This is a genomic window from Pseudomonas sp. MIL19, from assembly GCF_028680365.1.
GTDB lineage: Bacteria > Pseudomonadota > Gammaproteobacteria > Pseudomonadales > Pseudomonadaceae > Aquipseudomonas > Aquipseudomonas spirodelae.
On the sequence record NZ_JAPPVG010000021.1, the window covers coordinates 1 to 54,895 of the forward strand.

The window sequence follows — 54,895 nt, forward strand, 5'->3', positions numbered from 1 at the left end:
CTCCCCATGTGAGAGTAGGTCATCGTCAAGCACCTACACCAAAACCCCCGATCAGGAAACTGGTCGGGGGTTTTACTTTGGGCACAGAAAATTTTTAAAGCCTAGCGTTGGCTCTGTTACGAAGTGCGCTCCTACAGAGCGCACCTAAACTCAGTTTATTGCGTCGCTTAGCGCTTTTGCCGGTACGTATTTGACGATTTTCTTGGCAGAAATTTGTAGCGCTACACCGGTTTTTGGGTTGCGGCCGGTACGCGCGGGGCGCTCGCTCACTTTAAGTTTACCAATGCCGGGTAGAGTGATCTCGTCACCATTTTCCAGTGCGTCGGATACGATCTCGCTCAACTGTTCAAGTGCTGCGCGTACTGTGCTTTTCGGTGTGTCGATGGCTTCCGCAATGTCGTTGATCAGCTGATCTTTAGTTATTGCCATGGTTACGTTCCTTTTGGGTTGATGCGGATTGAGTGCGGGTCAGGGTATCTGCCCTCAGTGAAAATTTGCGTGCGCAAAAGTCATTCGCAGTGAGTCTGGGGCGCGGTCTATGCTGATGTTACTTAGTCATTGTTTTGGAGAGCCAGCATGCTGCGTGTCTTTGCTGATTTAGGTTTTCGCTGGAAGATCGCACTTCCCATTTTGTTGCTGGCGGTTTTGCTTGTTTCTATGGGTGTTCTCGGGATGCGAGGGATTACCCAGGTCGCGGACTCAAGCACGAAGCTGACTAATCGTTTCTTGCCGGGCATTAGCTTGCTGTTGAATGCGGATCGCGATCTCTATCAGGCGTTTGTTGCAGAGCGCAGCTTACTTGATGAAGGGGTGGGGGCAAATGCTGATGCGCTGACAGCAGCCCATACGGAGAACTTGCAGCAGGCTTATGACCGCGTACATAAATTCGCAGGTATGCAGCCTGGCAGTGAAGCGATGCTATTAGTTACGCAGTTCGACGCAGGCTTCGAGCGCTGGAAGGCAACCTCGCAAAAGGTCTTACAGTTAGCTATCAGTGATCCTCAGGCGGCAAGTGTGTTGAGTTTCGGTAGTAGCGAAGAGCAGTTTGAGGCAATGCGCACCGCGATTGACAAGCTGGGCGAGATGGATGATCTGGCAGCTAATGCCGAAGGGCTTGCAGCCATAGCGCTGGGCGAAACTCTGAGCTGGCAGCAGGGGGTGATTATTGCCATCGGCTTAGTCGTTTGTCTCGTATTGGTCGTTGGTTTTCCAATCCTTGTCACGAGGCCATTACATAACTTGCTTAACCGTATTGAGCAGGTTGCTGACGGTGATGGCGATCTGCGGGTGCGCTTGGATGTGTTGTCTAATGATGAGTTGGGTAAGCTCAGTCATGCATTCAATCGCTTTCTCGATAAATTGCAGCCGTTGATAAAAGAGGTTGGTCGAGTTACGGGTGAGGTCGAAAGCTCTGCGCAAAATCTGGCAGGGATGGCAGCAGCCAATGATAGGTTGATCAGCAGTGAGCACGCAGCAGTAGATCAGGTGAGTACTGCGGCAACGCAGATGAGCTCTGCTGTGCATGAAGTAGCACGTAATGCGCAAAATGCAGCTGACGCGGCTCGTGGTGCAGAAGCTCAATCACGAGAGGGCGCGCGAGTTGTTGGAGCAACGATCAACTCTATTCGTCAGTTGGCGCAAGAAGTCGAAAGTGCTTCGGTAACTATCCAAACCCTTGAGCAGGAAGCCACCAATATTGGTGCGGTACTAGCTGTTATCAGGGGCATTGCTGAGCAAACCAACTTGTTAGCATTGAATGCGGCGATTGAGGCGGCACGCGCCGGAGAGCAGGGGCGCGGTTTCGCGGTTGTGGCGGATGAGGTGCGTGCACTGGCAGCACGTACGCAGGAATCGACTAAGGATATCCAGGTGATGATCGAGCGCCTGCAAGTTGGTGTGCAGAATGCCGTTAAGGCGACTCATTCAGGAAGTACCAGGGCGCGACAAAGTGTTGAGCAAGCGGCTGGCGTGGATCAGGCACTCACTGACACTAGCGATTCGGTACAGCGTATCAACGACATGACGGCGCAGATCGCAACAGCTTGTGAGGAGCAGAGCAGTGTGACCGAGGAGATTGCACGTAATATCAGTGATATTCGCGATCTGTCTGATGAAGCAGCAAAAACCTCTGAGCAGAGCGCTAAGGCCAGTCAGCGGCTATCTGAGTTGTCACATGGATTGACTAAGTTGGTTGGTAGGTTTCGCGTCTAGCGCGCGATTAATTAGGCTAAGTGTTTGAAACGGTTGTAACTTCAAGTCAAGCCGGTACAATACCTCGGCTCGCTTCTGGTGAGCTGCGTTATGGTGGTCCTGCCGGTCCCCTCGCAACGATTAACCGTGAACCCGGTCAGGCCTGGAAGGGAGCAGCCGCAGCGGTGACATTGTGTGCCGAGGTGTGGCTGGCAGGGCTGCCTCCAATATCCCTATGGTAACGGCTCATCTACTGAGTAAGTACCAGTCTCCATTCTCTCTATCATCAAATACCCTGTCTGTTAGTCATCGATCTCTGCTGAGCGTGAATTAGCGTCCTTGTCTTTTATTGCGCTTAGCTGGCAGTCAGTGCACTGGCCATCACTGCTCATGGCTGTCGATTAAAAAATGCTTTTCGCGATGATCGTAAGGGCAATTATATTGCGGGCCCGGCAGTGAGCTGGGCCTCGCGCCTCCTCAGTTTATCTGGTAGCTGAGGACGCTGTCCTGCTCCTTTAGTGCTTTGCGCATGTCGGCGGGGATGTTGCCAGAGCGCATTGCAAGCTCTAGGCGGATGTCTTCAAGGCTTTGTGCGAATGCCTGTGAGTCAGCACGTTGAGCGGCGCTGAGTACGCGGCTATAGGCAGTGGCGTCGCTAGCATCGAGTAATGATAGGACGATTCCGCCATCTGGGCGGGGCGTGCTGAATGTGGCGCGCAGTGGGGAAAACAGCTGTTCGACGAGTTGGCGATTAATGCTATCCATGACGATGCTCCATCCTGAGGGTGATAGATTCAGACCCCAAGATGGCTCGATGGTTCGCTACCTTCGGTAATCAGGCCGCCAGTGATTGTCGGGCACGCTCAATGACTTGCTGTAGGTGCGCGGCACCGTACTGGCCGGGATATAGGCGCTGACTGTGCTTGGCGATGCCAGCATCGTTGACGATGGTGAAGCTAAAGCTGCCTTTGCGGGCGGCAAGGATGCGGCAATCAAGCGGTGCAAATGCACTAGATAGGGTGCGAATGGCATCCTGAATTTGGTGTTGAGTATTCATTTTTTGGTATTTCCTAAAACAGCAGGCGCGTCATTGCGCTTAATAGAGCTCCAGGCGGTCGACTTAAATTGTCTATTGCATGTGCAAATTGGAGCTGGACTGCGCGCACAAGTTCCCATTTAGGTTGCTTTGTGCGGGTCGGTACTTCGGAGGCGGGCTTGAGTCAGCGCTTGCGCGGGACGGCCAGATCAGTCAGCAGGTTGGGTCGAGAGGCTAGAGCTGTGCGGCATTACCCTTGGGTTATGCGCTCTTGCTTGGGAACCATCGAGGTGGCCAAAAGGCCTAATTGACTTACAGCGTGGTACGAACAGGGCAGAGAATACTCGCTTGGTTAATTATTAGCCAGCTCATTTGTCAGTAATCTGCTGGGCGGTCATTCGTGGGCTGCGCATCAGATGCAATTTAGCCCCTGCTCCGTTAGGATTAGCGTCACTTTTGCTTTCCTCTCGTGACGGGTTTCGATGAGTTATCAGGTTCTTGCACGTAAGTGGCGTCCGCGCTCGTTCAGCGAAATGGTTGGCCAGACTCATGTGCTTCGGGCGCTTATCAATGCGCTCGATAGTCAACGTCTGCACCACGCCTATTTGTTCACGGGTACGCGTGGCGTAGGTAAGACAACGATTGCGCGGATTATTGCCAAGTGCCTGAATTGTGAAACTGGCATCAGCTCGACACCCTGCGGTGTTTGTTCGATCTGTAAAGAGATTGATGAAGGTCGCTTTATTGACCTGATTGAGGTCGATGCGGCCAGCCGGACCAAGGTGGAAGACACCCGCGAGTTGCTCGATAACGTGCAGTATTCGCCCAGCCGTGGACGTTTCAAGGTCTACCTGATCGACGAAGTGCACATGCTCTCCACCAGCTCCTTCAACGCCCTGTTAAAAACACTGGAAGAGCCGCCTCCTCACGTCAAATTCCTTTTGGCGACAACTGACCCACAGAAACTGCCGGTGACAGTGCTGTCGCGTTGTTTGCAGTTCTCGCTGAAGAACATGCCGCCAGAGCGAGTGGTTGATCACCTTAGTCATGTTTTGGCCGCCGAACAGATTCCATTTGAAAATGATGCGCTGTGGCTACTCGGCCGAGCAGCAGACGGCTCCATGCGTGACGCCATGAGCTTGACCGATCAGGCGATCGCTTTTGGTGAGGGCAAAGTTTTAGCGGCTGATGTGCGTGCCATGTTGGGGACTCTCGACCATGGTCAGGTTTATGGCGTGTTGCATGCTTTGCTTGAGGGAGATGCCCGCGGCCTTATTGAAGCGGTGCGGCACTTGGCAGAGCAGGGGCCGGACTGGAATGGTGTGTTATCCGAAATACTCAATGTGCTACACCGTGTGGCTATTGCACAGGCGCTGCCCGAGGCCGTGGATAATGGTCAGGGCGACCGTGAGCGGGTCCTTGAGCTGGCGAGCGTCCTGCCCAGTGAGGACGTGCAGTTCTATTATCAAATGGGGTTGATTGGACGACGCGATTTACCATTGTCGCCAGATCCGCGTAGCGGCTTCGAGATGGTGTTGTTGCGTATGCTGGCCTTCCGCCCAGCGGATACTCATGATGCGCCCAGGGTGGTGCTAAAGCCGCTAGGGATTAGCCAGGCCACTGCTGATCCCGCGAACAACCCAGTGGCCGGTACTGCTCACGCAGCTCCGGTTAGCACTTCTGTTGCAATTGTCGCTGAATCTCAGCCGGCGCCAGTTGTTGAGGCGCCACCCGCTGCTGTTGTTGAGCCGCACGTTGTGTTGGCGCCTGAAGTTGTCAAAGAGCCTGCCGTGCAGTCTGCGTCTGTCGACATTGCCCCTAAAAAGGTTGTTGACTTGCCCTGGGAAGAGCCGGTTCAGACGCCGGTTTCTAATGCGCATGAACCTGTCGTGCCTATTACTGGCGATGTAATTGTTGAAGTGCCACAGCCCGCAATACCCGATCCGCTCCCCGTGACATCGTTGGTTGATGACGACGATGAGCCGCCGCTGGGCGACTACGACTATGTCGAGATGGATGCCGAGTCGTTTGATTATGATTTTGACGCCGTAGAGCGCAGTGAGTCTGCCGAGTCAGAGGTGTTACCCGCTGCCCAGCCGGCAACAGGGCTTGCTGCTGAGTGGCTGGAGTTATTCCCTAAACTTGGGTTGTCTGGGATGACTGGCAGTATCGGAGCCAACTGCACGTTGATTTCTGTTGAGGGCGATAACTGGTTGTTGCACCTCGATCCTGCGCAGTCGGCGCTGTTCAACTCAACTCAGCAGCGGCGTCTTAATGATGCGCTTAATCAGTTTCACGGGCGCGAACTCAGTGTGTTGATTGAGTTGCATAAGCCTGAGCAGGAAACCCCTGCGCAGGCTGCGGCGCGCAAACGCGCTAATCGACAGCGTGATGCAGAGGCGTCGATCGAGAAGGATCCTTTGGTCCAGCAGATGATTCAGCAATTCGGTGCGGTGATTCGCGCAGACAGCATTGAACCCCTAGATACTCCTGTTAACCCCTAATTACCGAGGATTACCCCATGATGAAAGGTGGCATGGCCGGCCTGATGAAGCAGGCTCAGCAGATGCAGGAAAAAATGCAGAAGATGCAGGAAGAGCTGGCGAACGCCGAAGTCACCGGTCAATCCGGTGCTGGCTTGGTCAGCGTGGTCATGACTGGGCGTCACGATATCAAGCGTGTCAGCCTGGATGACAGTCTGATGCAAGAAGACAAGGAAATCCTTGAGGACCTGATTGCTGCTGCGGTGAACGATGCCGTGCGCAAAGTTGAGCAGAATAGTCAGGATAAGATGTCCGGTGTGACGGCGGGTATGCAGATGCCACCAGGCTTCAAAATGCCGTTCTAAAAAGTTATCCCGGCTAGCGCAGATGACTGCGCTGCAGCGGGTGTAGGCGCCCTCAGTCTGCCCCCGCTTATGGCTAGCTCTGCAAGGTATTAACAGCTTGCAGGGTGACTGATATAGCAAGTGCTTCAATCTTTGTTGTCGTTGAGTATTTCCCATGAGCTTTAGCCCGCTGATCCGTCACCTGATTGACTCTCTACGCATCCTTCCCGGCGTTGGGCAAAAGACCGCTCAACGTATGGCGTTACAAATGCTTGAGCGTGATCGGGCAGGAGCGCTGCGTCTGGCTCAAGCGCTGACTCAAGCGATGAGTGGGGTCGGATACTGCAAGCAATGCCGCAGCCTGAGCGAGGAGGATGAGTGCCAGATTTGTCTTAATCCGCGTCGAGATGACAGCCTGCTGTGCGTCGTTGAGGGGCCGATGGATGTTTATGCCGTCGAGCACACAGGGTTTCGCGGTCGCTACTTTGTGCTCAAGGGGCACTTGTCGCCACTCGATGGCTTGGGCCCAGAGGCAATAGGCATTCCAGAGCTGCTAGAGCGCATCGCAGCAGGCAGTTTTAGTGAGGTGATTCTGGCAACCAACCCAACGGTCGAGGGTGAGGCTACAGCGCATTACATCGCTCAGCTGTTAGCGGGCAAAGGTCTAGTTGCTTCGCGCATTGCCCACGGTATGCCTTTGGGTGGTGAGCTGGAATTGGTCGATGGCGGTACCTTGGCGCATTCGATTGCTGGGCGGCGGCCTATCTTGCTTTAGCCTGCGATTGTCTAACGACTCGATTTGCGTTAGCGCCTTTTTAAGCATCCTCTTGTAAACCAAGCAAGCGCTTGGTAATTTCGCTGAAACCTTAGCGGAGTTACCTCATGTCTGCCTTCCAAGAATATTTTGACGACTCACACCAGTTGGTGCGCGATTCAGTTCGGCGCTTTGTCGAGCGCGAAATTCTGCCGCATATCAATGAGTGGGAAGAAGCTGAGGAATTTCCTCGCGAGCTTTATCTGAAGGCGGGTGCGGCTGGGATTCTCGGCATCGGTTACCCAGAAGGGTTTGGAGGCAGTCATGAGGGTGATGTGTTTGCCAAGGTTGCTGCCAGCGAGGAGTTGATGCGCTCGGGCTCTGGTGGTCTCGTGGCCGGGCTTGGATCGCTGGATATCGGTTTGCCTCCCGTGGTGAAGTGGGCCAAGCCGGAGATACGCGAGCGCATCGTGCCGCAGGTGTTGGCAGGTGAGAAGATCATGGCACTGGCGGTGACCGAACCGTCCGGCGGCTCGGATGTGGCCAATCTGAAAACTCGTGCAGTGCGCGATGGCGACTACTACCGCGTGAGTGGCAGCAAAACCTTTATCACCAGTGGCGTACGCGCCGATTACTACACAGTTGCTGTGCGTACCGGTGGTGATGGCTTTGGTGGTGTCAGCCTGTTGCTGGTGGAGAAGGGCACACCTGGTTTCACTGTAGGGCGCAAGCTGAAGAAGATGGGTTGGTGGGCGTCGGATACGGCGGAGCTATTCTTCGATGACTGCAGGGTGCCTGTAGGCAATCTGATCGGGGCTGAGAATATGGGTTTTGCCTGCATCATGGCAAATTTCCAGAGTGAGCGTTTGTCGCTGTCGATCATGGCCAATATGACGGCGCAGTTGGCGCTTGAGGAAGCGCTGAAATGGGCCAAAGAGCGCGAAGCGTTTGGCAAGCCTATCGGCAAGTTCCAGGTGCTCAAGCATCGTCTGGCGGAGATGGCGACCCAGCTTGAAGTGTCGCGCGACTTTACCTATCGGCAAGCGGCGAAGATGGCAGCGGGTAAAAGTGTGATTAAGGAAATATCCATGGCCAAGAACTTCGCCACTGATATTGCCGATCGACTGACCTACGACGCCGTGCAGATCATGGGCGGCATGGGCTATATGCGTGAAAGCCTGGTGGAGCGGCTGTACCGCGATAACCGCATTCTGTCGATTGGTGGAGGCTCGCGTGAAATCATGAACGAGATCATCAGCAAGCAGATGGGCTTATAGGTTCGCTGGGGGTTTTACAAACAGCAGATAAAACAAACCCCGCGAGCGCGGGGTTTGTTTTAAAGCAGGACAGAGGCTTAAGCCACCTGTACCTCTTCAGCTTGCATACCTTTCTGACCGCGAGCGGCCACGTAGGTAACAGTCTGGCCTTCTTTCAAGCTTTTGAAGCCATCGCTCTGGATAGCTTTGAAGTGAACGAAGAGATCGTCGCCGCCGTTAGTTGGGGTGATGAAGCCGAAGCCTTTCTCATCGTTGAACCATTTAACGGTGCCAGTTTCGCGATTTGCCATGGTGTGTCTCTTAAATCGATACGAATTGCGGTGCCAGAGTGTTCATAGCACCTATGCGGTTTTGCTGATAACTACAAGAAGTCAGCTCAGCCATAATAGGCCGTTTTTACGGGAAGTGTTGGGTTTAACATCAATTATTCATTTTTTTATCAGCCTGAAACTCCTTATAGCCCTATTTTACTGGGCTGCAGGTGTTTGGGTATTTGATAAATGGTACGTCTCAGGGCCGTGGGCACAGCTTAAATCCACCGATTTTTCCCTAAAAACGCATTGAGTGGCGCAGTCCATCAAGGCTTTTGGGGTGGCTATTGGCTTCGGTGAATGGTCGGTTTCGTTGTGCTGAGCACTAGGAAAACTTCAGCACGCCATCTGCGGCATGCTATTTCTCACTCAAGCGTTCTGCCAGCTGCCGCTGAGCGAGTCTGGTGTGATCAGTGGTGTCTGTGACTTGCTTGCGGCGTACCGCATGTTAGAAAGCCGGTCCGTTGCACTTGCGGTGGCTGATGTTGATCAATATTGCTGAAGCGCTACGCCCGTATGCTATTAAGTTACTTCGCCCGACTCGCTGAGATGTTTGCTGGCTTGGCGCTTGTTTCTGCTGATAAGGATTACTGATGATTGAAGCTGCCTGGATTGCTTTTGCCTTTGGCATGGGCTTGGCTGCACGAATTGTGGGGCTGCCGCCATTGGTGGGCTACCTGGGGGCAGGCTTTGCTTTGGCAGCCGTAGGTGAGTACATCGGTGTTGGTCCACATGACAGTGAGGCGCTGCAGCACATTGCTCATTTGGGTGTGCTGTTGTTGTTGTTTACCGTGGGTCTAAAGCTGAAACCGAGCAATCTGCTGCGGCGCGAGGTGATTGGCGGTGGGTTGCTGCACTTCGCCATTTCCAGCGTGCTGTTTCTCCCCGCAATCAGGCTGCTACTCGATTTACCTTGGTTGCAGTGTTTATTACTGGCGAGTGCACTGTCATTTTCCAGTACGGTGTTGGCGGCCAAAGTACTCGAAAGTAAGCGCGAGCTTCGGGCGTTTCACGGTCGTGTCGCAATTGGTGTTCTGGTGCTTCAGGACATGATTGCTTTGCTGGTAATGAGCCTGGCGGCTGGGGATTTGCCGTCACCTTGGGCGTTGCTGGTTTTTGCCTTGCCGTTTCTGCGTCCTCTGTTATTCCGCTTGCTTGATGCCAGTGGTCACGAGGAGCTGCTGCTGTTGCTTGGCTTGCTTTTGGCGTTGGCGGTCGGTGGCTTCGGCTTTGAGCAATTAGGGCTGAGTTCGGAGCTAGGCGCTCTGGCATTTGGCGCGTTGTTAGCGAAGCATAAGCGCGCTACCGAGTTGTCCAACTCATTGTGGGGTATCAAAGAAGTCTTCTTGGTTGGCTTCTTTTTACAGATCGGGATTGGCGGTCTTCCGGATGCGGATGCGCTGAAGTTTGCGCTGGTGATGACGTTGCTATTGCCGCTCAAGGGCGTGCTGTTCTTTTTTCTGTTTCTGCTCTTTCGCTTGCGCGCGCGCAGTGCTTTCCTCGCGGGTGTCAGCCTTACCAACTACAGCGAATTCGGCCTGATTATGGCCAGTGTCGTGCTGCCGCAATGGCTGATTCCGTTGGCCATTACGGTGGCGTTGTCGTTTGTTGTCTCCGCTCCACTCAATCGTATCGTTCATCTGCTCTACGAGCGTTGGTCTTGGTGCTTAATCCCCCTAGAGCGCAATATCCGCCACCCCGATGAGCAACCGCTATCGCTGGGCGATGCACAAACATTGGTAATGGGCATGGGGCGCACTGGCCGCGCGGCTTACGATTATCTGAAGGAGCAAGGCTATCGTGTGGTTGGTCTTGATTCCGACCCTACTGTGATTGAGCAGAGTAAGGCGGCTGGGCGTCACGTGCTGTTTGCCGATGGTGAAGATCCGGTGTTCTGGCAGCACCTGGATATGCCCAAGGTTGATGCAGTAATCCTGACGCTTAACGATGAAGAGACCAAGGTGATTGCAACGCAGAAGCTGCGCGAGCGCGGTTTTAGTGGTTTGCTGGTGTCCCACGCAATGTACGAAGACATTGCCAAGCGCATTCAGGAAGCGGGCGCTGATCGTACCTACCTGACCATGAGTGAAGCCGGCTCTGGCTTGGCTGAACATGTGATCAGAACATTGGAGAGCCGTACCGAGGCGTCCTGAGGCTCTCGGAGAATTGGAAACCAAAACGCCCGCAATAAAGCGGGTGTTTCGTTGATTGTTGGGTATTACTGGTCGGTGAGGGCGAAGCGGGTAAGGGCGAAAGTGGCGATGCCACTGTCCTGCAGTTTCTGTGAGCCACCTAGCTCGGGCAGGTCGATGATCGCGGCAGCTTCAATGATGCTGGCGCCCATGCGTCGTACCAATTGTGCAGCCGCGAGCAAGGTGCCACCAGTTGCGATCAGGTCATCGAAAATCAGCACTTTGTCGCCTTCGCAGAGGCTGTCGGCATGCACTTCGAGCTTGGCTTCGCCGTATTCGGTTTGATAACTCTCACTGAGCACATCAGCCGGCAGTTTGCCTTGCTTGCGAAACAGCACCAGGGGCTTGTTCAGCTCATAGGCGATGATTGAGCCGATCAGAAAACCACGCGCATCCATAGCGCCGATGTGGCTGAAATCGGCTTCGACGTAACGCTGGATAAAACTGTCGGCGACCATGCGCAGTGCACGTGGCGACTGGAACAGCGGGGTGATGTCGCGAAAGATCACCCCCGGCTTGGGGAAGTCCAGCACCGGGCGGATCAGGGTTTTGATGCTGAATTCGTCGAAGATCATCTGTTGGGTCCTGCGCTGGGCGGTTCTATCAGCTGTCGAGATTACCGCCAGCCAGGGCGCACAGCTCGATCGGGTCGAGGATCTGCACTTCTTTGCCTTCGGCTTCGAGCAGCTTGTTCTGTTGGAAGCGGGTAAATACCCGCGATACGGTCTCTACTGCAAGACCTAGATAGTTGCCAATTTCGTTGCGCGACATGGCCAGGCGGAACTGATTGGCCGAGAAACCGCGTGCGCGGAAGCGGGCCGAGAGGTTAACCAGGAAGGTGGCGATGCGCTCATCGGCGGTTTTCTTCGACAACAGCAACATCATCTGTTGGTCATCGCGGATCTCCCGGCTCATAACGCGCATCAGCTGGCGGCGCAGTTGCGGCAACTGCACCGACAATTCGTCAAGACGCTCGAAGGGGATTTCACACACTGAGGTGGTTTCCAGGGCCACGGCCGATACCGGATAGGTCTCGTTGTCCATGCCCGACAGCCCAATCAGTTCACTGGGAAGGTGGAAGCCGGTGATTTGTTCATCACCGCCATCGCTCAGGCTGAAGGTTTTTAGCGCGCCGGCACGCACGGCAAAAACCGAATTGAAGGCATCGCCCTGGCGGAACAGAAACTCGCCTTTTTTTAGTGGGCGGCCGCGTTTGACGATGTCGTCGAGGGCGTCCATATCTTCCAGATTCAGCGATAGCGGCAGGCACAAACTCGCCAGGCTGCAGTCCTTGCAATGGGCTTGATGGGGTGCGTGCAGCTTGATGTTTTCGGACATCTCGAATGATCCTGGATAAACACACAATAAGCGCAAGGTTACAGCAGGGCGCAGGGTTGGGCCACTAGGATGCGGTTCTTGAGTGCATGATCAAGTTTGATGGCGCTCGGGAGATAGGTCGGATGACCTTAAAAGATATGCAATGAGCCTCTCTATTTGTCTGGAGTTGGTCGATGCGGGAAGCGGCATGAATACTGTGCTGGAGCGTAAGCGTGCTGTGGTCGAAGGCTGCGTTCAGGGCGACACGAAGGCGCTGTAGACGCTCCTGACATGGCCTACTGCAAGGAGGCCTTAAGCAGCGCCGTCACGACGCTGATCAAGGCTATGCAGGCTCCGAGTGAGCTGCAGGTGCAGGAGCGGCCACCCTTGTCATGACATAGGCACGCGCAACGGTGTTTTAGATAACCCGCGAGAAACGCTGCCTGCTGAGTTCATTGAGGTAGCGATCAAACAGCATGCACAGCGAGCGCACCAGTAGGCGGCCTGCTGGCAGGACCTCGATGCCTTGGGCATTCAATTCGATCAGGCCATCATTGGCCATTTGCTGCAGTTGCGGCCAGATATCGGCAAAGTAACGGCGAAATTCGATGGAATAGGCCTGCTCGATGTCGATAAAACGCAGTTGGAAATGGCAGATCAGCTGCTGGATCACTGCACGGCGCAGACGATCGTCGTCATCACAGTGCAGGCCGCGCAAGGTGGCCAGTTCACTATGTTCGAGGCTGTCTTGGTATTTGCTTAGATCGCTGATGTTCTGGCAGTACAGGTCGCCAATCTGGCTGATGGATGACACGCCCAGGCCGATCAGGTCGCAATGGCCGTGGGTGGTATAGCCCTGGAAGTTACGCTGCAGGCTGCCGTCTTCCTGGGCGCTGGCCAGCTCGTCATCGGGTAAGGCGAAGTGATCCATGCCGATATAGCGGTAACCGGCGGCGCTCAGTTGCTCGATGCTGGCGTGCAACATGGCTAGTTTGTCGCCTGGGCTGGGCAGGTCGCTGGTGTTGATGCGCCGCTGCGGCATAAAGCGCTCCGGCAGGTGGGCGTAGTTGAACAGCGACAGGCGATCGGGTTGCAGGGCTATTATTTCCTCGACCGTGCGGGCGAAGCGTTCAGGCGTTTGCAGCGGTAGGCCGTAGATCAGGTCGATGTTTACCGAGCGGAACTGCAGGGTGTGCGCGGCTTCGATGATGGCGCGGGTTTCTTCCAGGGTTTGCAGGCGGTTCACGGCTCGCTGCACGGCCGGGTCGAGGTCTTGCACGCCCAAGCTGACACGGTTGAAACCGAGCTCACGGAGTAGGCCCATGGTTGACCAGTCGGCTTCGCGTGGGTCGATCTCAATGCTGTAATCGCCCGAATCGTCATCCAGTAGATTGAAGTGTTGGCGCAGGTGACCCATCAGATGACGCAATTCATCATGGCTGAGAAAGGTCGGCGTACCACCGCCGAAGTGCAGCTGTTCGACCTTCTGCTGCGGGTCTAAATGATGGCTAATAATCTCGATTTCGCGTTCGAGTTTTTCCAGGTAAGGCTGGGCGCGCCCGCGATCTTTGGTAATGACCTTGTTGCAGGCGCAGTAGTAGCAGATGTGCGCGCAGAACGGGATGTGCACATACAGCGACAGCGGGCGCATGGCTTTGCGGCTATCACGCAGGGCGTGCAGCAGGTCGAACTGGCTAACGCGCTCATGGAACTGCACGGCGGTCGGGTAAGAGGTATAGCGCGGGCCGGCCTGGTCATAACGGCGGATCAGGTTGCTGTCCCACTGGATGGCGTTGAGCATGCGGGGGTTCCCGGTTTGGCTTTCAATACCGGGGAGTCTAAGTGCGCCACGTTGGGGGTGTTTTGACCTGTATCAAGCGGCTGCGTGCTGTCGCCGATTGCCGATCAGTGGCCCATTAGCCAGTGCTGGTGCGGGCCGGGCAGGGTCCACAGACCGAACAGGATGACCAAAATACCGCCGGCCATGCGGATGCCTCGCTGACGCAGCAGGGCGGTCAGGCGTTCGGCGGCCAGGCCGGTGGCCAGTAGAACGGGCAAGGTGCCCAGGCCGAAGGCCAGCATCAGTGCGGCGCTGTCGAGCGCGTTGCCCTGGCTGGCGGCCCATAGCAGGGTGCTATAGACCAGACCGCAGGGTAGCCAGCCCCACAGGCTGCCGAGCACCAGAGCGCGCGGCAGGCTGGTGACGGGCATAAAGCGTCGGGTCAGGGGTTGAATATAGCGCCACAGGCCGCGACCAAGGGCTTCGATACGCGTCAGGCCGCTCCACCAGCCGGCCAGGTATAGGCCCATGGCAATCAGCAGCAGTGCCGCTATTACGCGCAACCCGGTTACCAGTGGGCTGGCCGCGACTGCCCAGCCAGCCAGGCCGAGCAGAAGCCCTGCCAGGGTGTAACTGGAAATCCGCCCCAGGTTGTAGGCCAGTAACAGCTGAAAGCGCTGTGCGCGCTGTTCGGGCGGGATCGCTAAGGTCAGTGCGCCCATGAGTCCGCCGCACATGCCCAGGCAATGGCCGCCGCCAAGCAGGCCGAGGATCATGGCCGAGATCAGCAGCGGCAGCAGATCAAGCACGCGGCGGCTCCTGCGAGTCGTGCTGCGTGTCTTGTTGCTGCGCCTGGGTAACGGCGGCTTTGTGTTTTGGGTCTTCGTCGTCGAACAGAATGCTGTGAGCCGGGCCGTCCAGGTCGTCGTACTGACCACTGTCGACCGCCCAGAAGAACAACCAGATAGCGAACGCCACCAGCGCAATGGCGACTGGGATCAAGATATAGAGTGCGGGCATAAGATCTCCAGGTGCGGCTTGGGTGAGGCGTTAACCCCCTTACGGGCGTGTGAGTCGTAAGGCGTTGAGTACCACCAGCAGTGAGCTGACCGACATGCCCAGCGCGGCCCAGATTGGGGTAATCCAGCCGATGGCGGCGAAGGGCAGTACCAGGCCATTGTACAGACTGGCCCAGGCGAGGTTCTCGATGATCACCCGACGGGTTCGTTGCGCCATGTGTAGCGCCTGTACCAGGCTGCTCAGACGATTGGAGAGCAGCACGGCGTCGGCGCTGGTTTTCGCCAAGTCGGTGGCGCTGCCCATGGCCACGCTGATGTCGGCGGCGGCCAGGACGGGCACATCATTGACTCCGTCACCCAGCATCAGTACGCGGCAGCCCTGGCTGTGTAGCTGCTTCAGTACGTCCAGCTTGGCATCCGGGGTGAGGCCGCCACGTGCATCGTCGATGCCCAGTTGTCGCGCCACTTCAGCGACCATCGGGGAGCTGTCGCCGGACAGCAGCATGATCTGCCAGCATTTGGCTTTGGCCATGGCGATCAGTTGTGGCGCGTCATCGCGCAAGCGGTCATCGAGCACGAACCAGGCCAGCGGCCCTTGTTCGTCACCCAACAGCAGCCACTGGCCATGTTCGCCGGTAATGGTCGGGACGGGTTGAGTGCTCAGTGCGCAGACGAAGTCTGCCTGGCCGATGCGCAGCAAACGTCCCCCGGCGCGCCCTTGCAAGCCGAGGCCTGGATGGCTGTCGACTTGTTCGGCCGCCTCAGGCGCTTGGCCGAAGGCGCGGGCAATCGGGTGTTCGGAACGGTTTTCCAGGGCGGCGGCCAGGGCCAGGCAGCTATCCGCATCCAGCTCGCGCAGCAGGTGGATGGCGCTGAGGGTCAGGCGGCCTTCGGTCAAGGTGCCGGTCTTGTCCAGCACCAGGGTGTCGATCTGATTCAGGCCTTCGAGTACGTGGCCACGGGTCAGCAGCATGCCGAGCTTGTGCAGCGAGCCCGTGGCGGCGGTCAATGCGGTCGGCGTGGCCAATGCCAGTGCGCAAGGGCAGGTGGCGACCAGCAGGGCCAGCACAATCCAGAATGCGCGCGATGGGTCGAGTTGCCACCAGACCAAGCCGACGATAGCCGCAACGACTAGAACAATCAGCAGGAACCACTGTGCCACTCGGTCGGCGAGTACAGCCAGACGCGGTTTGTCGCTCTGCGCGCGCTCCAGCAGGCGGACGATTGCCGACAGCCGTGTAGCGTCACCGAGGGCCTGCACTTCAACCTGCAACGGACCTTCGACATTCAGAGTGCCGGCGGTGACGGCGTCGCCGACGTTACGCGGTTGCGGCAGGTATTCGCCGGTTAGCAGAGATTCATCGACGCTCGACTGGCCTTGGACAATTCGGCCGTCGGCGGGCAGCAGCGCGCCTGGCGGTACCAGTACCTGATCACCGACGCGCAATTCGCTGAGCAGAATCCGTTGGCTCTGACCGTCGGCATCCAGGCGCAGGCAGGACGCCGGTAGCAGGTTGACCAGCTGTGCGGTGGCAGTGGCGGTGCGTTCGCGGGCGCGGCGTTCCAGGTAGCGGCCGGCCAGGAGGAACAGGGCAAACATGCCCACGGCATCGAAATACAGCTCGCCCTGACCGGTGATGGTGGACCATATGCCGGCGACATAGGCACCGCCAATCGCCAGTGATACCGACACGTCCATGGTCAGGTGACGTGTGCGCAGGTCGCGCAGGGCACCGCGGAAGAACTGCCCGCAGCAGTAGAAGACAATTGGCGTGGTGAGAAACAGGCTGACCCAGCGCAGGATCTTGTCCAGCTCGGGAGACAGGTCAATGTTGAATTCCGGCCAAGTGGCCATGGTCGCCATCATCACCTGCATCCACAGCATGCCGGCGACGCCCAGTTCGCGCATGGCGCGGCGGTTTTCGCGCTGCAGTTGTTCGGCGGCGGCATCGGCCTGCCAAGGATGGGCGGCGTAGCCGATCTTACGCAGCGCTTTGAGCAGTTGGCTTAACGGTAACTGACTGTCGGCCCAGCGCACTTGCAGGCGGTGGTTGGACAGATTGAGGTGCGCCTCGCTGACGCCGGGTAGGGCACGCAGGTGTTTTTCAATCAGCCAGCCACAGGCCGCGCAGCTGATGCCCTCAATCAGCAGGCAGGTCTCACTGAGCTCACCGTCATGCTCGACAAAGGGCTGCTGCACATCGCTGCGGTCATACAGAGCGAGTTCATCAGGCAGGGCCTGGGGCAGGCTCTGTGGGTTGGCGGCGCTTTCGCTACGGTGGCTGTAGTAGTGCTCCAGGCCGCCACTGACGATGGCTTCGGCCACTGCCTGACAGCCCGGGCAGCACATTTCACGGGGAGCGCCCAGTACCTGAGCCTGAAAGCGGCTGCCGCTGGGGACCGGCAAACCGCAGTGATAGCAGGGAGTTGGAGTGGCCATCGGTGTGCCTATTGAGCATCCCCGAGGAGGATTTCTTGGCCGCTTTGCACGTCTTCTTCTTCGAACAGGCGCCAGTCCTTGCCGCCTTCTTGGCCGATCAGCTCAACAAAGCGTCGACCTTGCACCGCATCGATCATCTGCCCGCTGTAACTGCCATCGGCCTGCGGCTGCAGGATTACCCTGCGGTCGCGCTCAGGCTGGGTCGGTGAAATAAGGTTGAGCACCAACTGCTGCGGGCGGCTGTTGCCATTCAGCTGCAGGGTGGCGGTGCCGTCGTCATCGTTGAGCAGCAGATTGGCGTGCAGCTTGAGACGGATGGCATGGTTTTCCCGTTCCAGTGACTGGTTGATGCCCTTGCCGACGTCGTAATAGTCATCGGAAATCAGCCCCGGCGGGTTCTTTGTGGCGATGGTCAGCAGGGTCAATCCCTGAACCACTGAATAGGCCAATAGGCCAATCAGAAACCAGGGCCAGAATTGCTTGTACCAGGGCTTGATGATCTCGGCGTTCTTTTCAGTCATGGTCTTCTCTGGTCAGCGCACGCTGGGGCCGATAAAGCGGCTGGCGGCGTCGGTTTTGATGCTTGGGTCATCCACCGCCTGCAAGCGGAAGCTGATTTCATTGGCGCTCGAAGGCAGTTTCTCAGGTTCGATGGACAGTTCCACAGGCAGCGACAGTACCTCGCCAGCCAGTGCTTTGACCTCACGCTTGCCTTCATACACCAGGCCGTCGAGGCCATCGGCTTCGATCCGATAGGTCACTTCGTGTTGGGCCTTGTTCATGATTTTCAGGGTGTAGACGTTCTCGATCCGGCCTTCTTCGTTTTCACGGTAGAGCACGCGGTCTTTGAGTACATCCAACTCCACTAGCGAGCGATCGACGATGGCCCAGCTGAATACGCAGAACATGGCCAGCAGGGCGATGGCGTAGCCAATCAGGCGGGGTCGTATCAAGTGGGTCTTTTGCCCGGAGAGGTTGTGTTCGGTGGTGTAGCTGATCAGCCCCTTCGGGTAGTTCATCTTTTCCATGATGCTGTCGCAGGCGTCGATACAGGCTGCGCAACCGATGCATTCAATCTGCAGGCCGTCGCGAATATCGATACCGGTCGGGCAGACGTGTACGCACATCTTGCAGTCGATGCAGTCACCCAGGCCTTCAGCCTTGTAATCAGCATCACGCTTACGCGGGCCACGCTGCTCACCGCGCCGGGGGTCGTAGGACACGATCAAGGTGTCCTGGTCGAACATCACGCTCTGGAAGCGCGCATATGGGCACATGTAGATGCACACCTGCTCACGCAGATAACCGGCGTTGCCGTAGGTGGCCAGGGTAAAGAAGCCCACCCAGAACAGTGCCCAGCCGCCAGCTTGCAGGGTAAACAGATCGGGGATCAGATCGCGGATTGGGGTGAAGTAGCCGACGAAGGTAATCGCGGTGACCAGTGAAACGCCCACCCAGATGCTGTGTTTGGCCAGCTTGCGCAGAAACTTCTGCGAGGTCATCGGGTTTTTGTCGAGTTTCATGCGCTGATTGCGATCACCTTCGGTGACCTTTTCTGCCCACATGAAGACCCAGGTGAATACGCTCTGCGGGCAGGTATAGCCGCACCAGACGCGCCCGGCGAATACGGTGATAAAGAACAAACCGAAGGCGGCGATGATCAGCAGTGCTGAGAGCAGGACAAAGTCTTGTGGCCAGTAGGTGGCCCCGAAGATATGAAATTTGCGTTCCGGCAGGTCCCACCAAACAGCCTGACGGCCATTCCAGGTCAACCATACAGTGCCGAAATACAACAGGAAGAGGGCTGCGCCACCGAGCATGCGCAAGTTGCGGAAGATGCCGGTGAAGGAGCGGGTGTAGATTTTTTCGCGGTTGGCGTACAGGTCAACAACTTCGACCTTAGCCTGGGCAGGAGTGACGTCTTTAACGGGGATCTGTGTGCTCATCAGTGCGTACCACGGCGGTTGGATGGCTGCCCTGGTCGATACGTGCCGGCCGGGGTCATACGTGCTCTTGCGCTATGGTACGCCTGACGATCACTCGGCAGGTGCGACCTGCGGTCGCGCCTGCCGAGCCCAAGAATTACTTCTCGGTTTTGCCTTGCGACAGGCTGTACACATAAGCGGCCAGCAAATGCACTTTATCGTTGCCCAGGAAGTCAGCCTGGGCTGGCATCTTGCCGTTACGGCCATAACGCAGAGTTTGTTGAACCTGAGCGAAGCTGGAACCGTAGAGCCAGACTTTGTCAGTCAGATTCGGTGCGCCCATAGCCTGTTGGCCCTTACCTTCAGCGCCATGACAGACTGCACAATTGCTCGCAAAGATGTTTTGACCTGCGGCAAGGTCAACTTCGATGCCCTGAGGATTCTTCAAGCCAGACAGCGTACGGATGTAGCCGGCAACGTTGCGGATGCCTTCTTCACCGATGATGTCTTTCCACGCTGGCATAGCTGCCTGACGGCCGCCCATGATGGTGGTCTTGAGGGTTTCCGGTTCGCCACCATACAGCCAGTCGTTGTCGGTCAGGTTAGGGAAGCCGTAGGCACCCTTGGCATCAGAGCCGTGGCAGACCGAGCAGTTGGAAGCAAACAGGCGGCCGCCCATTTTCAGCGCTTGCTCGTCCTGGGCCACTTGCTCAATCGGCATGGCTGCGTATTTGGCGAAGATCGGCCCGTACTGGGCATCGGCCTTGGCCATCTCTTTTTCCCACTGGTGCACACCGGTCCAGCCGGCATTGCGCTCAGCACCGCCAGCGATTTCCACGTTGGTGGCAAATGGGGTTTCTGCTTTGCTGTCGAGGTAGTCGTAGCCCGGCAGCAGACCTTTCCAGTTACCCAGGCCTGGGTACAGGACTAGGTAGCCGAGGGCGAAGACGATGGTGCCGACAAACAGCATGAACCACCACTTAGGCAGTGGGTTGTCATACTCTTCGATACCGTCAAAGGTATGGCCCATGGTTTCTTCGGTAGTGTCCTGGCGCTGGCCCTTGCGGGTGCCGAACACTAGCCAAGTCAGGGCGAAGATGGTGCCCAGCGACAGAATGGTTACGTACCAACTCCAGAACGTGGTCATTGGTTATTGCTCCTGGAAGATTGCTCGTCACGCTCATTGGGTTTGGGATCGTCGGCGAAGGGCAGGTTGGCGGCCTCGTCGAAGCTGGATTTACGCTTGCTGCTGTAAGCCCAGAGCACCACGCTAATAAAAGCGATGAACACCACTGCTGTGCCTATGCCGCGAATAGTCCCGATATCCATTGAGCGTTACCGTTTGTTCTTGATGGAAGTGCCGAGAACCTGCAGGTACGCAACCAGTGCGTCCATTTCGGTTTTGCCTTTTACTGCATCCTTAGCACCTGCGATGTCTTCATCGGTGTAAGGGATGCCAAAGCCACGCATGACTTCCATCTTCTTGGCGGTGTCCTTGCCGTCAAGCTTGTGCTCAACCAGGAAGGGGTAGGCCGGCATTTTGGATTCAGGCACGACGTTGCGCGGGTTATACAGGTGCGCACGCTGCCACTCATCCGAGTAACGACCGCCAACGCGGGCCAAGTCCGGACCGGTACGCTTGGAGCCCCACAGGAACGGGTGGTCCCAGACGCTTTCACCGGCGACCGAGTAGTGGCCATAACGCTCGGTTTCCGCACGGAACGGACGGATCATCTGCGAGTGGCAGCCGACACAACCGTTGGCGATGTACACATCGCGGCCTTCCAGTTGCAGCGCGGTGTAAGGCTTGAGGCCTTCCACCGGCTCATTGGTGACGTCCTGGAAAAACAGCGGTACGATTTGAGTCAGGCCGCCGATGCTGACGGCTAGAACCATCAGCAGCGCCATCAGGCCAATGTTTTTCTCAATGATTTCGTGTTTCATCAGTGCGCTACTCCGGCTGGAATCTGTGCAGCTGCTTCGTATTCAGAGGCTTTCGCGGCACGCACGGTACGGTAGGTGTTGTAAGCCATCAGCAGCATGCCGGTGACGAAGAACGCGCCGCCGATCATACGCACCACATAACCTGGGTGGCTGGCTTCCAGCGCTTCAACGAAGGAGTAGGTGAGGGTGCCGTCTTCGTTGACTGCACGCCACATCAGACCCTGGGTAATGCCGTTGACCCACATGGAGGCGATGTACAGTACGGTACCGATAGTGGCCAACCAGAAGTGTGCGTTGATCAGGCCGACGCTGTGCATCTGTGGGCGACCAAACACCTTAGGCAGCATGTGGTACAGCGCGCCGATGGAGATCATCGCTACCCAGCCGAGAGCGCCGGCGTGTACGTGGCCGATGGTCCAGTCGGTGTAGTGGGAGAGAGCGTTGACGGTCTTGATCGCCATCATCGGACCTTCGAAGGTCGACATGCCGTAGAACGCCAGCGATACCACCAGGAAGCGTAGGATTGGGTCGGTACGCAGCTTATGCCAGGCGCCAGACAGGCTCATCATGCCGTTGATCATGCCGCCCCAGCTCGGTGCCAGAAGGATGATCGACATCGCCATACCGAGGGACTGCGCCCAATCCGGAAGTGCGGTGTAGTGCAGGTGGTGCGGGCCAGCCCAGATATACAGGGTGATCAGCGCCCAGAAGTGCACGATGGACAAGCGGTAGGAGTAGATCGGACGCTCAGCCTGCTTGGGTACGAAGTAGTACATCATCCCCAGGAAGCCGGTGGTCAGGAAGAAGCCTACGGCGTTGTGCCCGTACCACCACTGAATCATCGCATCAGTCGCACCGGCATAAGCCGAGTAGGACTTGAACAGGCTGACCGGAACGGCCGCGCTGTTGACGATGTGCAGCATCGCGGTCACCAGAATGAAGGCACCGTAGAACCAGTTGCCGACATAGATGTGCTTGGTTTTACGCTTGGCCACAGTGCCGAAGAACACCACTGCGTAAGTCACCCAGACGATACCCAGGAGGATATCAATCGGCCACTCAAGCTCAGCGTACTCTTTGGTGCCGGTGTAACCCATCGGCAGGGTGATGACCGCTGCGACGATTACGGCTTGCCAGCCCCAGAAGGTGAAAGCAGCCAGACCATCGGAAATCAGGCGCGTTTGGCACGTGCGCTGCACCACGTAGTAAGACGTGGCAAACAGTGCGCAACCGCCGAAGGCGAAGATTACCGCGTTGGTGTGAAGCGGACGTAGACGGCCAAAGGTCGTCCATTCCATGCCTAGGTTGAGTTCAGGCCACACGAGTTGTGCGGCGATGAAAACACCTAGAGCCATGCCAATGACTCCCCAAATCACCGTCATTACGGCGAATTGGCGAACCACCTTGTAGTTATAAGCAGTCTGACTGATTGCTGTGCTCATTTTGGGTTCCACGGTTAATGGATTTTTTAGGGGCAAAAATCGGCGGCAAGTATGTAGAAAGCAGATTCTCATTGCAACGACACAAGCCGGCGCGATAGGGCTTTCAGGGCTCTTAACAAGCATGTAATGCCTTTGTCACAAGGCATTGCTGCAAGCAACAAACACCTTAAAACGGCATAGCGCGAAGATAGGAATCGCCTTGGAGTTATGGCAGGTGGCGACTGTCGACAAGATTAGCTCAAGTCAAAGCCTGTGCGTGCAGTTGGTCGGAAGGGTGCGACCTTGGGTCGCATGACTTGGCGGGGTTTGAGGCGTGAGGAGAGGTTGTTTAGGCTGCCTGGCGATACGAGATCGCCAGGCAGTATTGCTGAGGGGCTGATTATTGCGTTGCGCCGTTGCGATCTTGCTGGCTCAGGCTCAGCACATAAGCGGCGAGCAGATGCACTTTGTCGTTGCCCAGGTATTGATCCTGCGCCGGCATCTGGCCGTTGCGGCCATGGCGGATGGTTTGTTGCAGTTGCACCAGGCTGCTGCCGTAGATCCAGCCCGCTGGGCTAGTCAGGTCTGGCGCACCCAGTACGGCCATGCCTTTACCTTCGGCGCCGTGGCAGGCCAGGCAGTTGGCTGCATAAATCGCCGCGCCCTTATCCAGGTCATACGGCTTGTCGGCTGGCAGTGGCAAGCCGGCCAGATCCTTACGCACGTAAGCTGCCACTTGTTGCACGCCGTCTTCGCCAATCACCGCTGCCCACGCGGGCATGGCGCCCATACGGCCATTGAGGATGGTGGTTTTGATGGTTTCCGGCTCGCCGCCCCAGCGCCAGTGGCTGTCAGTCAGGTTAGGGAAGCCCACTGCACCTTTGGCGTCGGAGCCGTGGCAGACCGAGCAATAGGTGGCAAACATACGCCCGCCCATTTTCAACGCTTGCTCGTCTTTGGCTACTTCTTCCAGGGGCATGGCTGCATATTTGGCGAAGATTGGCCCATACAGCTCGTCAGCCTTATCGACTTCATGCTGCCACTGCTTGACCTGGGTCCAGCCGCCTTCGTAGCCCGGCAGCACACCTTTCCAGTTGCCCAGGCCGGGGTACAGCACCAGGTAACCAATAGAAAAGACGATGGTGCCGACAAACAGCATGAACCACCACTTGGGTAGCGGGTTGTCATATTCCTCGATGCCATCGAAGGCATGACCCATGGTCTGATCGGTTGGGTTCTTGTGAACTTCACTTTTGCGGGTGGCGAAAATCAGCCAGGACAGGGCGAGCAGAGTGCCGACAGTCAGCAGGGTGATGTACCAGCTCCAGAACGTGCTCATGGGGTCTTGCTCCTTGGTGCAGCCAGCTTGGGTTCATCGGCAAAGGGCAGTTGTGCGGCCTGGTCAAAGGCCAGGCGGCGCTTGCCGCTGTAAGCCCAGAGGGTGACGCAAACAAAGGACAGCAGAACCAGTGCCGTACCTATGCCGCGCACGGTTCCAATATCCAGAGCGCCGATATCAAAAAATTCGAATGACATAAGCGCTACCTCTTGTTCTTCACGGCAATGCCGAGCACTTGCAGGTAGGCGACCATGGCGTCCATCTCGCTCTTGCCTTTGACGGCATCACTGGCTCCGGCAATGTCCTCATCGCTGTAAGGCACGCCGAGCATGCGCAGGGCTTTCATCTTGGCCGGTGTGGTCTGCCCATCCAGGGTGCTTTCCACCAACCACGGATAGGCAGGCATCTTCGACTCCGGCACCACGTTGCGTGGGTTGTAAAGGTGCGCACGGTGCCATTCATCCGAGTAGCGACCGCCGACGCGTGCCAGGTCCGGCCCGGTACGCTTGGAGCCCCAGAGGAAGGGGTGGTCGTAGACGCTTTCGCCGGCCACCGAATAGTGGCCGTAGCGCTCGGTTTCGGCGCGGAATGGACGAATCATCTGCGAATGGCAACCCACGCAGCCTTCGCGGATATAAATGTCACGCCCTTCCAGTTGCAGCGCGGTATAGGGCTTGAGGCCCGCTACCGGCTCATTGGTGACGTCCTGGAAGAACAGCGGGACGATCTGCGTCAGGCCGCCGATGCTCACGGCCAGGACCATCATCAGCGCCATCAGGCCGATGTTCTTCTCGAGTATTTCGTGTCTCATCAGTGAGCTCCCTCAAGCGAAAACTGCGCGGCGGCTTCCATTTCAGCCGCCTTGGTATGACGCACGGTTTGCCAGACGTTCCAGGCCATCACCAACATGCCGGCAAAGAAGATCGCGCCGCCGATTACCCGCACCACAAATCCGGGGTGGCTGGCTTCCAGTGCTTCGACGAAGGAGTAGGTGAGGGTGCCGTCTTCGTTGACTGCACGCCACATCAGGCCTTGGGCGATGCCGTTAACCCACATCGAGGCGATGTAGAGCACGGTGCCGATGGTGGCGAACCAGAAGTGCACGTTGATCAGGCCGATGCTGTGCATCTCGTCGCGGCCGAAGACCTTAGGCAGCATGTGATACAGCGAGCCGATGGACACCATGGCCACCCAGCCGAGGGCGCCGGCATGCACATGGCCGATGGTCCAGTCGGTGTAGTGTGATAGGGCGTTGACGGTCTTGATCGCCATCATCGGGCCTTCGAAGGTCGACATGCCGTAGAACGCCAGCGATACCACGAGGAAGCGCAGGATCGGGTCGGTGCGCAGCTTATGCCAGGCCCCGGAGAGGGTCATCATGCCGTTGATCATGCCGCCCCAGCTCGGTGCCAGGAGAATCAGCGACATCACCATGCCCAGGCTCTGCGCCCAGTCTGGCAGCGCGGTGTAGTGCAGGTGGTGCGGGCCGGCCCAGATGTACACAGCAATCAGTGCCCAGAAGTGCACGATCGACAGGCGATAGGAATACACCGGACGACCCGCTTGCTTAGGCACGAAGTAATACATCATCCCCAAAAAGCCCGCGGTGAGGAAAAAGCCCACCGCGTTGTGGCCGTACCACCACTGAATCATCGCGTCGGTCGCACCGGCATAGGCCGAGTAGGACTTGGTCAGGGTGACGGGGACTTCCAGGTTGTTGACTAGATGCAGCAGCGCCACGGTGAGGATAAAACCACCGAAGAACCAGTTGCCCACATAGATGTGGCTGACGTTACGCTTCATCACCGTGCCGAAGAACACGATGGCGTAACTGACCCAGACAATGGTGATCAGAATGTCGATCGGCCATTCCAGCTCGGCGTATTCCTTGGAGCTGGTCCAGCCCATCGGCAGGCTGATGGCTGCCAGTACAATCACCAGCTGCCAACCCCAGAAGGTAAAGGCGGCGAGCTTGGGCGCGAATAGCGTGGCCTGTGAAGTGCGCTGCACGGCGTAGTAACTGGTGGCGAACAGTGCGCACCCGCCGAAGGCGAAGATGACCGCGTTGGTATGCAGCGGGCGTAGGCGCCCGAAGCTGGTCCACGGCAGGTTGAAGTTGAGTTCGGGCCAAGCCAGTTGCGCGGCGATAAACACGCCGAGCCCCATCCCGACAATGCCCCACACCACTGTCATGATGGCGAATTGGCGCACCACCTTGTAGTTGTAGGCGCTGCTGCTGGTTGTGTTCATGTCTGGGCTTCCATCCACGGTTATAGGCAGATCATCGAAAATCAGCGGCTGCGCGCCTGTACGATCAGCGCCGCAGTCCAACGGATTCTTTAAGCGAGGCAAGCATGAGCAAAGCAAGGGAAGCGGGTATTGACGGGGATCAATACGTGCAGGAACAGAGCCCGGAGGGCTGGCTGTGGGATCGCCCGCGAGGCGAGCCGCGAACGACCTTGATCCTGGCCCATGGTGCCGGCGCGCCGATGGACAGCGAATTTATGCAACACATGGCGCAAAACCTTGTTGCCTGTGGGGTTGCGCTGCTGCGTTTCGAGTTTGCCTACATGGCCGCACGGCGGCAGGACGGCAAGAAACGTCCGCCCAATCCTCAGGCGCAATTGCTTGAGCAGTGGCGTGAGGTCTACCACCAGGTGCGCCAACAGGTCGCAGGGCCGCTGGCGATTGGCGGCAAGTCAATGGGCGGGCGCATGGCCAGCCTGCTGGCCGATGAGTTGAGCGTCGACGCGTTGGTGTGTCTGGGTTATCCCTTCTACGCCGTTGGCAAACCGGAGAAGCCGCGTGTCGCGCACCTGGCCGAGTTGAAAACCCCGACGCTGATCATTCAGGGCGAGCGCGATGCGCTGGGTAATCGTCAAACGGTTGAGGGCTATGCGCTGTCTGGGGCGATCAAACTGCATTGGCTAACGGCCGGCGATCACGATCTAAAACCGCTGAAAAGCTCAGGTTTCACTCATTCCCAGCACCTGCTTAGCGCGGCTGAAGCGATTGCGGCGTTCATTGGGCGCGAGCAGGACGCTGCATAAGTGCGGCTGATGTTATTCCTACTAAAACACTAGGACTTTGCCGGCGCTGGCGAGTGGCGTACACTGCGCCCATGTTTGCGAGGAGTTGCCATGAGCACCATTACCATTACCGACGCTGCCCACGATTATCTGGCTGATCTGCTGAGCAAGCAGAACACCCCGGGCATCGGCATTCGTGTGTTTATCACCCAGCCAGGCACCCAGTACGCCGAAACCTGCATTGCCTATTGCAAGCCAGGCGAGCAGAAAGCTGAAGACACTGCCCTAGGCCTGGCCACCTTTACTGCGTGGATCGATGCGGTCAGCGAGCCGTTTCTTGACGATGCAGTGGTCGATTACGCCACCGACCGTATGGGCGGCCAGCTGACCATCAAGGCGCCTAACGCCAAGGTGCCGATGGTCAATGAAGACAGCCCGATCAACGAGCGCATCAGCTACTACCTGCAGACCGAGATCAACCCGGGTCTGGCCAGCCATGGCGGCGAAGTCAGCCTGATCGACGTGGTTGACGACGGTATTGCCGTGCTGAAGTTCGGTGGCGGCTGCCAGGGCTGCGGTCAGGTCGACTTGACCCTTAAAGAGGGCATCGAGAAGACCCTGCTGGAGCGTATCCCCGAGCTAAAAGGCGTGCGTGATGTGACCGATCACAGCATCAAGGAAAACGCCTACTACTAAGTAGACAGCGATAAAAAATGCCCGCGTACTGCGGGCATTTTTGTTGGTGCTTACTTTGCGTGGGAGGGGCTTTAGCCGCGACTGCAACGGTGCAGTCATCACTCAAACACGGTTTTTGCGCCGATCGAGCACTTCAGTCGCCCGCGCCCGCAACTGCCCGCAACCACCATCAATGTCCTGGCCGGCCGAGTTGCGCACCTTGGTCAGCACGCCACGGCTGTGCAGGTAGCGCACGATCTGCACGATGCGGTCGCCATCGGGGCGTTGGAACTCGTCAGCTTCCAGGCTGTTGTAGGGGATCAGGTTCATGATCGCGTACTTACCCTTGAGCAGGCGCAGTATGCCGTCCATTTCCTCTTGGCTGTCGTTGATGCCTTTGAGCAGCGTCCACTGGTATTGGATCGGATAGTCGATCTGCCGCGCGTAGGTTTCGCCCAGCTCCACCAGTTCTTCAGGATCGATACGCGGCGCACGCGGTAGCAGTGCCTGGCGCAGCTCGGCATTGGTGGTATGTAGCGACAGTGCCAGGGCAGGCTTGATCTGTTGCTGTGGCAGACGTTCGAATACCCGTGGGTCGCCGACCGTAGAAAACACCAGGTTGCGCTGGCCGATGCCACCTTCAGTGCCGAGCAGATTGATCGCCTCCAGCACGTTATCCAGGTTATGCGCCGGCTCACCCATGCCCATAAACACCACTTTCTTTACCGCGCGAAAACGCCGGGCCAATGCCACCTGGGCGAGAATTTCGCTGGTGGTCAGCTGGCGCAGCAGGCCGCTCTTACCGGTCATGCAGAACACACAACCCACTGCGCAACCCACCTGGCTGGAGACGCACAGCCCATCGCGCGGCAGCAGTACGCTTTCCACCATCTGCTTGTCGGCCAGCTCCACCAGCAGGCGCGCCGAGCCGTCCGTCGCCGGGTGTTCGGAGCTTAGACGGGCCAGTCCATCCAGCGCGTTGCTCAGTTCGGGCAGGGCGTTACGCACCGCCAGCGGCAGGAAGTTCTCGGTCTTCTGGTTACGCGTGCCGGTATCCAGCGGCATGCCGCGCAGCCAGGCACGGGTAATCCGCCCGATGTGCATGGGCTTGGCACCGAGATCGGTGAGGCGTTGGTGAAAGTCGTGGATATGCATGGGGCGCGCATGCTACCACCGGCCAGGATGCGGTGGAATGTGTGGCGGCGGGCAGGCGTCGGCTAACCTGGGCAAAACCGCATCGCGCTTTGCTCTCCGGGGCGCGGGCACTCATACTAGCGGCCTGATTAGCCTGACCCAGCTGTGCGGAGCGGTAGATGAAATTTATACACCAGCGCGAACACCTCAACGAAGACGACGTCGTCGTGATCGAGTGCTCGCAAACCTGCAACATTCGCCTGATGAGCGATGCCAACTTCCGCAGCTTTAAGAATGGCGGCCGGCACACCTATCACGGCGGTGCATTCGACACCTTCCCGGCGAAGATCACCGTACCGAGCAGCGGCTTCTGGAATATCACCATCGATACGGTAAGCCGGAAAGCCATCAGCGTGACGCGTAAGCCAACGCTCAAGCACTCGATCAAAATCGTACGCAAATCCACCTCCCGCTTGAGCTGATACGGATTTTGCCTGTGCTCAACGCTCAGGCCTTTAAACCCGCTCAGCCTCCTGCAATGCGCTCTGTCTCCAAGCCTTCCTTCTGCTGCCGTTTGCTCGTGCGGCAGTGGCTATGGAAGGGCGCAGACAACTAACGAGCGCCCCCTGCTCGCTGGGTAAGCCGGCCTGTGACCTTGCACGTGCACTGTGCCGTCGCTATTCACCGATTTTCGCGCACTGCTCGGCGCCACAGCGTGGGCCGAGCGCCTTGGTTAAATCAGCCGACTAACCCGCAGCCTGTGCTCGAAACCCGCGAGCGTATCGTCGCGCTTGGCTGCCTGTTGCTGGCGCGCAAGCCCATCTGATCCGTATTTTTACGCCTAATCTGCCGCTGTTTCGGTATCAGTGCCGTCGGCATAGTGCGCTATCGATAACAGCCGAGGCCGCCGATGTACCAATACGATGAATATGACCACGCGCTGGTGCATGAGCGTGTGGCGCAGTTTCGCGATCAGGTTGAGCGCCGTATCAGTGGCGAGCTAAGCGAGGAAGAGTTTCTGCCGCTGCGCCTGCAAAATGGCCTGTACCTGCAAAAACATGCCTACATGCTACGGGTGGCGATCCCCTACGGAACGCTGGCGGCGCGGCAGATGCGTGCGTTGGCCAATATCGCGCAGCATTACGACCGGGGTTATGGGCACTTCACCACCCGGCAGAACATTCAGTTCAACTGGATTGAGCTTGAGCAGGTGCCGGATATTCTCGAACACCTCGCCGAGGTGGAGATGCACGCGATCCAGACCTCCGGCAACTGTGTGCGCAATATCACCACTGAAGCCTTCGCCGGGGTCGCCGCCGATGAGTTGCTGGACCCACGCCCGCTGGCGGAAATCCTCCGGCAGTGGTCGACCATCAACCCGGAATTCCTCTACCTGCCGCGTAAGTTCAAGATCGCCCTGTGCGCCGCTGAAGAAGACCGTGCGGCGGTGATGATGCATGACATCGGTCTTTATCTATATCGCGACGCGGCGGGCGAGCTGTTGTTGCGGGTCATGGTGGGTGGCGGCTTAGGGCGTACGCCGATCCTCAGCCAGCAGATTCGTGAGGCGTTGCCGTGGCAGCATCTGCTGTCCTATGTCGAGGCCGTGCTGCGTGTGTACAACCGCCATGGCCGCCGTGACAACAAGTACAAGGCGCGCATCAAGATCCTGGTCAAAGCCCTGGGGATCGAGGCGTTTGCCCGTGAGGTTGAGGCGGAGTGGCAACACATCAAAGATGGCCCGGCCGAGTTGACCCAGGAAGAGTATCAGCGGGTGGCCGATGCCTTCATCGCGCCGCCGTATGAAGCATTGCCTGAGGTCGATCTGGGTTTCGGTACTGCCTTGGCGCAGAACGCTGAATTCGCCCGCTGGGTGTCGCGCAATACCCTGGCGCACAAGGTGCCGGGTTATATCGCCGTGGTGCTGTCGACCAAACCGGGCATCGCCGCACCGCCTGGTGATGTGACGGCGCAGCAGATGAACGCGCTGGCCGATCTGGCCGAGCGCTTTGGTTTTGCCGAGTTGCGCATTGCCCATGAGCAGAACGTTGTCTTGCCTGATATCCGCAAAGCGGACCTCTATGCCTTGTGGCAGGCGGCCGCTGAAGCGGGCCTGGCAACGCCAAATGTCGGGCTGCTGACGGATGTGATTGCCTGCCCGGGCGGCGACTTCTGCGCCCTGGCCAACGCCAAGTCGATCCCGATTGCCCAGGCGATTCAGCAGCGATTCGACGACCTTGATTACCTGCATGACCTGGGCGATATCAGCCTGAATATCTCTGGCTGCATGAATGCCTGCGGCCATCACCATATTGGCAACATCGGTATTCTCGGCGTCGATAAAAACGGCAGCGAGTGGTACCAGGTCACCATCGGAGGCTCGCAAGGCAAAAGCAGTGCACTGGGTAAGGTGATCGGTCCGGCGTTTAGCGCCGAGCAGATTCCCGAGGTGATCGATGGGCTGGTACGCACCTTCACTGACTACCGCGAAGCCGACGAGCGTTTTTTCGATACCGTGCAGCGAATCGGCCTGGAGCCGTTCAAGGAACAGGTCTATCGCAAGCAGCAGGTGAATGCATGAATAACCTGATCCGCTTGCTTGATGGCGCGCCGCGCATCATCGAAAACGACCCCTGGACGCTGTTGGCTGATATCTCAGAGCTGCACCCGGACGGGCCGTTGATTCTGCCGCTGGACGCCTGGGTTGAGCGCCAAGAGCAGGCTGTGCTGTTGGGTGAGCGCTTGAGCCCTGACGGTATTTGCCTGGCGCCGGATGATGAAGTCGAAAGCCTGCAGGCTTATCTCGCGATCCTGCCGCTGATCGCTATCGACTTCCCGAGCTTTCGCGATGGCCGTGGCTACAGCCAGGCTTATTTGTTGCGCACCCGATTAGGGTGGCAGGGCGAATTGCGCGCGGTGGGCGATGTGCTGCGTGACCAGCTCAGCCATATGCGCCAGTGCGGTTTTGATGCCTTTGCGGTGCGTGAAGACAAGTCAGTTACGGATGCACTCAAGGGCTTAGCCGGGATGAGTGTGGTATATGGGCGGTCGGCCATTGAGCCGCGGCCATTGTTCCGACGTCGTACATAAGGAGTTTTCTCATGGTGTTGAAAGGACTGACCTGGCTGGTCCTCCTGCAAATCGTTGGCAGCCTTGTCAGCGAGTTACTGCTACCCGTGTTGCCCGGTAGCGTGATTGGCTTGCTCCTATTGTTTGGCTACCTGTTGTTGCGCGGCGGGGTCAGCGAACCCCTGGGGCAGGCGACCAGCGTGCTGCTGCAGTACCTGCCATTGCTGTTCGTGGTACCCGCAGCGGGGATCATGCTGGCCAGTGATGCACTGCTCGCCGACCTGCCGGCTATCCTCACCGCATTGTGCCTGTCGTTGCTGGTCACGGTGCCGCTGTGCGGCTGGATGATGCAACGCCTGGCGATTCGTGTTGAACAGCGCGAGGAGGGGCGTCATGAGTGAGTCATCGTGGCGGATGGTGGCGCAGTTGGTGATCGATCACTCGCTGTTCCCCGTAGGGCTGACGCTGCTGGCGTTCCAGTTTGCCTTGTGGCTGTACCGGCGCAGTGGTTGGCTGGTGCTGCAACCGGTGATGGTGTCCATGTTGCTGGTGGTGGGCGCGTTGCTGGCCTGCGGTATGGATTACGCCACCTACCGTGAAGGTGCGGCGCCCATCGCCTTTTTGCTGGGCCCGGTGACCATTGCCCTGGCGGTGCCTTTGTATAACAACATCAAGCGTATTCGCCTGCTGGCGTGGCCGGTGCTGCTGACGGTACTGGTCGGTGGCTCGTTGACGGTCACGCTGACGTTGGTGATTGCCCATGCGATGGGCGCACAGCTGCCGGTGCTGGCGAGCCTATCGGGCAAGTCGGTGACCATGCCGATTGCCATGCTGGCGGCCGAACAGCTCGGTGGTCTGGCCTCCCTGGCCGCAGTGTTTGTGATGCTGACTGGGGTGATTGGCACGGCATTGGGGCCTTGGTTGCTGGGCGTGTTCAATGTGACCCACCCGGCGGCGCGCGGGCTGAGCTACGGCATCAATGCTCATGCCATCGGCACGGCGCGGGCGCTGGAGGAAGGCTCGGAGTGTGGTGCTTTCGCTGCTCTGGGTATGAGCCTGCTGGGCGTGATCAGCGCCGTGCTCTTGCCATTTGTAGCGGGCTGGGCGCTCTCGGGTTTGTAACCTGTCGCCATAAAAGAGAAGCGGGGGCCTTGTGCTCCCGTTTTTTTAACCTGCTGCCGTGCTGATGACTGTCACGGGCAAGCGCGGCTTATCGCTGCCCTGTGGTGGCTACATCGTGACGAATGGCTGTTACCAGTCAGCGCTTTTATTGCCCGATGGGTTGCTCGTAGCGCCTCTTGATACGCTCCAGTTCACCCGATTTGCGCAGTTGCGCTAAGGCGCTGGCCCATGCGGCGAGCAGCTCATCCTCACAGTCGAGGCTAAAGGCGATGTACAGCGACGAGCGATAGAGTTCGATGGGAATCTGCCGCAATGTCCCGGTTGGGATATTCAGCTCGCGGCTGTAGTAAGCCACTCCTGCCGCAGTGTCGCCAATTATGATATCGGTTCGTCCGGCCAGCAGCATGCGGTAGAGCTGATGGCTATTGGCGGCACTCTTATCGAGGTTGTTGAAACCCAGTGATTGCAGCATGTCGGGGACTAGCCCTGCATGGCGCGTGGTGATCTGCGGAGCCCGCAGAAGTTGCTCCAGGGAGGTTATCGGCTGCGAGGTATTGGCCAACTGATAGGGGTAAATAGACTCTTCCACGAGCGGCCCGACCCATTTGTATAACGGCTCACGCTCGGCTGTGCGGAACATTGAGTACATGATGGTTTTCGGGCGTGTTCGTAAGGTGCGGGAGGTACGCATACTGGGCACTAGCAGCACCTCAAAGTTATCACCGGTCAGGGCCATAATGGCCCGGATGATCTCCGTGCTCATGCCGGTGAGCTGATTGTTCGCTTGGTAGTTATAGGGGGCCCACTCTTCGGTCACGACCTGATACGGCTCAGCCCGAGCAAGGTGGCTGAACAATAGGCAGAGCAGCGCTGCAGTGAGTGTCGAATATTTCACGTGGTGGCCTGGAAACTGTGCGCCTTATGGGAGGCTACTTGTGCAGGGCACGCAGAAGCCCCGAATAAGCCTGGCGTCTGTGCGGTTGATTAGGCGGCTAAATTGATCATCCCGCGTTTTGCGGTAAGCGGGTAACCCCGAGTATGCGGACAAACCACCGCCCGCGTTAAAACACGAAGGTGTATGCGAGGCTGCAGTATGGCGCTGTAATACGGCCACTGAAACTGCTGCGGCTCAGATTTTCAAGTTGTTCTGATGCGGGATGTCTAGCCGGATAAAACGCGGGCGCCGTTCGACAAGGTCCCCAGCAGCCCGCCATGAGCCGCCAGCCTTCAGTTGATCTGCGCCAGGGTCTTGCGAAAGCGCAGCAGCGCGCCGGCAAAAAACACCGCACCAATGGCGATGATCGCCACGAACTGCGGCCAGACGGTGGCAAAGCCTGCACCGCGGTACAGGATCGCCTGGGCCAGGTCGACGAAGTGGGTGGTGGGGGCCACCAGCATGATCTGCTGCACTAGCTCGGGCATGCTCTCGCGCGGCGTGGTGCCGCCGGAGAGAATCTGCAAAGGGATCAGTACCAGAATGATCAGCAAGCCCAGTTGCGGCATTGAGCGCGCGATGGTGCCAAAGAAAATCCCCATTGAGGTGGTGGCAAACAGATGCAGCAGCGCGCCGCAGAGAAACAGCGGCAGCGAGCCGGCTATTGGCACCTGTAGCCAGCCCTGAACCACCAACAGTAACGACAGCGCCGTGGCCACTAACACCACCAAGCCCATCGACCAGACTTTGGCCAGCATGATTTCAGGCGGAGTGACGGGCATTACCAGCAGGTGTTCGATGGTGCCGTGCTCACGCTCACGGATCAGCGCGGCACCGGTGAGGATGATCGACAGCATGGTGATCTGGTTAATCACCTCCATCACCGAGCCGAACCAGCTGCGCGTCAGGTTCGGGTTGAACGCCACGCGCACGGCCAATTCAGCCTGCTGCGGCAGATCGGCGCGGTAGTGGCGCAAGAACGCGCTGACCTCCTGGGCGCCGATCATTTGGATATAGCCCGCACCGGTGAAGGCCATGCTGACTTGGGTCGCGTCGACGTTGAGCTGAATCGCGGGGCTGTGCCCGGCGAGTACATCACGCTGGAAATTAGGCGGGATGTTCAGGGTGAAGGTGTACTGCCCGGAGTCCATGCCGTGGTCCATCTCGTTCAGTTCGATGCGTTGTGGCTCGCGGAAAAACGGCGGCTGAAAGGCATCAATCAAGCGGGCCGAGAGCGGCGAGCGGTCCTCGTCGACCACGGCTATCGAGGCATTGTGCAGGCTCTCTGGCATGCTGGTAGCGGCCGTGACAATGCCCAGGGTGAAGGCCCAGACAATCAGCAACAGCAGTGCCGGGTCACGTTGCAGGCTGCGCAATTCCTTGAGCCCCAGGTGAAAGATATTCGCCAGCTGCGCCATGTCAGGCCTCCTGCTTCTTCAGTAGGCTGGTGCACAGCGCCAGCAGTACGGGAATGGTGATCAGCAGGGGGATGAAGTAGCGGTACAGCTCAACGAAGCCCAGGGCCTTGGAAAATACCCCGCGGCTGATGATTAAAAAGTGCGAGGTGGGGTAAATCTGTCCAATCACGGCGCCAAAGCCTTCCAGCGAGGACACCGGGTAAATCAGCCCGGAAAACTGAATGGCCGGAATCAGGGTGACGATGGCCGTGCCAAATACCGCGGCGATCTGGCTGCGGGTGAAGGTCGACATCAGCAGGCCCATGGCCGTTGCACAACTGATGTACAGCAGGCCTCCAGTCAGCAGGGCCAACAGGCTGCCCTTGAGCGGCACGTCGAAGACAAAGACGGCGGCCATCAGCAACAAGATGAAATTGAGCATGCCTAGGGCGATATACGGCAGCTGTTTGCCGAGCAGGAACTCCAGGCGGGTAACCGGCGTGACATACAGGTTGATGATCGAGCCCAGCTCCTTTTCACGCACCACGCCAAGGGCGGTGAGCATCGCCGGAATCAACATCAGCAGCAGTGGGATCACCGCCGGCACCATGGCATTCAGGCTTTCCACGTCCGGGTTGTAGCGGTAGCGCACTTCTAGCGTCGGCAGGTTGCTATTGGTTGAGGCGCTGCTCTGGCGTGCCAGTTGTTGCAGGTAACTGGCATGCAGGCCCGTGACATACCCTTTGATGGTTTCGGCGCGCATGGGCATCGCGCCGTCGAGCCACATGCCAATCTGCGGCACGGCGCCGCGCTTGAGATCACGGCCAAAATTAGGCGGTATTTCCACCGCCAGGCTGATTTCACCGCTGCGCATGCGCCGTTCCAGTTCGTCGTAATCGTGCAGAGGCGCTTGCTCAAGGAAGTAGCGCGAGCCAGCCAGGTTGAGTGCATAGGCCTGGCTGGTGGTGGTTTGGTCGCGGTCGAGCACGGCGTAGGTGAGGTTTTCCACATCCAGGCTGATGCCATAGCCGATGATGAACAGCAGCAGCAGGCTGCCGAACAGCGCCATGCTGCCGCGAATCGGGTCGCGGCGCAGCTCCAGGGTTTCGCGGTGGGTATAGCTGAACAGCCGTAGCAAGCTAAAACGTCGGCGCACGGCCGTTCGAGTTGCGGTGCTGCTCGCGTCCGGGGCGGGTGCCGGCGCTTCGGTGGGGGTTGGCTTGCCAACCGCCTCTTGCAGGTAGGCGATAAAGGTCGCTTCCAGGGTTGGCAGGCCGCGCTTGTCCATCAGTGCCTGTGGCGTATCGCTGTCCAGTACCTTGCCCGCGTGCATCAAGGAGATGCGGTCGCAGCGCAACGCTTCGTTCATAAAATGCGTGGAGATGAAGATGGTCACGCCGTCATCGCGTGACAGGTCGAGCATCAGTTGCCAAAACACATCGCGGGCAATCGGGTCGACGCCTGAGGTCGGCTCATCAAGGATAAGAATTTCCGGTTTGTGGATCACCGCCACCGCCAGCGATAGCCGCTGACGAATGCCCAGCGGCAAGCGCTCAGGTAGCTGGTCCATGACGCTGCCCAGGTTGAAGCGTTTGGCCATTTCGGCGACCCGTGCGTCAATCTGCTCGGTCGCAACGTGAAACAGCTGGGCATGCAGCACCAGGTTCTGCCGCACACTCAATTCGCCGTACAGCGAGAAGGCCTGCGACATATAACCAACCCGCTTGCGCGTAGCCATGTCGTTGGCGTCTACCGTTTGGCCGAACAGCAGGGCTTGCCCCTCACTGGCGGGTAACAAGCCGGTCAGCATCTTCATGGTGGTGGTTTTGCCGCAGCCATTGGAGCCGAGAAAGCCGAAGATTTCCCCGCGCTCAATGCGAAAGTCGACGTGGTCGACCGCGACAAAATCACCGAAACGCAGGGTCAGGTCGCGCGCCTCAATGGCAATTTCCTGCTCGCCTGCCGGCCTTGGCGGGATGACCAATTGCGTATGGTCCTTACGCTTGGCCTCCGGCATCAGGGCGATAAAGGCGTCTTCCAGATGTTTGCAGCCTGTGCGTTGCAGCAGCTCGGTCGGGCTGCCGGTGGCCAGTACGGCGCCGTCATCCATGGCGATCAAATGATCAAAGCGCTCGGCCTCTTCCATGTAAGCCGTGGCCACCAGCACGCTCATTTGTGGGCGTTGGGCGCGAATGCGCTCGATCAACTCCCAGAACTGGTTACGCGACAGCGGGTCGACCCCGGTGGTGGGCTCGTCGAGGATCAGCAGGTCAGGGTCGTGGATCAAGGCGCAGCACAGCCCGAGCTTTTGCTTCATGCCGCCCGACAACTTGCCGGCCAGGCGTTCGCCAAATTTACTGAGGCCGGTGCTACGCAGCAGGTCATCGATACGGCTCTTGCGCTCGGCCTCGGCCTGGCCGAACAGGCGGGCGAAGAAGTCCAGGTTCTCGATCACCGAGAGCGTTGGGTAGAGGTTCTTGCCTAACCCTTGAGGCATGTAAGCGATATGCGGGCAAACCTGTCGGCGATGGTCGCGGCTGGCCATGTCGCCACCGAGCACCTCGATCTGCCCGCTCTGGATTTTACGGGCACCGGCAATCAGCGCCAGCAAGCTGGACTTGCCCACGCCGTCCGGGCCGATCAAGCCGACCATGCGTTGCGCGGGTACGTCCAGGCTGACGGCATTGAGGGCGCAGGTTTTGCCGTAGTGCAGGCTGACATCATGCAGCTCTGCAACGGTTGCCGCGGCTGTGCTCACTGCGGAACCTTAATCGCCAGCTGCTCAGGCCACTCGGCCTGTGGGTCGAGGCGCAGATACGCCACGCCGGGTACGCCGGTTTTGACTTGCGTGAGGTGGCGCTGCAGCAGTTGCGGGTCAAGCCGGGCCTTAACCCGGAACATCAGTTTTTCCCGCTCGCTGGCCGTTTCCACGGTTTTCGGGGTGAACTGAGCGACGCTGGCCACGTAGCTGACTTTGGCCGGGATCACAAACTGCGGGATGGCATCTATCACCAGACGCACCTCGGCGCCCAGCGCGACTCGGCCTGCCTGCTGCTCGGGCAGGAAGAAGGTCATGTAGACATCACTCAGATCAACCAGATTAAGTACCTTGCCGCCCGCACCGATGACTTCGCCGGGTTCGGCGATGCGGTACTGCACGCGGCCACCGCGCGGTGCTTTGAGCTGGCTGTCTTCAATGTCGATCTGCAAGCGGGCCACGCTGGCTTGGGTGGCTTCCACGGCAGATTGCGCCTCGATCACCTGCGACTGTGCGGCGGCAATGCCCGCTTCAGCCGAGATCACCTGAGACTGCGCGGCGGCCAGTGCCGCCTGAGTGCTTTGCAGGCGGGCGAGGTCATCGTCCAGTTGCTGCTGCGCCATGGCATTGCGTTTAACCAGAATGGCACTGCGACCGTGGCGTTTTTGCGCGGCCGACACTTCAGCCTGGCGCTGACGCACGATCGCCTCAGCGGTAACTTTCTCGCTTTCGCGCAGGCGGACCTGGGCGCGTGCGGTCAGCTGGCTGTTCTGTGCTTGACGCATTTGCGCCTGGGCCTGTGCCAACTGTGCTTCAAGTACCTGGGTGTCCATGCGGGCAATGATTTGCCCGGGTTGAATGAACTGGCCTTCCTCAACGTCGATACTGGCGATTCGGCCGGGCAGCTTGCTGGCCACGTCGACGTCGGTGGCTTCAATGCGCCCGTTACCGCTGGCGAAACCATCTCCCAGGCCAGTAGGGCGCAGGGTGTACCAGAGTAAGCCGGCGATTATTGCCACGACGGCAATGCTCGCGGCAGGAACGATCCATTTACGGCTGACTGACATAGTTACCTTGGTTAGCTAAACAGAGGGAGTTTGCAACTGCACGGCTTGGTGTCACGCAGGGCCTGCTAGGGTTGCTCGAAGCGGCTCAAGCGCCGGCGTAAATGGCTGTTATCGGCGCGCAGCTGCTCCAGCTCATCGAGCAACTGCAATGCCAGGGCAATCCCGGCCCATTCAATTTGCAGTTCGGCTTGCAAGCGAAACGCACGCTTGACGATGGCCAGAGCGTCGGCATCGAATTGCCATTGATCGGGTGTCAGGCCTGTGGGTTCGACGATGCCGTGCTCGACAATTTCCAGCACAACCGTCTGCGACAGCCCGGCACGTTGGCAAAACTCGTGAATGTCTAATTGCATGATCAGGCTGCTCATCACTGACTCCACTGCGCGCGCGGGTTAAAAGCGGCTTGTTCGGCCAGTTGCGCCCAGAGTGCGCGTGCTGGCTCGTCGGTTTGCGGCGGGATAACGATCTTGAACAGCGCGTAGAGATCGCCCGGCTCGCCAGATTTGCTGAGCAGCCCCTTGCCTTTGATCCGTAGCCGCTGCCCACTTTGGGTGTTGGCGGGGATGCGCAGGTTAATTTTGCCGGTCAGCGTGGGCACCGTGACCTGGCCGCCCAGCACCGCTTCCCAGGGTGCCAATGGCACGGTGAGAATCAGGTTGTGCCCCTCAACGTCGAACAGTGGGTGCGGGACAAAGCGAATAATCAGGTACAGGTCACCATTCGCGCCGCCGCCCAGCCCGGGCGCACCTTGGCCTTTCAGGCGAATACGTTCGCCGTTGCTCACGCCGCGTGGGATTTTTACGTTTAAGGTCTTGTTGAGCGCGGGCAGTGGCTGGCCGTCGGGGCTGTACTGCGGCAATTGGAAGGCGATGGTTTTTGTCTCATCCGCCAGGGTTTCTTCGAGCAGCAGCGCCAGCTCCATTTCCACGTCTTGGCCGCGGCGTGCGCCGCTGCGGCCGCCGCGATGGCTGCGTCCAGCGGCGCCGAACAAGGACTCGAAAAAATCCGAAAACTCGCTGTCGCCGTCCATGCTATCTGCAAAGCCGGCATGGGCCTGGGATTGCCACCCAGGCGGCGGCTCAAAGGGCCGACCTTGCTTGGCGTATTGACGCAGCTCATCGTACTCGGCGCGCTTTTCGGCGCTTTTCAGCACCTCGTAGGCTTCGGCGACTTCCTTGAACTTATTTTCCGCGTCCTTTTCCTTGCTGACGTCGGGGTGATATTTGCGCGCTAGTTTGCGATAGGCCGCCTTGACCGCCTTGTCATCTGCACCGGGCTCAAGGCCGAGTGTCTTGTAGTAATCCTTAAAGTCCATCGGGCCACCCTGGGTTATCCACCGAGACGTTCACCCATCTTTATAAGCCTATTGCGTGCAGAACGCGTTGTCCGAGATCAGGGTTTAAACGTTCGTGGTGCCGTGCTGCGGGCAATGATTACCTGTTTCTTCCGGGTGTAAATAACGCTGTAAGTAGCCTGAAGAGGTTGGGGCGTGGGCACTTCATGGTTATGCTCTGCGCCACAAATAGATCAGTGGGTGAGTGATGTTCCAGCCAATTCGAGTCGTCAGGCTTCTGCCCTTTGCCATGCTTTTTCTGCTCGTTGCCTGCGCGGGCGCACCGCAGCTGTCGCCAGAGACAGAGCGCTTGCCTGAACGGGTCGAGCTGACTGATGTACCGTTCTTCCAACTCAGTGACGCTCAGGGTGGGCCTTCGGCGTTAGCGGCGTTGCTCAATTATCACGGAGTGATCAGTAGCCCTGGTTTGGTGGATGAGCGCCTGCAGCAGGTGGGCAAAGGGCAGAGCCCGCAGGCGGGGCTTGAGGCGGTGGCGCGCTCGTATGAGCTCCTGGTGTATCCCTTGACAGGTAACTTGGATGCGTTGATGCAGCAGGTTTCCGCTGGGCACCCTGTGCTGGTGCTGCAGGACCGTCTGTTTGCTGGGCCGGGCTCGCAGTTTGCCGTGCTGGTGGGCTATGACCAGCGTGAGCGGACGCTGGTGCTGCGTTCGGGCAATGACCGACGCTGGTACAGCAGCTTTGCCAGCTTCGACGACGCGTGGGAGGAGGCCGGGCGTTGGGCGGTATTGATTCAGCCGACCAATCAACTGCCTGCACAACCCGTTGAGAACGTCTGGTTGCAGGCTGCCCGTGATTTGCAGCAGCAAGGTCGGGGCTCAGCGGCGCAGCGTGCGTTGCGCACGGCGCGTGAGGTTTGGCCGGATGCCGCGCTGTAAAGGCATCCAACAATTCGCGTGAGCGAAAACGCAAAACGGCACCTCAAGGGTGCCGTTTATGTTTGTGGTGCGGGTGTTAGATACCCAGCTTGTCACGCATGGTGTAGTACCAAGCGCCCAAAGCGCTGAACGGCACCTGGAACAGGCGACCGCCCGGAAATGGGTAATGCGGTAAGTCGGCGAATGCGTCGAAGCGCTCGGCCTGACCGCGCAGTGCTTCGGCCAGCACCTTGCCGGCCAAGTGGGTATAGGTAACGCCGTGACCGCTGCAGCCTTGTGAGTAATAGATGTTGTCGCCCAGGCGACCGACTTGCGGCAGGCGCGAGAGCGTCAGCAGGAAGTTGCCGGTCCAAGCGTAATCGATTTTCACGTCTTTCAGCTGCGGGAAAGCCTTGAGCATTTTCGGGCGAATGATCGCCTCAATGTTGGCCGGGTCACGGGCGCCGTAGACCACGCCGCCGCCAAAGATCAGGCGGTTATCACCGCTAAGGCGGTAGTAATCGAGCAAGTAGTTACAGTCTTCTACGCAGTAGTCCTGCGGCAGCAGGCTTTTCGCCAGCTCAGGGGGCAATGGCTCAGTGGTAATCACCTGGGTGCCGCATGGCATCGATTTGGCCGATAGTTCAGGAATCAGGTTGCCCAAGTAGGCGTTGCCCGCGACCACCACGAACTTGGCTTTGATCCTGCCGTTGGGGGTGTGCACAACGGGATTGGCGCCGCGCTCAATGCGGATAGCAGGGGACTGCTCGTAAATCACCCCACCGAGCGACTCAACTGCCGCGGCTTCACCGAGTGCCAGGTTGAGTGGATGGATATGGCCGCCGCTCATATCGAGCATGCCGCCGGCATAAATGTCAGTACCCACGACTTCTTGTATGCGTTTGGCGTCCATCAGTTCCAGCTGGGTGTGGCCATAGCGCTCCCAGAGTTTTTTCTGCGACTCCAGATGCTTCATGTGCTTAGGCGTATTGGCTGCGAAGACGCCACCATCTTTAAGGTCGCACTGGATGTTGTACTTGGCGATGCGCTCGCGAATGATGCGCCCGCCTTCAAAGGCCATGTCGCCGAGCAGCTGTGCTTGCTTGGGTGCCACGCTGCGCTCGATCACATCGATATCACGGCTGTAGCTGTTGACGATCTGCCCGCCATTACGACCCGATGCGCCAAAGCCGACTTTTGCCGCCTCAACGATGCTGACCTTGAAGCCGTTTTCCAACAGGGCAATAGCGGTAGATAGGCCGGTATAGCCCGCACCGACGATGCACACGTCAGTTTCGACCTCACCATTTAGCTCCGGGCGTGCCGGTATCGGATTGGCGGAGGCCGCATAGTAGGATTGTGGATAAGCTGTGTGCGCCATTTTGCAACCTCTGTTCTTTATATTTTACGAATGAGCGGATGCTACCTGAGTTGAAAATGCTCGGCTAGTGGCCTGTGCGAAATATTAAACGCACGATAAAACAGTAAAAAATTCAATTATTCAGGCAGTTAGCTAAAATACTTGTTGACACTTTTTCGCCTGGCCGTAAAATGCGCACCCATCGTAGGCACGTAGCTCAGTTGGTTAGAGCACCACCTTGACATGGTGGGGGTCGTTGGTTCGAGTCCAATCGTGCCTACCAAATTTGGTAGAAAAAAGGGTCGCTTAGGCGGCCCTTTTTTTTGGGTTCTTGTCAGTAAGCCAGGCTTTCTGCAAGCATTCACATGCGGTTAGTTGTTGTTTAAAACCTCCAGTGACTGCGGTTCGGTTTTGGTTAGGCGTACATGCTCCTGCTTCTGTATGGCAGGTTTACCGCCGAATCGCTTACTGGCTCATCCCAACCCATGTGGCCTTTGGTAGAGGTCACCACTAGGAGAGGAGGCGCCATGCCCATCATTACTCTTCCCGACGGCAGTCAGCGTTCGTTCGATCACCCAGTATCTGTACTTGAGGTGGCGCAATCCATCGGTGCCGGCCTGGCCAAGGCCACGGTAGCCGGTAAGGTCAATGGCAAGCTGGTTGATGCCTGTGACGTGATTGATAGCGACGCAACCCTGCAGATCATTACGCCCAAAGACCAAGAAGGTCTCGAAATCATTCGCCACTCCTGTGCGCATTTGATTGGGCATGCGGTTAAGCAGTTGTTTCCGACTGCCAAGATGGTAATCGGGCCGGTCATTGATGACGGTTTCTACTACGACATCGCGTCTGAGCGTCCCTTCACTCTAGATGATGTGGCGGCCATCGAGCAGCGTATGCAGCAGCTGATCGAGAAAGACTACGACGTCATCAAGAAAGTGACGCCACGCGCCGAGGTTATTGATGTCTTCACCGCCCGTGGTGAGGAGTACAAGCTGCGTCTGGTTGAAGATATGCCGGATGAGCAGGCCATGGGCCTGTATTACCACGAAGAATACGTCGACATGTGCCGTGGTCCGCACGTGCCGAATACGCGCTTCCTTAAAGCTTTCAAGCTGACCAAGTTGTCTGGTGCTTACTGGCGCGGCGATGCCAAGAATGAGCAGCTGCAGCGTGTGTACGGCACAGCCTGGGCAGATAAGAAGCAGCTGGCGGCTTATATTCAGCGTATTGAAGAGGCTGAGAAGCGCGACCATCGCAAGATCGGCAAGCGCCTTGATCTATTCCATACCCAGGAAGAAGCGCCTGGCATGGTGTTCTGGCACCCAAATGGCTGGACTATCTATCAGGTGCTTGAGCAGTACATGCGCGGTGTGCAGCGCGAGAATGGCTACCAGGAAATCAAGACCCCGCAAATCGTTGATCGCGTGCTGTGGGAGAAGTCTGGGCACTGGGGTAACTACGCCGACAATATGTTCACTACTGAGTCGGAGAGTCGCGACTACGCTATCAAGCCGATGAACTGCCCATGCCACGTGCAGGTGTTCAATCAGGGGCTGAAAAGCTACCGTGAATTGCCGCTGCGGTTGGCTGAGTTCGGCTCCTGTCATCGCAATGAAGCGTCGGGTGCGCTGCATGGCATCATGCGCGTGCGTGGCTTCACTCAGGATGATGCGCATATCTTCTGTACTGAAGAGCAGGTCAAGAAAGAGGCCGCTGACTTCATCAAGCTGACGTTGCAGGTCTACGCTGACTTCGGTTTCAGTGATGTGAAGATGAAGCTTTCTACGCGCCCAGCTAAGCGTGTGGGTGATGACGCGTTCTGGGATCGAGCTGAAGAGGCGCTGGCCAATGCGCTGAATGAGGCGGGTCTGCCTTGGGAGTATCTCCCGGGGGAGGGTGCGTTCTACGGTCCAAAGATCGAGTTCACCCTGCTTGACTGTCTCGGTCGTGCCTGGCAGTGCGGTACGCTGCAGTACGATCCGAATATGCCTCAGCGCCTTGAAGCGAGTTACGTTTCCGAGGACAACAGTCGCAAAGTGCCGGTCATGTTGCACCGGGCGATTCTTGGTTCATTCGAGCGTTTCATCGGTATTTTGATCGAGCACTACGAGGGTGCGTTCCCCGCTTGGCTAGCACCGACTCAGGCTGTGGTGATGAATATCACTGATAAACAGGCTGATTTTGCCCTCGAAGTGGAAAAAACGCTCAATCAAAGCGGTTTTCGTGCCAAGTCTGACTTGAGGAACGAGAAGATAGGCTTTAAAATCCGCGAGCATACTTTGCTCAAGGTTCCCTATCTCTTGGTTATCGGAGATCGGGAAGTTGAGACGAAAACTGTCGCCGTGCGTACTCGCGAAGGTGTTGATCTGGGCTCTATGCCCGTCACTCAATTCGCTGAACTTCTTGCGCAGGCGGTTTCCCGGCGTGGTCGCCAAGATTTGGAGTAATCATTATTAAGCGTGATATGAGACAAGATAAGCGAGCTGCACCTAAGGCACCGATCAACGAGAATATCTCGGCACGTGAGGTACGGTTAATTGGCGCTGAGGGTGAGCAGCTCGGGATTGTGTCAATTGAGGACGCGCTTCTTAAGGCCGAAGAGGCCAAGCTGGATCTGGTAGAGATTTCTGCCGATGCAGTGCCACCTGTTTGTAAGCTGATGGACTACGGCAAATCGATCTTCGAAAAGAAGAAACAGGTTGCTGCTGCAAAGAAAAACCAGAAGCAGATCCAGGTTAAAGAAATCAAGTTTCGTCCAGGGACGGAGGAAGGGGATTACCAGGTAAAACTACGCAACCTGGTACGTTTCCTTAGTGATGGGGACAGGGCCAAGGTATCGCTTCGATTCCGCGGCCGTGAGATGGCGCATCAGGAGCTGGGCATGGAGTTGTTGAAGCGGGTTGAGGCTGACCTGCTTGAATACGGCACCGTTGAACAGCATCCAAAGATGGAAGGACGCCAGCTGATCATGGTCATCGCCCCCAAAAAGAAGAAATAACCACCAGGGCACGGCAGGCCTTGCGGTTATGTTTATCAACTGAATGCGGAGTATCCGAACATGCCAAAGATGAAAACTAAGAGTGGTGCAGCCAAGCGTTTTTTGAAAACTGCTAACGGCTTCAAGCACAAGCACGCTTTCAAGAGCCACATCCTGACCAAGATGTCCACTAAGCGTAAGCGTCAACTGCGGGGCAGCTCCATGGTGCACCCGTCTGACGTAGCAAAAGTGGCGCGCATGCTGCGCGTTCGTTAATCGGTCAAGATAGAGGAAATTACTCATGGCTCGTGTTAAGCGCGGCGTTATTGCTCGCAAGCGTCACAAAAAAATTCTGAAACTCGCTAAAGGCTACTACGGCGCACGTTCACGCGTGTTCCGCGTTGCCAAGCAAGCGGTGATCAAGGCAGGCCAGTACGCCTACCGTGACCGTCGTCAGAAAAAACGTCAGTTCCGCGCTCTGTGGATCGCTCGTATCAACGCCGGTGCACGTGTTAACGGTCTGTCTTACAGCCGTTTCATTGCTGGCCTGAAAAAAGCGTCCATTGAGATCGACCGTAAGGTACTGGCTGATCTGGCAGTGAACGAAAAAGCGGCGTTTGCTGCGATTGTCGAGAAAGCGAAAGCCGTACTGGCTTAAGTCCCCGACAATCACCGGGCTCGCCCGGTGCTAAACGTCACCAATAGGGGAAGAGCCTTCAAGCTCTTCCCCTATTTCGTATCTGGAGTCTGTAAATGGAAAATCTGGATGTGCTGGTCTCGCAAGCGCTTGAGGCCGTTAGCCACACCGACGATGTGAATGCTCTAGAGCAGCTGCGCGTTCACTATCTGGGCAAGAAGGGCGAATTAACTCAGGTGATGAAGACCCTGGGCAATCTGTCAGCAGAAGAGCGCCCGCAAGCCGGTGCGTTGATCAATGCTGCCAAGGATAAAGTTCAGGATGCTCTGAACAATCGTAAAGAGACATTGGAACAGGCTGCGCTGAGCGCCAAGCTCGCCGCCGAAAAGATTGATGTAACCCTGCCAGGGCGTGGGCAGGTGTCGGGCGGGCTACATCCTGTAACCCGCACACTGGAGCGTGTAGAGCAGTTTTTTACTCGGATAGGCTACGGCATCGCCGAAGGCCCCGAGGTAGAGAACGACTACCACAACTTTGAGGCGCTCAATATCCCCGGCCACCATCCGGCGCGGGCGATGCATGACACCTTTTACTTCAACGCGAACATGTTGCTGCGCACCCACACCTCGCCGGTACAGGTGCGCACCATGGAATCGCAGCAGCCGCCGATCCGCATTGTTTGCCCCGGTCGTGTCTATCGCTGCGACTCTGATATCACTCACTCGCCGATGTTCCATCAGGTCGAAGGTCTGCTGGTCGACGAGGGTGTGAGTTTTGCCGACCTCAAAGGCACCATTGAGGAATTCCTTCGGGTGTTCTTCGAGAAGCCGCTGGGTGTGCGTTTCCGTCCCTCGTTCTTTCCGTTCACCGAGCCATCGGCCGAAGTCGACATGCAATGCGTAATGTGCAGCGGCAAAGGTTGCCGTGTGTGTAAGCAGACTGGCTGGTTGGAAGTTATGGGCTGCGGCATGGTGCATCCGAATGTACTGCGCATGTCGGGCATTGATCCGGAAAAATACTCCGGCTTCGCCTTCGGTATGGGTGTTGAGCGCCTGGCCATGCTGCGTTACGGCGTCAACGATTTACGGCTGTTCTTCGATAACGACCTGCGGTTCCTGGCGCAATTTCGCTAGCGCCTTCGCATTCCGTAATCGAATTGGTTCAGGAGAACAGACAGAATGAAATTCAGTGAACAATGGCTGCGCAGCTGGGTAAACCCAGATGTCTCTCGCGACGATCTGGTTGCCCGCCTGTCCATGGCTGGCCTAGAAGTCGATAGCGTATCGCCAGCTGCGGGCGTATTCAGTGGCGTGGTGGTGGGCGAGGTGCTGAGCACCGAGCAGCATCCTGATGCCGATAAATTGCGTGTGTGTCAGGTGAGTAGTGGTGCGGAAACCTTTCAGGTGGTGTGCGGCGCGCCGAATGTGCGCCCCGGCCTGAAAATCCCGTTCGCCATGATGGGTGCCGAACTGCCTGGCGACTTCAAAATAAAGAAAGCCAAGCTGCGTGGTGTCGAATCAAACGGCATGCTGTGCTCGGCTTCCGAGCTGCAGATCAGTGAAGACCATGATGGCCTTATGGAGTTGCCGGCAGACGCGCCAGTCGGTCAGGACATTCGTGTCTATTTGGATCTTGACGACGCCAGCATCGAAGTTGATCTGACGCCAAATCGTGGTGATTGCCTGTCTTTGGCTGGCCTGGCGCGTGAAGTGGGTGCGCTGTATGCCGCGCCTGTCACTCGTCCAGTAATTGAGGCGGTTGCGTCGAGCCACGATGAAGTGCGTCCGGTCGAAGTGCTCGCGCCGCAAGCCTGCCCGCGTTACCTCGGTCGTGTGGTGCGTAATGTCGATCTGTCCAAGCCCACGCCGTTGTGGATGGTTGAGCGTTTGCGTCGTGCCGATGTGCGCAGTATTGATGCGGCTGTCGACATCACTAATTACGTGATGCTTGAGTTGGGTCAGCCGCTGCACGCGTTCGATCTTGCCGAGATCAATGGTGGTATCCGTGTGCGTATGGCCGAGGAGGGCGAGAAGCTCGTTTTGCTTGATGGTCAGGAGGTCAGCCTACGCAGCGATACGCTGGTAATCGCCGATCATAATCGTGCCTTGGCCATTGCTGGCGTGATGGGTGGCGAGCATAGCGGTGTTAATGACAAGACGTGCGACCTGTTCCTTGAAAGTGCGTTCTTCGACACCATTGCCATCGCTGGCAAGGCTCGCTCCTACGGTTTGCACACCGATGCCTCGCACCGCTTTGAGCGTGGCGTGGACTGGCAGCTGGCGCGTGAAGCCATGGAACGCGCGACTTCTTTGCTGCTGGATGTTGTCGGGGGCGAAGCTGGGCCGATTATTGAAGTCGTCAATCAGCAGCAGTTGCCGAGTGTTGAGCCGGTCACGTTGCGTGCTGAGCGCATCGAACAGATGCTCGGCCTGAAGATGGACGAGGCTGAAGTTGTCCGCCTGCTAGCTGCTTTGGGCTTGGATATTCAGGCTGATGGCGAAGGGCAGTGGCAGGTTGGTGTACCAAGTCACCGCTTCGATATCAGCCTGGAAGTCGATCTGATCGAAGAACTCGCCCGCTTGTATGGCTACAATCGCTTACCTGTACGCTATCCGCAAGCGCGTTTAGCTCCACAAACTAAGGCCGAAGCCGCTATCGAGCTACCGGCGCTACGTCGTTTATTGGTTGCTCGCGGTTATCAGGAGGCAATCACCTACAGCTTTATCGATCCAAAATTGTTCGAGCTGTTCAACCCTGGCGTTGCTCCGCTGATGCTGGCTAACCCAATCTCTGCCGATATGGCGGCGATGCGCTCTTCCTTGTGGCCAGGTCTGATCAAGGCGCTTGAGCATAACTTGAATCGTCAGCAGTCGCGTGTGCGCCTCTTCGAAAGTGGTTTGCGCTTTGTCGGTCAGCTCGAAGGTTTGAAGCAAGAGCCGATGTTGGCAGGTGTGATTTGTGGTGGCCGCTTGCCAGAAGGCTGGGCGCACGCTCGTGATGATGTCGACTTCTATGATGTGAAGGCCGATGTCGAGGCTCTGCTGGCCAGTGCAGGCGCAAGTGCGAGCTTTGCCTTTGTGCCTGGCGAGCATGCTGCGCTGCATCCGGGGCAAACAGCTCGGATTGAGCGTGACGGGCGTCTTGTAGGGTACCTTGGCGCAATTCATCCTGAGTTGTCGAAAGCGTTAGGCTTGGATCAAGCGGTCTTCATGTTTGAGCTCGTGTTGGGTGAAATCACTCAGGGCGTTATGCCTAAGTTCCAGGCGCTTTCTAAGTTTCCTGAAGTGCGGCGTGACCTGGCTTTGCTGGTCGATCGTGATGTGCCTGCGCAGGATTTGCTTGTTTGTATCAAGGGTGCTGCAGGTGAGTGGCTAACAGACCTCAAGCTATTTGACGTGTATCACGGTAAAGGTATTGATCCTGATAGAAAAAGCCTTGCGGTTGGCTTGACCTGGCAGCATGCATCGCGCACTCTAAATGACGATGAGGTGAGCGCAGCAATGCAAGATATTCTCACCTCCCTGGAACAAAGGTTCAACGCCACGTTAAGGAAGTAGCGTATGGGGGCTCTGACGAAAGCTGAGATGGCGGAACGTCTGTATGAAGAGCTGGGCCTGAATAAACGGGAAGCCAAGGAATTGGTGGAGCTGTTCTTTGAGGAGATCCGCCAAGCGCTGGAGCTCAACGAACAGGTCAAGCTCTCGGGGTTCGGTAATTTTGATCTGCGCGATAAGCGTCAGCGCCCCGGTCGTAATCCAAAAACAGGAGAGGAAATTCCGATCACGGCTCGCCGTGTGGTGACTTTCCGTCCAGGCCAGAAACTTAAAGCCAGGGTCGAGGCGTATGCTGGAACCAAGTCATAACGACGAATTACCCGTCATACCCGGCAAACGCTACTTCACTATCGGTGAAGTAAGTGAGCTGTGCGCCGTTAAGCCTCATGTGTTGCGTTACTGGGAGCAGGAATTTCCTCAGCTAAATCCAGTGAAGCGCCGCGGCAACCGACGCTATTATCAACGACAGGATGTGTTGATGATTCGACAGATTCGCGCTCTTTTGTACGATCAGGGTTTCACAATTGGCGGGGCGCGTCAGCGCCTTTCCGGTGACGAGGCCAAAGATGACAGCACTCAATACAAACAACTGATCAAGCAAATGATTACCGAGCTTGAAGATGTTTTACAGGTGCTTAAAAAATAGTCGCACTATTCAAAAAGTTTCCATATTTCAGGGGCTTAATGTATAGTTCGCCATGTTTAGGGGATCCGAAACAGATTAACGCCTAGTCGGGGCGTAGCGCAGTCCGGTAGCGCACTAGCATGGGGTGCTAGGGGTCGAGTGTTCGAATCACTCCGTCCCGACCATATAATCATTACATTAGAGCTTGGCCAGAAATGGTCAGGCTTTTTTGTTTTAGGGCTTGCCAGTTATTTGGCTGCTGCCTTTCTCATGTGCGGTGATGCGCATCTATCTCAAGAAAAAGCGCTGTGTCCGTTAGTCTGGCTGGGCTGCTAACGCCTTAAGTTTTCGGGTCGACAGGGGCTTCTGGTGCGATTAGCTCTTGAACTCATTCAGAAGCCAGTATGCAGCTAATAAAAAAGCCGACCCAGAGACTGGGTCGGCTTTTCATAGCCTTGAGAGCTATTACTTGCGGCTGGCTTTTTCCAGCATACGCAGAGCGCGCTCATTGGCTTCGTCAGCAGTTTGCTGAGCCTTCTGAGCAGCAGCCATAGCGTCATCAGCCTTACGGTAGGCTTCATCGGCACGGGCTTGAGCGCGAGCAGCTGCATCTTCAGTTGCAGTCAGACGAGCTTCAGTTTCTTTGGACATGCTGCTGCAACCGGTAGCCAGAACTGCGGCCAATGCCAGAGCAGAGAATTTCAGAACGTTGTTCATCGTGTTCCCCTTGAGGTGGAGGTTTTCCATAAAAGCAATTTCCTGATAATAGGAAATTAGCCGGCGTACATACTACCTATAACTTGTAGTAAGTAAACGGAGGCAAGGCAAGGCGCAAAGGTTTTTTTTCGATTGCAGTAGAGTTAGGCGTTTTCTGCTGATTGGCTGCTTAAAAAACAATCAATTTCAGGCTGTTGGCAGTTCTTTGCGCAGTAACTGTTGGCGTTTAGGGGTTGCAGTCGTTGCAACGTATTTTGACGATAATCTCGATGTTTACTGGTATCTGAATGGCTGTACGTTTGTGGCAGATAGCTTTGGTAGTAGGCAGGTGCAGTGACTGGGTTTGGCACATAGCCCGGTGCTGCCGGTGTGATCTAAGTCATTGATTCACGTGACCTCACAGGTTCCGGCCTGATAAGCTCGTTATAATCGCCTACAACTTAATAGGTAAGAAATTCTGTAACCCCATTGCTGCAGAGGCTGCGAGCGGGTTGCGCGAGCGAACAGAGGAGTTGCGATGAGCGAGGCGCTGTCCATTCACCATGACCTAGCAGGTCATCAGTTCGAGACCACAGTGGATGGTGATCGGGCCTATCTGGCTTATATGGATCTTGGCAAGCAAACGCTGGATATCTACCGCACCTTTGTTCCCACCACGCTGCGTGGGCGAGGCATCGCTGCTGCGTTGACCGAGCATGCACTGCAATATGCTGACCGCTTGGGCTATACGGTCATTCCGTCATGCTCCTACGTCGAGCGTTACATGCAACGCAAAGGGCGTACGGATAAGAGCTGAGTGATTCAGGTAACGTAAAAGGCCAGTCAGAGACTGGCCTTTTTTATATCTGTTTTAGCGATCAGGTCTTGGCAATCAAGTTGCCGGCATGCAAACCGCATTCTTTCTGTGTGGCTTCTTCCCACCACCAGCGGCCTTCACGCTCATGCTGGTTAGGCAGTACGGGGCGTGTGCAGGGTTCGCAGCCGATGCTGATAAAACCGCGCTCATGCAGGCTGTTATAAGGCAGTTCGAGCATGCGGATATAGGCCCAGATATCTTCACTGCTCATCTGTGCCAGCGGATTGAATTTGTACAGGGTGTTGTCCGCTGTGGAGAAGGCTGTATCGAGCTCGACCGCCGCAACTTGGCTGCGCGTGCCGGGGCTTTGGTCGCGCCGCTGGCCGGTGGCCCACGCTTTAACCGTGGCGAGTTTGCGGCGTAGCGGGGCGGTTTTGCGGATGCCACAACATTCACCGTGACCGTCTTGGTAGAAGCTGAATAGCCCCTTCTCCTTGACGAAGGGCTCTAGGGCGGCAGCGTCAGGTGAGAGTATGTCGATGCTGATGCCATAGTGCTCGCGCACCTGATCAATAAACCGATAGGTTTCTGGATGCAGGCGGCCGGTGTCGAGGCTGAAGACTTTGACGTTCTTGTTGAGCTTCCAGGCCATGTCGACCAGCACCACGTCCTCGGCGCCGCTGAACGATAGCCACAGCTCATCGCCAAAGTGCTCAAAGGCGAGTTTGAGAATGTCCTGAGGCGACTTGTTGGCATAGCTCGCCGCCAGTTCGGCTGCGTCGAAGGGGTGGCTCATCGGGCTGAATTCCTAGTTAGGGTGACGCTGCGCGTCTTGTGTGGCGATGGTAGCAAACGCAGGTTATTCGACTAAATAACGAAGTGCCTCAGTAGACCTCTGATTTGAGTATAAGCACCGCGTTGCAGAGCACTGGGGGAGCAGCTAGAGTGCCGCCTTCTAAAAAATCCAAGTTAGGAGTGTCCTGTGGAAATCGCGTGTCTCGACCTGGAAGGCGTACTGGTACCGGAAATCTGGATCGCCTTCGCGGAAAAAACTGGCATCGAATCGCTGAAAGCGACCACCCGGGATATTCCGGACTATGACGTGCTGATGAAGCAGCGTCTGCGTATTCTGGATGAGCACGGCTTAAAGCTGTCCGATATTCAGGAGGTGATTGCCACTCTCAAGCCCCTTGACGGTGCGGTGGAGTTTGTTAATTGGCTGCGCGAACGCTTTCAGGTGGTGATTCTTTCGGACACCTTTTATGAGTTCTCCCAGCCGCTGATGCGTCAACTGGGTTTCCCGACGTTGTTGTGCCACAAGCTGATTACCGATGAAACGGATCGGGTGGTGGACTACCAGTTGCGTCAAAAGGACCCTAAGCGTCAGTCGGTACTGGCCTTTAAGAGCTTGTACTACCGAGTAATTGCCGCCGGCGACTCATACAACGACACCACCATGCTCAGCGAAGCCCATGCCGGCATTCTGTTCCATGCCCCGGACAATGTGATTCGCGAATTCCCGCAATTCCCTGCGGTGCATACCTTTGAGGCGCTCAAGCGCGAGTTCCTTAAGGCGTCTAATCGCCAGCTGAGCCTCTAATCTGTCAGGCTTTAAAGCCTGCGCTCCAGAGCCATTCAAATGCTCACTTACACGCCCCACAAGTGCTGCGCGCTCGTGGGGCGTGTGTATTTGGGCGCTGAGGATTACCGGCAACGTCGCGTTGCCGTTAACAATCTAGGCAAATATCGTATGTATTGGCCGTGTGTGCACGACGTTATTGCGAGCAGTTATGGAGTGTTTCAGCGATCAGCTTGAGCGCTGGCGGTTGGTCGCACTACCAGCCATAGGGCGATGGCGATCAATACGCCGCCGTACAGATACGCCCAAGACAAAGGCTCGTCGAGTAGCAGGGCGCCCCACAGCACACCAAAGGGTGGAATCAGGAAGGTCGTGGTGCTTGCTTTGATCGGCCCTACATCACTCAGTAGGCGGAAGTACAAGACATAAGCCAGGGCCGTACAGACAAAGCCTAGCCCTGCGAGAGACAGCCAGACGTCTAGCCCGCCCCAGCTGGCTGGCGGTTGTATGACCAGAGCGCCGCCGAACAGCGGCAGTAGAAACAGGCTGGCGCCACACAGGCTGGCAAAGGCGGTCAAACGGTTGTCCAGGCCGCCCTGCATGCCAATCCAGCGCCGCGTAAGAAAACCGGCAAAGCCATAGCAAGCGGTCGCCACCAGGCAGGCGGCTGCGCCGAGCAATAGGGTCAAGTCAAACTCAATTGGACCCGTGCGGGTCAGCACCGCTACACCCAGTAGGCCGACAGCGACTCCGGCGGCTTTGCTCAGGGTCATCGCTTCAGCAAAGAACAGCATGCCGATCAATACGCCCATCATCGGCGTGGTGGCGTTGAAAATGGCGGAATAGCCTGCTGGCAGCACCAAGGCAGCCATGCAGTACATGGCCGAAGGCAGCCCCGCGTTGATCACCCCGAGTATCAGGCAGTGTTTAAGCTTGCCGTTAAAGTCCCAGCGCACGCGCATCAGCAGCAATATCACCAGCAGCCCAAGCATGCCCAGGCTGGCGCGAAAAAAAGCAGTCGGCAGGCTGCCAAGCACTGGCGCAACGATGCGCATGAACAGAAAGCTTGCGCCCCAGATAGCAGCAAGCAACAGCAGACGCATCAGGTCGGCAAGGCGCACAACAGACTCCACAGCGGTCAGAAAGGGTGAGCAGTGTTGCTGGCCCGGGGCGCCAAGGCAATTCGAAATGCGCTTTCAAATGCTTACATGACGGCATTTCGTTGTAGATAAGCGCGCATCCATGCGCTGGCCGCTTTTACTTCATGTCGTCACTGGATAAGCTCGGTGGCTTGTCCGCACTCACCTGTAGGGGTTCGTATATGCCACAGCAAAGGCCGGCCAGCGCGATAGCGGCGTTTATCCTTGATGGCTTTGACGACTACCGCGAGCAGTTTCGGCAGATTACCAACGGCGCACGCGTACGATTTGAGCAGGCCCTGTGGCAGGAAATCCAAAACGCATCGGCGGCGCGTATTGCC

General features: G+C 57.4%; 56 protein-coding genes, 2 tRNA genes, 1 other RNA gene and 1 pseudogene (1 of these 60 cut by a window edge). 29 read left to right on the forward strand and 31 right to left on the reverse strand.

From position 1 onward, the window contains the following. Nucleotides 1-150: 150 nt before the first annotated feature. A complete protein-coding gene (locus N1078_RS13705; RefSeq protein ID WP_274088731.1) occupies nucleotides 151-429 on the reverse strand; it encodes an HU family DNA-binding protein in 279 nt (92 codons plus the stop codon). Between the two features lie 147 nt (nucleotides 430-576). On the opposite strand from N1078_RS13705, the pseudogene N1078_RS19715 reads away from it, so the two are divergent. The 3 genes and pseudogenes from N1078_RS19715 to ffs all read left to right on the forward strand — a co-directional run. After that, a pseudogene (locus N1078_RS19715) lies at nucleotides 577-1,353 on the forward strand (MCP four helix bundle domain-containing protein); the annotation flags it as partial. 78 nt (nucleotides 1,354-1,431) lie between these two features. After that, nucleotides 1,432-2,211, forward strand: coding sequence for a methyl-accepting chemotaxis protein (locus N1078_RS19720; protein WP_425917979.1), 780 nt, complete (start codon nucleotides 1,432-1,434; stop codon nucleotides 2,209-2,211). 100 nt (nucleotides 2,212-2,311) lie between these two features. Further along, nucleotides 2,312-2,408, forward strand: an RNA gene (gene ffs / locus N1078_RS13715) — signal recognition particle sRNA small type. A gap of 259 nt (nucleotides 2,409-2,667) precedes the next feature. Here the strand turns inward: ffs and N1078_RS13720 are convergent. Together N1078_RS13720 and N1078_RS13725 are read right to left on the reverse strand one after the other, a co-directional pair. Then, nucleotides 2,668-2,955, reverse strand: a complete 288-nt coding sequence (locus tag N1078_RS13720; RefSeq protein WP_274088733.1) for a DUF3509 domain-containing protein — start codon at nucleotides 2,953-2,955, stop codon at nucleotides 2,668-2,670. 70 nt (nucleotides 2,956-3,025) lie between these two features. Then, nucleotides 3,026-3,247 (reverse strand): hypothetical protein, encoded by a 222-nt coding sequence (locus N1078_RS13725; protein ID WP_090242392.1) that lies wholly within the window; start codon nucleotides 3,245-3,247, stop codon nucleotides 3,026-3,028. Between the two features lie 461 nt (nucleotides 3,248-3,708). Between N1078_RS13725 and dnaX the strand changes: the two genes are divergently transcribed. From dnaX to N1078_RS13745, 4 genes are all read left to right on the forward strand, one after another. After that, nucleotides 3,709-5,730, forward strand: a complete 2,022-nt coding sequence (gene dnaX, locus N1078_RS13730; protein WP_274088734.1) for a DNA polymerase III subunit gamma/tau — start codon at nucleotides 3,709-3,711, stop codon at nucleotides 5,728-5,730. Nucleotides 5,731-5,747: 17 nt separating this feature from the next. Beyond that, nucleotides 5,748-6,074 (forward strand): YbaB/EbfC family nucleoid-associated protein, encoded by a 327-nt coding sequence (locus N1078_RS13735; RefSeq protein WP_090242388.1) that lies wholly within the window; start codon nucleotides 5,748-5,750, stop codon nucleotides 6,072-6,074. Nucleotides 6,075-6,228: 154 nt separating this feature from the next. After that, the gene (gene recR / locus N1078_RS13740) at nucleotides 6,229-6,828 is read left to right on the forward strand and encodes a recombination mediator RecR (protein WP_274088735.1); all 600 of its coding nucleotides are present in this window, start codon (nucleotides 6,229-6,231) and stop codon (nucleotides 6,826-6,828) included. A 107-nt stretch (nucleotides 6,829-6,935) separates the two neighbouring features. Then, nucleotides 6,936-8,084 (forward strand): acyl-CoA dehydrogenase family protein, encoded by a 1,149-nt coding sequence (locus N1078_RS13745; protein WP_274088736.1) that lies wholly within the window; start codon nucleotides 6,936-6,938, stop codon nucleotides 8,082-8,084. A gap of 77 nt (nucleotides 8,085-8,161) precedes the next feature. Here N1078_RS13745 and N1078_RS13750 read toward each other — a convergent pair whose 3' ends face one another. Next, on the reverse strand, nucleotides 8,162-8,374 hold the full coding sequence (locus N1078_RS13750; RefSeq protein ID WP_069516724.1) for a cold-shock protein: 213 nt from the start codon (nucleotides 8,372-8,374) through the stop codon (nucleotides 8,162-8,164). A gap of 614 nt (nucleotides 8,375-8,988) precedes the next feature. On the opposite strand from N1078_RS13750, the gene N1078_RS13755 reads away from it, so the two are divergent. Then, entirely contained in the window at nucleotides 8,989-10,548 is a 1,560-nt protein-coding gene (locus tag N1078_RS13755; protein WP_274088737.1) for a cation:proton antiporter family protein, read from the forward strand. Between the two features lie 65 nt (nucleotides 10,549-10,613). Here the strand turns inward: N1078_RS13755 and N1078_RS13760 are convergent, their stop codons facing one another. The 16 genes from N1078_RS13760 to ccoN (N1078_RS13835) all read right to left on the reverse strand — a co-directional run bounded on the left by N1078_RS13760 (nucleotide 10,614) and on the right by ccoN (N1078_RS13835) (nucleotide 26,022). Next, nucleotides 10,614-11,162, reverse strand: a complete 549-nt coding sequence (locus N1078_RS13760; protein WP_274088738.1) for an adenine phosphoribosyltransferase — start codon at nucleotides 11,160-11,162, stop codon at nucleotides 10,614-10,616. A gap of 28 nt (nucleotides 11,163-11,190) precedes the next feature. Then, nucleotides 11,191-11,925: a fumarate/nitrate reduction transcriptional regulator Fnr gene (gene fnr, locus N1078_RS13765; RefSeq protein ID WP_274088739.1), complete on the reverse strand. Its 735-nt coding sequence runs from the start codon at nucleotides 11,923-11,925 to the stop codon at nucleotides 11,191-11,193. Nucleotides 11,926-12,322: 397 nt separating this feature from the next. After that, a complete protein-coding gene (gene hemN, locus N1078_RS13770) occupies nucleotides 12,323-13,705 on the reverse strand; it encodes an oxygen-independent coproporphyrinogen III oxidase (protein WP_274088740.1) in 1,383 nt (460 codons plus the stop codon). Between the two features lie 104 nt (nucleotides 13,706-13,809). Then, nucleotides 13,810-14,493 carry a sulfite exporter TauE/SafE family protein gene (locus N1078_RS13775; protein WP_274088741.1) on the reverse strand — a complete coding sequence of 228 codons (684 nt, stop codon included), beginning with the start codon at nucleotides 14,491-14,493 and terminating at the stop codon, nucleotides 13,810-13,812. Beyond that, the gene (gene ccoS, locus N1078_RS13780) at nucleotides 14,486-14,704 is read right to left on the reverse strand and encodes a cbb3-type cytochrome oxidase assembly protein CcoS (protein WP_274088742.1); all 219 of its coding nucleotides are present in this window, start codon (nucleotides 14,702-14,704) and stop codon (nucleotides 14,486-14,488) included. The genes N1078_RS13775 and ccoS overlap by 8 nt, the downstream gene beginning before the upstream one ends. 39 nt (nucleotides 14,705-14,743) lie before the next feature. Continuing rightward, nucleotides 14,744-17,143 (reverse strand): heavy metal translocating P-type ATPase, encoded by a 2,400-nt coding sequence (locus N1078_RS13785; RefSeq protein ID WP_274088743.1) that lies wholly within the window; start codon nucleotides 17,141-17,143, stop codon nucleotides 14,744-14,746. Nucleotides 17,144-17,151: 8 nt separating this feature from the next. Continuing rightward, entirely contained in the window at nucleotides 17,152-17,664 is a 513-nt protein-coding gene (locus N1078_RS13790) for a FixH family protein (RefSeq protein WP_274088744.1), read from the reverse strand. Nucleotides 17,665-17,676: 12 nt separating this feature from the next. Then, the gene (gene ccoG / locus N1078_RS13795) at nucleotides 17,677-19,089 is read right to left on the reverse strand and encodes a cytochrome c oxidase accessory protein CcoG (RefSeq protein ID WP_274088745.1); all 1,413 of its coding nucleotides are present in this window, start codon (nucleotides 19,087-19,089) and stop codon (nucleotides 17,677-17,679) included. A gap of 136 nt (nucleotides 19,090-19,225) precedes the next feature. Further along, nucleotides 19,226-20,215 carry a cytochrome-c oxidase, cbb3-type subunit III gene (gene ccoP, locus N1078_RS13800; protein ID WP_274088746.1) on the reverse strand — a complete coding sequence of 330 codons (990 nt, stop codon included), beginning with the start codon at nucleotides 20,213-20,215 and terminating at the stop codon, nucleotides 19,226-19,228. Next, the gene (locus tag N1078_RS13805) at nucleotides 20,212-20,397 is read right to left on the reverse strand and encodes a cbb3-type cytochrome oxidase subunit 3 (RefSeq protein ID WP_274088747.1); all 186 of its coding nucleotides are present in this window, start codon (nucleotides 20,395-20,397) and stop codon (nucleotides 20,212-20,214) included. Before N1078_RS13805 ends, ccoP (N1078_RS13800) begins: the two co-directional genes overlap by 4 nt. 6 nt (nucleotides 20,398-20,403) lie before the next feature. Beyond that, the gene (gene ccoO / locus N1078_RS13810) at nucleotides 20,404-21,012 is read right to left on the reverse strand and encodes a cytochrome-c oxidase, cbb3-type subunit II (protein ID WP_090242354.1); all 609 of its coding nucleotides are present in this window, start codon (nucleotides 21,010-21,012) and stop codon (nucleotides 20,404-20,406) included. Further along, complete coding sequence (gene ccoN, locus N1078_RS13815) at nucleotides 21,012-22,454, reverse strand: cytochrome-c oxidase, cbb3-type subunit I (RefSeq protein ID WP_274088748.1); 1,443 nt, start codon at nucleotides 22,452-22,454, stop codon at nucleotides 21,012-21,014. The genes ccoO (N1078_RS13810) and ccoN (N1078_RS13815) overlap by 1 nt, the downstream gene beginning before the upstream one ends. A 379-nt stretch (nucleotides 22,455-22,833) precedes the next feature. Then, a complete protein-coding gene (gene ccoP / locus N1078_RS13820; RefSeq protein ID WP_274088749.1) occupies nucleotides 22,834-23,772 on the reverse strand; it encodes a cytochrome-c oxidase, cbb3-type subunit III in 939 nt (312 codons plus the stop codon). Further along, on the reverse strand, nucleotides 23,769-23,969 hold the full coding sequence (locus tag N1078_RS13825) for a cbb3-type cytochrome oxidase subunit 3 (protein ID WP_274088750.1): 201 nt from the start codon (nucleotides 23,967-23,969) through the stop codon (nucleotides 23,769-23,771). The genes ccoP (N1078_RS13820) and N1078_RS13825 overlap by 4 nt, the downstream gene beginning before the upstream one ends. Before the next feature lie 5 nt (nucleotides 23,970-23,974). Further along, a complete protein-coding gene (gene ccoO, locus N1078_RS13830; protein ID WP_274088751.1) occupies nucleotides 23,975-24,583 on the reverse strand; it encodes a cytochrome-c oxidase, cbb3-type subunit II in 609 nt (202 codons plus the stop codon). Next, nucleotides 24,583-26,022, reverse strand: a complete 1,440-nt coding sequence (ccoN, locus tag N1078_RS13835; RefSeq protein ID WP_274088752.1) for a cytochrome-c oxidase, cbb3-type subunit I — start codon at nucleotides 26,020-26,022, stop codon at nucleotides 24,583-24,585. The genes ccoO (N1078_RS13830) and ccoN (N1078_RS13835) overlap by 1 nt, the downstream gene beginning before the upstream one ends. A 104-nt stretch (nucleotides 26,023-26,126) precedes the next feature. Here ccoN (N1078_RS13835) and N1078_RS13840 point away from each other — a divergent pair, with 104 nt between their 5' ends. After that, a complete protein-coding gene (locus N1078_RS13840; RefSeq protein WP_274088753.1) occupies nucleotides 26,127-26,822 on the forward strand; it encodes an alpha/beta family hydrolase in 696 nt (231 codons plus the stop codon). A 90-nt stretch (nucleotides 26,823-26,912) separates the two neighbouring features. Continuing rightward, a complete protein-coding gene (gene nfuA / locus N1078_RS13845; protein WP_274088754.1) occupies nucleotides 26,913-27,497 on the forward strand; it encodes a Fe-S biogenesis protein NfuA in 585 nt (194 codons plus the stop codon). A 102-nt stretch (nucleotides 27,498-27,599) separates the two neighbouring features. Here nfuA and N1078_RS13850 read toward each other — a convergent pair whose 3' ends face one another. Beyond that, entirely contained in the window at nucleotides 27,600-28,631 is a 1,032-nt protein-coding gene (locus N1078_RS13850; RefSeq protein ID WP_274088755.1) for an RNA methyltransferase, read from the reverse strand. 158 nt (nucleotides 28,632-28,789) lie between these two features. Here N1078_RS13850 and N1078_RS13855 point away from each other — a divergent pair, with 158 nt between their 5' ends. The 5 genes from N1078_RS13855 (at nucleotide 28,790) to N1078_RS13875 (ending at nucleotide 32,801) form a co-directional block, all read left to right on the forward strand. Beyond that, nucleotides 28,790-29,092 carry a DUF1883 domain-containing protein gene (locus N1078_RS13855; protein WP_090256153.1) on the forward strand — a complete coding sequence of 101 codons (303 nt, stop codon included), beginning with the start codon at nucleotides 28,790-28,792 and terminating at the stop codon, nucleotides 29,090-29,092. 428 nt (nucleotides 29,093-29,520) lie between these two features. Next, nucleotides 29,521-31,191, forward strand: a complete 1,671-nt coding sequence (locus N1078_RS13860) for a nitrite/sulfite reductase (RefSeq protein WP_274088756.1) — start codon at nucleotides 29,521-29,523, stop codon at nucleotides 31,189-31,191. Beyond that, nucleotides 31,188-31,700, forward strand: a complete 513-nt coding sequence (locus N1078_RS13865) for a DUF934 domain-containing protein (protein ID WP_274088757.1) — start codon at nucleotides 31,188-31,190, stop codon at nucleotides 31,698-31,700. Before N1078_RS13860 ends, N1078_RS13865 begins: the two co-directional genes overlap by 4 nt. 11 nt (nucleotides 31,701-31,711) lie before the next feature. Beyond that, on the forward strand, nucleotides 31,712-32,080 hold the full coding sequence (locus N1078_RS13870; protein WP_274088758.1) for a CidA/LrgA family protein: 369 nt from the start codon (nucleotides 31,712-31,714) through the stop codon (nucleotides 32,078-32,080). Then, the gene (locus N1078_RS13875; RefSeq protein WP_274088759.1) at nucleotides 32,073-32,801 is read left to right on the forward strand and encodes an LrgB family protein; all 729 of its coding nucleotides are present in this window, start codon (nucleotides 32,073-32,075) and stop codon (nucleotides 32,799-32,801) included. Before N1078_RS13870 ends, N1078_RS13875 begins: the two co-directional genes overlap by 8 nt. A gap of 145 nt (nucleotides 32,802-32,946) precedes the next feature. On the opposite strand, the gene N1078_RS13880 is transcribed toward N1078_RS13875, so the two are convergent. The 6 genes from N1078_RS13880 to cbpA form a co-directional block, all read right to left on the reverse strand. Beyond that, nucleotides 32,947-33,696: a substrate-binding periplasmic protein gene (locus N1078_RS13880; RefSeq protein WP_274088760.1), complete on the reverse strand. Its 750-nt coding sequence runs from the start codon at nucleotides 33,694-33,696 to the stop codon at nucleotides 32,947-32,949. A 332-nt stretch (nucleotides 33,697-34,028) separates the two neighbouring features. Next, the gene (locus tag N1078_RS13885) at nucleotides 34,029-35,153 is read right to left on the reverse strand and encodes an ABC transporter permease (RefSeq protein ID WP_274088761.1); all 1,125 of its coding nucleotides are present in this window, start codon (nucleotides 35,151-35,153) and stop codon (nucleotides 34,029-34,031) included. Between the two features lies 1 nt (nucleotide 35,154). After that, nucleotides 35,155-37,890 carry a ribosome-associated ATPase/putative transporter RbbA gene (gene rbbA, locus N1078_RS13890; RefSeq protein WP_274088762.1) on the reverse strand — a complete coding sequence of 912 codons (2,736 nt, stop codon included), beginning with the start codon at nucleotides 37,888-37,890 and terminating at the stop codon, nucleotides 35,155-35,157. Further along, nucleotides 37,887-38,957, reverse strand: a complete 1,071-nt coding sequence (locus N1078_RS13895; protein ID WP_274088763.1) for an HlyD family secretion protein — start codon at nucleotides 38,955-38,957, stop codon at nucleotides 37,887-37,889. The genes rbbA and N1078_RS13895 overlap by 4 nt, the downstream gene beginning before the upstream one ends. Nucleotides 38,958-39,022: 65 nt before the next feature. Continuing rightward, complete coding sequence (locus N1078_RS13900) at nucleotides 39,023-39,328, reverse strand: chaperone modulator CbpM (RefSeq protein ID WP_274088764.1); 306 nt, start codon at nucleotides 39,326-39,328, stop codon at nucleotides 39,023-39,025. Beyond that, a complete protein-coding gene (cbpA, locus tag N1078_RS13905) occupies nucleotides 39,325-40,272 on the reverse strand; it encodes a curved DNA-binding protein (RefSeq protein WP_274088765.1) in 948 nt (315 codons plus the stop codon). Before cbpA ends, N1078_RS13900 begins: the two co-directional genes overlap by 4 nt. Before the next feature lie 268 nt (nucleotides 40,273-40,540). On the opposite strand from cbpA, the gene N1078_RS13910 reads away from it, so the two are divergent. Then, nucleotides 40,541-41,188, forward strand: a complete 648-nt coding sequence (locus tag N1078_RS13910) for a PA2778 family cysteine peptidase (protein WP_274088766.1) — start codon at nucleotides 40,541-40,543, stop codon at nucleotides 41,186-41,188. 76 nt (nucleotides 41,189-41,264) lie between these two features. Here N1078_RS13910 and N1078_RS13915 read toward each other — a convergent pair whose 3' ends face one another. Continuing rightward, on the reverse strand, nucleotides 41,265-42,548 hold the full coding sequence (locus tag N1078_RS13915; protein ID WP_274088767.1) for an NAD(P)/FAD-dependent oxidoreductase: 1,284 nt from the start codon (nucleotides 42,546-42,548) through the stop codon (nucleotides 41,265-41,267). A 185-nt stretch (nucleotides 42,549-42,733) separates the two neighbouring features. Here N1078_RS13915 and N1078_RS13920 point away from each other — a divergent pair. The 10 genes from N1078_RS13920 (at nucleotide 42,734) to N1078_RS13965 (ending at nucleotide 50,508) form a co-directional block, all read left to right on the forward strand. Further along, nucleotides 42,734-42,810 (forward strand) — tRNA-Val (locus tag N1078_RS13920). Between the two features lie 244 nt (nucleotides 42,811-43,054). Then, entirely contained in the window at nucleotides 43,055-44,977 is a 1,923-nt protein-coding gene (gene thrS / locus N1078_RS13925) for a threonine--tRNA ligase (RefSeq protein WP_274088768.1), read from the forward strand. Continuing rightward, entirely contained in the window at nucleotides 44,977-45,528 is a 552-nt protein-coding gene (gene infC / locus N1078_RS13930) for a translation initiation factor IF-3 (RefSeq protein ID WP_274088779.1), read from the forward strand. Before thrS ends, infC begins: the two co-directional genes overlap by 1 nt. 60 nt (nucleotides 45,529-45,588) lie before the next feature. Further along, nucleotides 45,589-45,783 (forward strand): 50S ribosomal protein L35, encoded by a 195-nt coding sequence (gene rpmI, locus N1078_RS13935; protein ID WP_136665879.1) that lies wholly within the window; start codon nucleotides 45,589-45,591, stop codon nucleotides 45,781-45,783. A gap of 25 nt (nucleotides 45,784-45,808) precedes the next feature. After that, the gene (rplT, locus tag N1078_RS13940) at nucleotides 45,809-46,165 is read left to right on the forward strand and encodes a 50S ribosomal protein L20 (protein WP_040069108.1); all 357 of its coding nucleotides are present in this window, start codon (nucleotides 45,809-45,811) and stop codon (nucleotides 46,163-46,165) included. A 95-nt stretch (nucleotides 46,166-46,260) separates the two neighbouring features. Further along, a complete protein-coding gene (pheS, locus tag N1078_RS13945; RefSeq protein WP_274088769.1) occupies nucleotides 46,261-47,277 on the forward strand; it encodes a phenylalanine--tRNA ligase subunit alpha in 1,017 nt (338 codons plus the stop codon). Between the two features lie 45 nt (nucleotides 47,278-47,322). After that, the gene (gene pheT, locus N1078_RS13950) at nucleotides 47,323-49,701 is read left to right on the forward strand and encodes a phenylalanine--tRNA ligase subunit beta (RefSeq protein ID WP_274088770.1); all 2,379 of its coding nucleotides are present in this window, start codon (nucleotides 47,323-47,325) and stop codon (nucleotides 49,699-49,701) included. 3 nt (nucleotides 49,702-49,704) lie between these two features. Further along, nucleotides 49,705-50,007: an integration host factor subunit alpha gene (gene ihfA / locus N1078_RS13955; protein WP_003243414.1), complete on the forward strand. Its 303-nt coding sequence runs from the start codon at nucleotides 49,705-49,707 to the stop codon at nucleotides 50,005-50,007. Beyond that, nucleotides 49,988-50,344, forward strand: coding sequence for a MerR family transcriptional regulator (locus tag N1078_RS13960; protein WP_274088771.1), 357 nt, complete (start codon nucleotides 49,988-49,990; stop codon nucleotides 50,342-50,344). Before ihfA ends, N1078_RS13960 begins: the two co-directional genes overlap by 20 nt. A gap of 87 nt (nucleotides 50,345-50,431) precedes the next feature. Then, nucleotides 50,432-50,508, forward strand: a tRNA-Pro gene (locus N1078_RS13965). A 280-nt stretch (nucleotides 50,509-50,788) separates the two neighbouring features. Here the strand turns inward: N1078_RS13965 and oprI are convergent. Then, entirely contained in the window at nucleotides 50,789-51,040 is a 252-nt protein-coding gene (oprI, locus tag N1078_RS13970) for an outer membrane lipoprotei OprI (protein WP_090242095.1), read from the reverse strand. Nucleotides 51,041-51,557: 517 nt separating this feature from the next. Here oprI and N1078_RS13975 point away from each other — a divergent pair. Then, nucleotides 51,558-51,836, forward strand: coding sequence for a GNAT family N-acetyltransferase (locus tag N1078_RS13975; RefSeq protein ID WP_274088772.1), 279 nt, complete (start codon nucleotides 51,558-51,560; stop codon nucleotides 51,834-51,836). Between the two features lie 61 nt (nucleotides 51,837-51,897). Here N1078_RS13975 and N1078_RS13980 read toward each other — a convergent pair whose 3' ends face one another. Continuing rightward, entirely contained in the window at nucleotides 51,898-52,632 is a 735-nt protein-coding gene (locus N1078_RS13980; RefSeq protein ID WP_274088773.1) for a phosphoadenylyl-sulfate reductase, read from the reverse strand. A 186-nt stretch (nucleotides 52,633-52,818) separates the two neighbouring features. Between N1078_RS13980 and thrH the strand changes: the two genes are divergently transcribed. Then, a complete protein-coding gene (gene thrH / locus N1078_RS13985) occupies nucleotides 52,819-53,436 on the forward strand; it encodes a bifunctional phosphoserine phosphatase/homoserine phosphotransferase ThrH (RefSeq protein ID WP_274088774.1) in 618 nt (205 codons plus the stop codon). Between the two features lie 200 nt (nucleotides 53,437-53,636). Here the strand turns inward: thrH and N1078_RS13990 are convergent, their stop codons facing one another. Next, the gene (locus N1078_RS13990; RefSeq protein WP_274088775.1) at nucleotides 53,637-54,536 is read right to left on the reverse strand and encodes a DMT family transporter; all 900 of its coding nucleotides are present in this window, start codon (nucleotides 54,534-54,536) and stop codon (nucleotides 53,637-53,639) included. Nucleotides 54,537-54,736: 200 nt separating this feature from the next. On the opposite strand from N1078_RS13990, the gene aceK reads away from it, so the two are divergent. After that, nucleotides 54,737-54,895 carry the 5' end (the start) of a bifunctional isocitrate dehydrogenase kinase/phosphatase gene (gene aceK, locus N1078_RS13995; RefSeq protein ID WP_274088776.1) on the forward strand. 1,572 nt of this gene lie beyond the right edge of the window, so only the first 159 of its 1,731 coding nucleotides appear in the window; the start codon lies at nucleotides 54,737-54,739; its stop codon lies beyond the right edge, outside the window.

What these genes read in the sequence shown, in the direction of transcription:
- thrS (WP_274088768.1), top strand. Translation starts at nt 43,055, where the DNA reads ATGCCCATCATTACTCTTCCCGACGGCAGTCAGCGTTCGTTCGATCAC.
- ihfA (WP_003243414.1), top strand. Translation starts at nt 49,705, where the DNA reads ATGGGGGCTCTGACGAAAGCTGAGATGGCGGAACGTCTGTATGAAGAG.
- fnr (WP_274088739.1), bottom strand. Translation starts at nt 11,925, where the DNA reads ATGTCCGAAAACATCAAGCTGCACGCACCCCATCAAGCCCATTGCAAG.
- N1078_RS13860 (WP_274088756.1), top strand. Translation starts at nt 29,521, where the DNA reads ATGTACCAATACGATGAATATGACCACGCGCTGGTGCATGAGCGTGTG.
- ccoO (WP_274088751.1), bottom strand. Translation starts at nt 24,583, where the DNA reads ATGAGACACGAAATACTCGAGAAGAACATCGGCCTGATGGCGCTGATG.
- N1078_RS13895 (WP_274088763.1), bottom strand. Translation starts at nt 38,957, where the DNA reads ATGTCAGTCAGCCGTAAATGGATCGTTCCTGCCGCGAGCATTGCCGTC.
- pheS (WP_274088769.1), top strand. Translation starts at nt 46,261, where the DNA reads ATGGAAAATCTGGATGTGCTGGTCTCGCAAGCGCTTGAGGCCGTTAGC.
- N1078_RS13875 (WP_274088759.1), top strand. Translation starts at nt 32,073, where the DNA reads ATGAGTGAGTCATCGTGGCGGATGGTGGCGCAGTTGGTGATCGATCAC.
- N1078_RS13750 (WP_069516724.1), bottom strand. Translation starts at nt 8,374, where the DNA reads ATGGCAAATCGCGAAACTGGCACCGTTAAATGGTTCAACGATGAGAAA.
- hemN (WP_274088740.1), bottom strand. Translation starts at nt 13,705, where the DNA reads ATGCTCAACGCCATCCAGTGGGACAGCAACCTGATCCGCCGTTATGAC.
- nfuA (WP_274088754.1), top strand. Translation starts at nt 26,913, where the DNA reads ATGAGCACCATTACCATTACCGACGCTGCCCACGATTATCTGGCTGAT.
- rpmI (WP_136665879.1), top strand. Translation starts at nt 45,589, where the DNA reads ATGCCAAAGATGAAAACTAAGAGTGGTGCAGCCAAGCGTTTTTTGAAA.
- pheT (WP_274088770.1), top strand. Translation starts at nt 47,323, where the DNA reads ATGAAATTCAGTGAACAATGGCTGCGCAGCTGGGTAAACCCAGATGTC.
- N1078_RS13915 (WP_274088767.1), bottom strand. Translation starts at nt 42,548, where the DNA reads ATGGCGCACACAGCTTATCCACAATCCTACTATGCGGCCTCCGCCAAT.
- N1078_RS13790 (WP_274088744.1), bottom strand. Translation starts at nt 17,664, where the DNA reads ATGACTGAAAAGAACGCCGAGATCATCAAGCCCTGGTACAAGCAATTC.
- N1078_RS13855 (WP_090256153.1), top strand. Translation starts at nt 28,790, where the DNA reads ATGAAATTTATACACCAGCGCGAACACCTCAACGAAGACGACGTCGTC.
- N1078_RS13755 (WP_274088737.1), top strand. Translation starts at nt 8,989, where the DNA reads ATGATTGAAGCTGCCTGGATTGCTTTTGCCTTTGGCATGGGCTTGGCT.
- oprI (WP_090242095.1), bottom strand. Translation starts at nt 51,040, where the DNA reads ATGAACAACGTTCTGAAATTCTCTGCTCTGGCATTGGCCGCAGTTCTG.
- N1078_RS13745 (WP_274088736.1), top strand. Translation starts at nt 6,936, where the DNA reads ATGTCTGCCTTCCAAGAATATTTTGACGACTCACACCAGTTGGTGCGC.
- N1078_RS13840 (WP_274088753.1), top strand. Translation starts at nt 26,127, where the DNA reads ATGAGCAAAGCAAGGGAAGCGGGTATTGACGGGGATCAATACGTGCAG.
- N1078_RS13760 (WP_274088738.1), bottom strand. Translation starts at nt 11,162, where the DNA reads ATGATCTTCGACGAATTCAGCATCAAAACCCTGATCCGCCCGGTGCTG.
- rplT (WP_040069108.1), top strand. Translation starts at nt 45,809, where the DNA reads ATGGCTCGTGTTAAGCGCGGCGTTATTGCTCGCAAGCGTCACAAAAAA.
- cbpA (WP_274088765.1), bottom strand. Translation starts at nt 40,272, where the DNA reads ATGGACTTTAAGGATTACTACAAGACACTCGGCCTTGAGCCCGGTGCA.
- ccoN (WP_274088748.1), bottom strand. Translation starts at nt 22,454, where the DNA reads ATGAGCACAGCAATCAGTCAGACTGCTTATAACTACAAGGTGGTTCGC.
- N1078_RS13980 (WP_274088773.1), bottom strand. Translation starts at nt 52,632, where the DNA reads ATGAGCCACCCCTTCGACGCAGCCGAACTGGCGGCGAGCTATGCCAAC.
- ccoP (WP_274088749.1), bottom strand. Translation starts at nt 23,772, where the DNA reads ATGAGCACGTTCTGGAGCTGGTACATCACCCTGCTGACTGTCGGCACT.
- N1078_RS13785 (WP_274088743.1), bottom strand. Translation starts at nt 17,143, where the DNA reads ATGGCCACTCCAACTCCCTGCTATCACTGCGGTTTGCCGGTCCCCAGC.
- N1078_RS19720 (WP_425917979.1), top strand. Translation starts at nt 1,432, where the DNA reads ATGGCAGCAGCCAATGATAGGTTGATCAGCAGTGAGCACGCAGCAGTA.
- ccoS (WP_274088742.1), bottom strand. Translation starts at nt 14,704, where the DNA reads ATGCCCGCACTCTATATCTTGATCCCAGTCGCCATTGCGCTGGTGGCG.
- N1078_RS13910 (WP_274088766.1), top strand. Translation starts at nt 40,541, where the DNA reads ATGCTTTTTCTGCTCGTTGCCTGCGCGGGCGCACCGCAGCTGTCGCCA.
- N1078_RS13735 (WP_090242388.1), top strand. Translation starts at nt 5,748, where the DNA reads ATGATGAAAGGTGGCATGGCCGGCCTGATGAAGCAGGCTCAGCAGATG.
- N1078_RS13960 (WP_274088771.1), top strand. Translation starts at nt 49,988, where the DNA reads ATGCTGGAACCAAGTCATAACGACGAATTACCCGTCATACCCGGCAAA.
- N1078_RS13850 (WP_274088755.1), bottom strand. Translation starts at nt 28,631, where the DNA reads ATGCATATCCACGACTTTCACCAACGCCTCACCGATCTCGGTGCCAAG.
- N1078_RS13805 (WP_274088747.1), bottom strand. Translation starts at nt 20,397, where the DNA reads ATGGATATCGGGACTATTCGCGGCATAGGCACAGCAGTGGTGTTCATC.
- dnaX (WP_274088734.1), top strand. Translation starts at nt 3,709, where the DNA reads ATGAGTTATCAGGTTCTTGCACGTAAGTGGCGTCCGCGCTCGTTCAGC.
- N1078_RS13870 (WP_274088758.1), top strand. Translation starts at nt 31,712, where the DNA reads ATGGTGTTGAAAGGACTGACCTGGCTGGTCCTCCTGCAAATCGTTGGC.
- N1078_RS13705 (WP_274088731.1), bottom strand. Translation starts at nt 429, where the DNA reads ATGGCAATAACTAAAGATCAGCTGATCAACGACATTGCGGAAGCCATC.
- N1078_RS13725 (WP_090242392.1), bottom strand. Translation starts at nt 3,247, where the DNA reads ATGAATACTCAACACCAAATTCAGGATGCCATTCGCACCCTATCTAGT.
- N1078_RS13720 (WP_274088733.1), bottom strand. Translation starts at nt 2,955, where the DNA reads ATGGATAGCATTAATCGCCAACTCGTCGAACAGCTGTTTTCCCCACTG.
- ccoN (WP_274088752.1), bottom strand. Translation starts at nt 26,022, where the DNA reads ATGAACACAACCAGCAGCAGCGCCTACAACTACAAGGTGGTGCGCCAA.
- N1078_RS13865 (WP_274088757.1), top strand. Translation starts at nt 31,188, where the DNA reads ATGAATAACCTGATCCGCTTGCTTGATGGCGCGCCGCGCATCATCGAA.
- ccoO (WP_090242354.1), bottom strand. Translation starts at nt 21,012, where the DNA reads ATGAAACACGAAATCATTGAGAAAAACATTGGCCTGATGGCGCTGCTG.
- N1078_RS13975 (WP_274088772.1), top strand. Translation starts at nt 51,558, where the DNA reads ATGAGCGAGGCGCTGTCCATTCACCATGACCTAGCAGGTCATCAGTTC.
- ccoG (WP_274088745.1), bottom strand. Translation starts at nt 19,089, where the DNA reads ATGAGCACACAGATCCCCGTTAAAGACGTCACTCCTGCCCAGGCTAAG.
- ccoP (WP_274088746.1), bottom strand. Translation starts at nt 20,215, where the DNA reads ATGACCACGTTCTGGAGTTGGTACGTAACCATTCTGTCGCTGGGCACC.
- N1078_RS13825 (WP_274088750.1), bottom strand. Translation starts at nt 23,969, where the DNA reads ATGTCATTCGAATTTTTTGATATCGGCGCTCTGGATATTGGAACCGTG.
- N1078_RS13885 (WP_274088761.1), bottom strand. Translation starts at nt 35,153, where the DNA reads ATGGCGCAGCTGGCGAATATCTTTCACCTGGGGCTCAAGGAATTGCGC.
- recR (WP_274088735.1), top strand. Translation starts at nt 6,229, where the DNA reads ATGAGCTTTAGCCCGCTGATCCGTCACCTGATTGACTCTCTACGCATC.